This window comes from Arthrobacter sp. TB 23 (assembly GCF_000294595.1).
In the GTDB taxonomy this organism is placed as follows: domain Bacteria; phylum Actinomycetota; class Actinomycetes; order Actinomycetales; family Micrococcaceae; genus Arthrobacter_D.
The window spans coordinates 43,188-100,323 of sequence record NZ_ALPM01000063.1; the positions used below are offsets into that span (position 1 = coordinate 43,188).

Sequence of the window (57,136 nt, forward strand, 5' to 3'; positions counted from 1 at the left end):
GGTCTCGCCTCCCGGCGGACCTACCCGTTGAACTCGAGCTTCAGGCCCACCTACAACATGAGCATCAACCTCGTCGCCCAATTTGGCCAGCACCGATCCCGTGAGATCCTCGAAACCTCGTTCGCCCAGTTCCAGGCGGACCGGTCGGTGGTGGGACTCGCGAAACAGGTGCGGACCCGTGAGGAGTCGCTGCGGGGCTATGAGCAGTCCATGACCTGCCATCTCGGCGACTTCACCGAATACTCGAGGCTTCGCCGTGAAATTTCCGATCTGGAGGATCGGGCAGCGAAAACCAACTCGCGGAGCCTGCGCTCGGCGGCGGCTTCGTCGCTCGAGATGCTGCGACCCGGCGACGTCGTCGACGTGCCGGCAGGACGCAGCCAGGGCTATGCGGTGGTCCTCAGCTCCGACACCTCACGGGAGCCCCGCCCAACGGTCCTCACCGAAGACAAGCAGCTCCGTCGGGTCGGGGTGCAGGACCTCAGCGGGCCCCTTGAGGTTCTCTCCCACATCAGGATCCCCAAAAACTTCAACGCCCGCAGCCCCAAAGACCGCCGGGACCTGAGTTCGTCGCTCCGGAACGCACTCCATGACAAGCGTCCACCCCGCCGCGGTCCCGGCCAGGACGGTTTCCTCTCCGCTGCCACCGAGCGCCAGGAGGCCGCCATCGCAGAGCTGCGACGCAAGCTGCGGTCCCACCCCTGCCACGGGTGCAGCGACCGGGAGCAGCACGCCCGGTGGGCTGAACGCTGGTGGAAGCTGCGCCGCGAGACCGACCGGCTGGCCGGTCAGATCAGGGGCCGCACCAACACGATCGCAAAAACCTTCGACCGGGTGTCGGACGTCCTCCTGCACTACGGGTACCTGCAGGACACCCCGTCCGGGACCACCATCACCGCTGCCGGCCGTAAGCTGCGCCGGGTCTACGGGGAGAAGGACCTGCTGATCGCGCTCTCCCTCGAGCATGGCGCCTTCAAAGGACTCGACGCCGCCGAGACCGCCGCTTTGGCCTCGGTGCTGGTGTACCAGGCCAAACGGGAAGAACGCGGCCTGCGCCCGAAAATGCCCGGCGTCGCACTCGACCCGTCGATCGACGTCGTCGTCCGCCAGTGGTCAGCCCTGACCGATCTGGAGGAGCAGTTCAAGCTTCCGGTCACCGGTGAACCCGAGCTGGGTCTCGTCTGGCCCATGCATAAGTGGGCCAGGGGCAAGGCCCTGCAGGCTGCGCTGAGCGGAACCGAACTGGCGGCCGGCGACTTCGTGAGATGGACCAAACAGGTGGTGGACCTGTTGGATCAGCTCGCCAAAATTGATGATCTGCCTCCCGGCCAACGCCGTCTGTTTATCGACGCGATTGGCCTGATCCGTCGCGGTGTGGTGGCCTACTCGGCCATCAGCGACTAACCACTTATGCCCACCATCTGTCTGGAGCACGAATGACCCCGACCCGCCCAATTCTGTACCGTAACGGCTCCGTGTATAGCGCCGCAGACCCGTTCGCCACCGCGATGCTGGTCGACGGCGACACGGTCGCCTGGATCGGCTCCGAGCATGCGGCCGAATCGCTGGCCGATGCCACCATGACCGTCGTTGACCTGGCCGGCGCCCTCATCACCCCGGGCTTCGTGGACTCCCACGTCCACACCACAGAGACCGGTCTGGCCCTGGAATCCATCGACCTTTCCTCCTGTACCGGCATCACTGACCTGCTGGACCGGGTCGCAGCGGCGGCGCGCACCGGCGTCAGCACCGTGTTGGGGCACGGCTGGGATGAGTCGCGGTGGCCGGAGCGCATGGTCCCCACCGCCGGGCAACTGGACGCAGCCGGCGGAGGTAAGCACGTCTATCTGGCCCGCGCCGATGTTCATTCGGCGGTGGTTTCCGGGTCCCTCGCAGCTGCGCTGGACCTGGCGAACCTCGACGGCTGGGACAACGGCTTCGTGGTGCGCGACGCCCACGTCACGGCGCGGCTGGCCTCGCGGGATCTGGCCGACGGCGAACGCTCCGGCTACCAGAGCGCTGCGCTCCGGCGGGCCGCGGCCAACGGAATCGTGGCGGTCGCAGAGATGGGCGCGCCCCATATCTCACCGGTGGCCGACCTCCAGGCATTGCTCCGGATCGGCCAGGACCCCCTGGGGGAGCAGCTCCCGGAGATCCTGCCGTACTGGGGACAGCCTGTTACGTCGGTCACCGAGCTTCAGGAGGTGCTGGACCTGTTCGGTGGCAGCCTGGCCGGCATCGGCGGAGACCTCAACGTGGACGGTTCCCTTGGGTCCCGGACCGCGGCGCTCCGGGAACCCTATGCCGATGACGTCCATCGGGGTTCGGTTTTCCTCCAGGCCGACACCGTCGCAGCGCATCTGGGTGCCGCCACCAGCATAGGAATGCAGGCAGGGTTCCATGTCATTGGGGACGCCGGCCTGGACGTGGTCCTGCAGGGTCTCGCCCTGGCAGCCGATGCCCACGGTATCGAGGCGGTCCGGCGGGCTCGCCACCGCCTGGAACACGTCGAACTCGCCGACGCTGAGGCTATCGCCCGACTGGTGCATTTTGGGGTCACCGTCAGTGCCCAGCCGGCCTTCGATGCGCGTTGGGGTGCTGCTGGCGGGTTGTACAGCCAGCGCCTCGGAACCCCGCGGATGACCGGGATGAACCCGTTCGCGAGCTTCCTGGCGGCAGGGGTCCCGCTGTGCTTCGGTTCCGACAGCCCCGTGACATCCCTCAACCCGTGGGCCACCCTCCGGGCGAGTGTGATGCACAACAACCCCGCGCAACGGATCTCCGCTCGCGCAGCCTTTATCGCCCACACCCGGGCCGGTTGGCGGGCCGTAGGCACGGGAAACCCGTTGTTGGGCCAGCTTGTCCCTGGTGCTCCGGCGTCGTACGCCGTGTGGGAGGTGGAGGAGCTGATGGTGCAGACGGCTGACAGCAGGGTGCAATCGTGGAGCACCGACCCCAGGGCGGGGACACCGCTCCTTCCTGCCCTCGATACCGGCGCGGACCCGGTGTGTCTTGAGACGGTCCATCGGGGCCGACAGTTGTTCCAGGCCCCAGGTTTCAACGAAATTTCATCGCCCCTACGGTCCGTGTCCTGACCTGCACAAACAAGTGTTTACGCAGGTCAGGGGGCTGTTGACACTCGCTCCACAGCACGTAAGCTGTGGAGTCAACGGGTCAGGAACTCAGAGAAGATTCACTGACCCGACCGAGCCGATTCAACGCAGGTCCTAGGCAGCCACCGTTTTTCAGTGGGCCTCGCCGCGCGTCACGGCATCGGTACCCCGGAACGGGTAGGTTCGCGCGTCAGTAGAAAACAGCTGTGATTCTTGGATCCGTGCTGGCCCGAAGGCGCGCGGATCTACCCGACCCTCCACGGCATCCCGATTCGATCGGCCTGGTGGCTCTTTTTCTGTCCCACGCGGGCATCCAATATACTGGGCGTTTGGTTCCGGGCCCCGGGATCCGTGCGCCACGGCGTATCAGCTACGTGATCGAAGGTTGCCTGAGTGCGAGTCGTCACCATCATTCCCACCTACAACGAGATCGAGTCGCTTCCCCTGACAGTCGAACGACTGCGCCGGGCCGTACCTCACTCCGACGTCCTGGTGGTGGACGACAACAGCCCCGATGGTACCGGCGGGCTCGCCGACACCCTGGCAGGTGCCGACCCGCAGATCCATGTCCTGCACCGCACGGGTAAGGCGGGTCTGGGAGCCGCGTACATCGCGGGATTCACCTGGGCGCTGGACGCTGGCTACGACGTACTGGTCGAGATGGATGCTGACGGCTCTCACCGGCCCGAGCAGCTACAGTCCCTGCTCGACAAGGTGGCTGACGCCGACCTCGTCATTGGGTCGCGGTGGGTCCCCGGCGGCAGCGTGGTGAACTGGCCGCGACGCAGGAAATTGCTCTCCCGGGCCGGCAGCACCTACTCCAGGCTGATGCTGGGCATCGATGTCCGGGATATCACCGCAGGCTACCGTGCGTTCCGCCGGGAAACCCTCGAAAAGGTTGATCTGACAACCGTTGACTCGGTGGGGTACGGATTCCAGGTGGACATGACCTTCCGGGTGGCGACGCTGGGCCTGAAGATTGTTGAGGTGCCGATCACTTTCGTGGAACGGGAGTTCGGGGCATCGAAGATGAGTGGCGGAATTGTCCTCGAGGCCATTGCCAACGTCACCCGGTGGGGACTCGCCGCACGGTGGCGGGCACTGACCTCGCGCGACAAGAAGTAGCTTCCACAACCCGCCAGGACAGAAACGCCCCGCAGTGTCAGGGTTGCCGGTTCCTTCCGGCAATTCTTGCTGTCGGGGCCGCTTCTGGGGCTGGCGGGCACGAAAAAGCCGGGCTGACCCTGAGGGTCAACCCGGCTTTTCCAACTTCCTGTACTGCTAGGCGGACTGGCGCTCTCCGCGGCGTTCCCGCAGGATGGTCAACCGATCCTGGAGGATCTGCTCCAGCTCGTCCATGCTGCGACGCTCCAGCAGCATGTCCCAGTGAGTACGTACTGGCTTGTCACCTGAGGTGTCGGGGCGTTCCCCGTCCACCAGCAACGCTTCCTTACCGGTTTTGGAAACCCAGACCGGTGGGACGTCAGCTTCCGCTGCAAAAGTGACGAACACCCGCTCGCCGTCTCCGCAACGGTATTCAACCCGCTGCCGTGGAGCTGGCTCAACACCGGATTCAGTCTCCATGCTTTGCGCTCCGAGGCGCATACCGCGCAAGCTACGATCGCTCATGTAATCTCCTACTCAACAATTTGGCATCCGTAACGGCGGATGATGGTGCGGTAGTGGCTACCGCAACCTGCCACTTACATAACGCTGTGGACGTGACGTCTGTTCCCGATCTGACCAGCGAAAGTACGGCAAACACCCAATTATACGCTGGGGCAGGGCACAAAAAGAAACCGAACAGCCGACGCGAGCCAGCCGTCCGGTTTCTACGGTGTCAGGCGCTGTGGGTACGGGACGGGCTATCGCCGTCGGGCGCATCAGCGGTAGCGTTGCCCAGGACGTTACCGATACCCTTGAGCGCTTCACCCACCTCACTGGGAATAATCCACAGCTTGTTGGACGATCCTTCGGCGAGCTTGGGAAGGGTCTGCAGGTATTGATAGGCGAGGAGCTTCTGGGTCGGGTTGCCCTTGTGGATGGCATCGAACACCTTCTGAATGGCCTGCGACTCGCCGTCGGCGCGGAGAATGGCCGCCTTGGCGTCACCTTCCGCGGCGAGGATGGCGGCCTGTCGCTGGCCCTCGGCTGTGAGGATCTGCGACTGCTTGGTTCCCTCGGCAGTCAAAATGGCTGCGCGGCGGTCCCGCTCGGCTCGCATCTGCTTCTCCATCGAGTCCTGGATGGACAGGGGAGGGTCGATAGCCTTCAGTTCCACCCGGGATACCCGGATGCCCCAGCGACCGGTGGCCTCATCAAGCACTCCGCGCAGTTGGCCGTTGATCTGGTCGCGGGAGGTCAGGGCCTCCTCAAGGTTCAGACCACCAACCACGTTGCGCAGGGTGGTGGTGGTGAGCTGTTCCACGGCCTGGATGTAATTGGCGATCTCATAGGTAGCCGCCCGAGGATCAGTGACCTGGAAGTAGACCACCGTGTCGATCGAAACCACCAGGTTGTCTTCGGTGATGACGGGCTGGGGAGGGAATGACACCACCTGTTCGCGCAAGTCCAGCAGGGGCAGCAGCCGGTCCACGAAAGGGATCAGGATGGTCAACCCGGGTTGGAGGGTTCGCTGGTATTTTCCGAGCCGTTCCACCACACCGGCGCGAGCCTGCGGGACAATTCGCACCGACTTCACCAGCACGACCAGAACGAAAATGATCAGGGCAATCAGGACGACTGTCAGTCCGATTGCCCCTGCGTCGGTAGGCATATGTTCCCCTTTTGGTAGGTTGGCGCGATCGTTGGGTAAGTCTGGGCAACCGCGGTTGGGCGGCCCATCTGGGCAACCGCGTCTAGACAGCCCCGGAATCGGCGGCTTGCGGGCGGGCGGGGGCACTGATCAGCGCAGTGGCACCGTCGATTCGGGTGACGGCGACACGTTCGCCGGCGGGAATCAGCGACCCGTCGAGGGTGCGGGCCGACCAGGTGTCACCGCCGATCTTCACGGTGCCGGATTCGCCGGTCACGATGTCGAGGGTGAGAGCCGACTCCCCGATGAGTCGGTCCACGTTGCTGAGCTGTTCGGGGGAGCCCCGCTTGAGGTGTTTCAGCGCCACCGGGCGGACCACCAGCACCATCAGGAGCGACACCACGCTGAAGATGATGACCTGCAGGAAGAACGCCGCACCGAGGAAGGTGCTGATCATGGCTGCGAGGGCACCCATCGCCATCATGACGAAAAACAGGTCAAGAGTCAGGGTTTCCACTGCGGCAAGACCAAGGAAGAGAACCAGCCACAGGATCCAGCCGTTCTCCAAAAGCCACTCAAACATGTCTTCCCCTCTGGCTAAGGCGCCGTGAGCGCATACTGCGTTCTTCAATCATGCCAAAGCGGGGTGCGGAAACCTAGGGGTCGAGGCCTCACCGGACCGGTTGTTATCGATCCGCAAGCCTCAGCGGTCCTGGTGCCGCCGGAAAACCTGGACGGTGAACCGGGCACTGGCTGGAGTCCGTTCGGGGAGCACCGCCAAATCCGCCCACAGGTCTTCTGGGACCAGATGGTGGCCAGCCGGGCCCATCAGCGCGACATTGTAGATATCGGTGTGGGACAGCTGCAGGGAGAGCTCAACGGTTGCCGAATCGGCCTCGTCGAACAGTCCGGTCAGGCTGGTTGCCACCGCCGTGGCCTTATCCGGGCGCACCTCAAGCAAACCGGCGTCGTCGGCGATTTCGGCAAGGTGCCCCGGCAGGGGGGTGACAACGACCAGCACACCGCCGTGATTCAGCACGCGATGGAACTCTTCGGGGTTGCGGGGCGCAAAAACGTTGAGGATGATGTCGACCCCTGAATCCCGCACCGGCAACTGCCGCCACACATCCCAGACCACGCACACACCGTCCCGCAGGATTCCGGCTGCCCGGCGCAGGGCGAACTTCGAAATATCGAGGGCCAGCACCGCGGCCCCGGGATGTCGGCGCTCCAGTTCGGCCAGGTAGTATCCGGTACCGGCGCCGGCGTCGAGGATTACCCTGGGCTCGGCGACGTGCCGTTGCGCCAGGTCGGCCAGAACCGCCTGGAGTGGGGCGTAGTGGCCTGCGCCGAGAAAGTCGGTGCGTGCCTGCACCATCACTGCGGTGTCCGACTGGAATTCGGTGCCCCTGCCAGTGAGCAGGTTGAAGTAGCCCTGCTTTGCCGCATCGAACCGGTGACCCGCCCCGCACACCAGCGCGCCCGCACCGTCCAGGAGTCCCAGCGGCGCTGCGCACACGGGGCAGCACAACAGGTTCTCCGGAAGGTGGGGCATAGATTCATCCTAGGGCCGGAATTGGGAACACCCAGCGACTGATCTAGTCTCGGACTTGTGAAACCACATGAGCTGAATCACCTCCAGTCCGTAAGTTCACCGTCGATCTCACCTGATGCGCAGCGTTGTGTTGTGTCGGTGACCCGACCCGATTTCGATGCCGACAGTTATGTTGGGCAGCTGTGGGACATTGCGGTTCCCGGGGGCGCCGCGCGACGGTTGACCCGCGGTTTCCGCGACACCGCACCCCAGTATTCGCCGGACGGCGCCGCCATCGCCTTCCTCAGGGCAGAGCCCGGCGGCAAGCCTCAGCTGATGATCGTTGACAGCCGCGGCGGCGAACCCCAGCGCCTGACGGACCAGAAAATGGGGGTTGGCTCGTTCAGCTTCTCGCCCGATTCGTCGAAGCTCACCTTCACCTCCCGCGTTCCGGAGCACGGCCGCTACGGGACCGTCGACGGCGTCGGCCCCGGGCTGGAGGATCCCCGCCTGATCAGCACGTTCAAGTACCGGATGAACGGGCTGGGCTATTCGCTGGACAAACGGACCCAGATTTTTGTTCTCGACGTACCGAGCCTCGACGCCGAACCTTTCGTGGAACCGGTCGGCAGGGCAAAGGAAGCTGCGGTGGACCCGGCTGGCAGCGAAAAGCCGGCAGCCAAGGAGAAGGCACCCGGCAAAGGGCTTCCGGAGGCCGTGCAGCTGACCACGGCAGACGCGGATCACAACGAGCCTGTTTTCACCCGCGACGGGCGCCGCATCCTCTTCACCGCGGCGCTGCATTCCGACGCCGACACCACCCTGTACACCGATGTCCATTCGATGGCGGTGGATGGGTCCGACGTCGTGCAACTCACCAACCGCGGCTCTGGTACCCGGCTGGGCTGCAGCCGGCCGGTCGAAAGCCTCGATGGACACTGGCTGTTCTTCCTGGGCAGCGACCTTTCCGAGGACGGGCTGGACTTCCTGGCCCGGAACACCGCGCTCTACGTTGCTCCAGCCGCTGCACCCGGCGAAGCTCGGGCCATCACCGATGCCGAGACCGTGGACCTGGGCGAGGTGGGGGACATCGTGCCGCGCGGCGCCGATTCGGTGCTCGTCTTTAACCGGACCCGGGGCCGCGGCACCCTCCTCGAAGCCTCCGCCGACGGGACCGTCAGCACCCTGCTCGACGGCGAACTCATCGTGACAGGTGCAGCGGCGAAGGGCGACCTGGTGGTTGCCGCCTATACCGATCCCACCACGATGGGGGATCTGGCAGTAGTGTCCGGGGGCTCCCTCAAACCGCTCACAGACCTCTCCAACGACCTCCGGATGCAGACCGCAGTGGTGGCACCCAAAGAAGAAACCTTCACGGCCAGCGACGGGCACAGCGTGCATGGCTGGGTGCTGGAACCCGAGGGCGAGGGGCCCCACCCGGTCCTGCTCAACATTCACGGCGGCCCGTTCGCCCAATATGGCTGGGGATACTTCGACGAGGCGCAGGTCTATGTCAACGCCGGGTACGCCGTCGTCATGTGCAACCCGCGGGGAGCGGCCGGGTACGGGCAGGAGCACGGCCGCGTGATCAAGGGAGCGATGGGTACCGTTGACCTCCTCGATGTCCTGGGCTTCCTGGACGGCGCACTGGAGAAATACCCGTCGTTTGATCGGGACCGGCTGGGCGTCATGGGCGGGTCCTACGGCGGCTACCTGACCGCGTGGACCATCTCCCAGGACCATCGGTTCACGGCGGCAGTGGTCGAACGCGGCTACCTGGATCCGCCGTCGTTCGTCGGTTCATCGGACATTGGCTGGTTCTTCTCCGATGCCTACACCGGCAACGATCCTGATCAGGTGAGGGCACAGAATCCGTTTGCACACGTCGACAAGGTGCAGACCCCCACCTTCGTGGTCCACTCCGAGGAGGATCTGCGCTGCCCACTGGAGCAGGCTCAACGCTATTACACGGCGTTGAAGCTGCGCGGAGTGCCAACAGAGCTTCTGGTGTTCCCGGGCGAGACCCACGAATTGTCCCGCGCCGGATCACCGTGGCACCGTCGGCAGCGGTTTGAGCACCTTCTCAACTGGTGGGCCAGATACCTGCCGACGGCGAAGAACCAGCAGCCGTAAGCGGCTAGCCCACAGCGGCTGGCTTACAGCGGCTGGCGGCAGCGCAGCATGGCGGGGGAGCAGGATCTCAAAGCAGGCACCCCAGCCCGGTCGTGAGACCACCGTTGCGCTGCCGCCCGTGCATAACCGGTTGCCACCGTGCCGTCACCTGGAGCAGAATCAGACGATATCGAACGTACTGTTGGATGCTGGTGCGCACGAGGCTAGCGACGCCGTTGGGAGCCGCTGCGGCGACCCCGGCAGTAGGAGAGACGATGAGCACGTCGACGACGACGACCGACCCACACGAATTACCCTCGCACACCGCCGACCAACACGATCTGATCCGGGTTCAGGGTGCCCGTGAGAACAATCTCAAAGACCTCTCAGTCGACATTCCGAAGCGCCGCCTGACGGTTTTTACTGGCGTGTCCGGATCGGGCAAGAGTTCCCTGGTGTTCGCGACCATCGCTGCCGAGTCGCAGCGGATGATCAATGAAACCTACAGCGCATTTGTCCAGGGATTCATGCCCAGCCTGGCGCGCCCCGACGTCGACCGTCTGGAAGGCCTGACGACGGCGATCATCGTCGACCAGGAGCGGATGGGCGCCAATCCACGCTCGACGGTTGGCACCGCCACCGACGCCAACGCGATGCTTCGGATCCTCTTCAGCCGGCTTGGCTCACCGTATGTGGGACCGCCGACGGCGTTTTCCTTCAACGTGCCCACCCGTAAGGCCAGCGGAGTGATGAGTACCGACAAGGGCGGCCGGGTGGAGAAAAGCGTGGTCAGGGATGCCGTCTATCTGGGTGGCATGTGTGCACGCTGCGAGGGCATGGGATCGGTCTCCGATTTCGACCTGACGGCGCTCTTCGACGAGACCAAGTCGCTGGGGGAGGGAGCACTCACCATTCCCGGGTACAGCATGGACGGCTGGTACGGCCGGATCTTCAGCGGTGCAGGGTTCGACATCGACAAACCGCTGGCCAGCTTCACCAAGAAGGAACTCGACGACCTCCTGTACAAGGAGCCGACCAAGGTGAAGGTCGAGGGCATCAACCTCACCTTCGAGGGAGTCATCCCGAAGATCCAGAAGTCGATGCTGTCCAAGGACGTTGAGGCGATGCAACCTCATATCCGGGCGTTCGTGGAGCGGGCCATCACCTTCCAGCCGTGCCCCGAATGCCAAGGCACCCGGCTCAGTCCTGAAGCCAGGTCATCGACGATTCAGGGCAAGAACATCGCCGATCTGTGCATCATGCAGATCGATGAGCTGGCGGCCTGGGTGCGTGCGTTGCAGGAACCGTCCGTGACGCCCCTGTTGAAGGGCTTGCAACACCTGCTGGATTCTTTCGCGGAGATCGGGCTGGGATATCTATCGCTTGACCGGCCGGCCGGCACCCTGTCCGGGGGAGAGGCTCAGCGGACCAAGATGATCCGGCACCTCGGTTCCTCGCTGACCGATATCACCTACGTTTTTGATGAGCCGACCATCGGCCTGCACCCGCACGACATTCAGCGGATGAACGGGCTGCTGGTCCAGTTGCGTGACAAGGGGAATACGGTGCTGGTGGTGGAGCACAAACCCGAGACCATAGCCATCGCTGATCACGTGATCGATCTGGGTCCTGGCGCTGGCACCCAGGGCGGCAGCGTCTGCTTCGAGGGCAGCGTCGATGGCCTGCGTACCAGTGACACCATCACCGGTCGACACCTCGACGACCGGGCAGCTGTCAAGGCAACGGTGCGTCAGCCCTCGGGCAGCCTGGAGGTGCGCGGCGCCGCAACCCACAACCTTCAGAACGTGGACGTTGACGTGCCGCTGGGTGTGCTCTGCGTAGTCACGGGGGTGGCTGGTTCAGGTAAGAGTTCGCTCATCCACGGGTCGGTCGCCGGACGCGAGGGTGTGGTGGTGATCGACCAGGGCGCCATCAAGGGGTCGCGCCGCAGCAATCCCGCCACCTACACGGGACTCCTCGAGCCGATCCGAAAGGCTTTCGCCAAAGCGAACGGCGTCAAACCGGCCCTGTTCAGTTCCAACTCCGAGGGTGCCTGCCCCACCTGCAACGGTGCTGGCATTATCTTCACTGAACTCGGGGTCATGGCCACTGTCGAGTCCACCTGCGAGGACTGCGAGGGGAGGAGATTCCAGGCGTCGGTCCTTGAGTACACCCTGGGGGGACGCAACATCGCCGAGGTACTTGCCATGTCGATGACCGAGGCTGAAACCTTCTTCGGTGCGGGCGACGCCCGCACCCCGGCCGCCCACAGAATCCTCGACCGCCTGGTGGATGTGGGGCTCGGTTATCTGACCCTCGGCCAGCCGCTCACCACCCTCTCGGGCGGTGAGCGGCAACGCGTCAAGCTGGCGACGCAGATGGCCGAAAAAGGCGACGTGTATGTGCTTGATGAGCCGACCACCGGCCTGCACCTGGCCGACGTGCAGAACCTGCTCGGGCTCCTCGACCGGCTCGTCGATTCCGGCAAATCGGTCCTGGTGATAGAACACCACCAGGCGGTGATGGCGCACGCCGACTGGCTGATCGACCTTGGGCCCGGCGCGGGTAACGACGGCGGCCGGGTGGTCTTCGAGGGAACCCCAGCCGAGCTCGTCGCTGGCAAAACGACGCTGACCGGCGAGCACCTGGCGGCCTACGTGGGCGGCTGACCGCGCCTAACCCGCCGGCTGGAGCGTAGTGCGCCCAGCGTATGCTCCCCGGTGGCCAGCCGCCCGATGCCGGTCCGGGAGGCGCGCTCCTTCGCCGAAGAACTTTTCCCGGAGGGTCCCGGACCGGTAATCGGACTGGGCCAGGCCCCGCTTTCGCAGTTCGGGCAGGACCCCCTCAATGAAGTCCTGATAGGAGCCGGGAATGGTCTGGTTGATGATGTTGATCCCGTCGATTCCCGCGTCCTGCCAGAATTCGAGCTGGTCGACGATTTGTTCAGGGGTACCAGCAATCTGCTGGTTGTACGCCCGGTAGCGCGCAACATCGGCGATCGTCGGATTCCCGCCAGGGACTGAGGCGAACAGGGCCTCAAGTACGCCGCGGGCGCCGTCGGTACGTACCTCGCCCAGAGTGGTGTCGAGGGGGAGCCCGCCGAGGTCAACCCCGATACCGCCGCCGATGTGCGCCACGATCGTATCCAGGTCCAGGTAGTCGTCGAGCTCAGCCCGCTTTCGCGACACCTCGGCTTCGGTGGATCCGACCACAAAGGAGAGCCCGGCAAAGAATTTGATGTCCTCGTCGCGGCGACCCAGTTCGCGGGCAAGGGCGCGGACCGATGCTGTCGTCTTCCGGGCGTAGTCCACATTGGGTGCGAAGAGGAAGGCTGCTTCAGCGTTGGCAGCGGCAAAGTGCTGCCCCCGTCCTGAGGAGCCGGCCTGGAACAGTAGGGGAGTGCGCTGCGGTGACGGAGCCACCAGGTGGGGGCCCTCCACCGAATAGCGGGCCCCGTGGTGATTGATCTTATGGACCTTCGACGGGTCGGCATGGCGGCCCGTCCGCTTGTCCTGGACGAGGGCGCCGTCGTCCCAGGAGCCCTCCCAGAGCTTGTAGCAGACCTCCAGGTACTCGTCGGCCCAGTCGTAGCGGCTGTCGTGTTCGACGAGCCCGTTGTGGCCGAAGTTCTTGAACGAATTTTCAAGCACGCTGGTGACAATGTTCCAGGCGACCCGCCCCTCGCTGAGATGGTCGAGGGTGGACAGTTGGCGGGCAAACTGGAATGGATGAGACTGAACGACGGAGCTGGTCAGGGCCAAACCGAGATGTTCGGTTGTTGCCGCCAGCGCCGATTGCAGGACCAGCGGGTCGTTGGCGGGAACCTGGAGCCCGCGCTCGATGTGGGACGTCCAGCCGCCCCCATGGTTGCCGTACAGCCCGACGACGTCGGCAAGGAAGAGCGCATCGAATTTCGCTTCCTCCAGCGTTCGCGCCAGGTCTGTCCACAGCCGCAGGTCATTGAATCGGTGTTGTTGGGCTTCGGGGTGGCGCCACTGCCCGCCGAGGATGTGGCTTGTGGTGTTCATCGCGAATGCGCTGAGGAGAAGACGTGGGCGTTCAGTGAAGACTGACATCAGGGGGTACCTCCGGTGGTGGATGAGGGGCGAGCGGTGGCGTCGCCGATGCTGTTCAGGCCAGTGGGGGTGGTGCTGTTGATCAGATAGTCGCCGACTGAGCGCGCTTTGAATAGCGCCGGGTTGTGGGTGGCCACCGTCCTCGCGTTGCGCCAGTGGCGGTCCAGTGCCTTGTCCTTGCCGACTGCCGACGCCCCGGCGACGTCGAATAATTCGCTGGTTGCCGCCAGCACCAACGGGGGAACCGAGACGTGAGCCTGGTCGACAGCCAGTTCGGCGCGGAGGAACGCTGCCTCGGGGGATAGTGCCAATGCCGGGTCGACGGCGGCGTCAAGGTCCCGGGCCGCCGCCGTCACGACGGCTTCGGCGGTGTACACCTTCGATGCCAGGACACCGACATGTTCCTGGATCTGGGGATCATCGCGGAACAGGCCGCCCGATCCCGTGTTGAAAGTCCGGATCCGGGCTTGAACGAGGTTCACCGCGTCGCGGCGGGCAGCGCGGCCGATCCCGGCCAGCACCGCAAGGAGGAAGAGTTGAAAAAACGCTGGTTCGAGCGTACTTGTCACCTTCCGCTGCAGGATGTCCCCGGACTCGACCGGCACCCGGTCAAAGCGCGCGGTGCCGGTCCCCGTCAACGGCTGACCAAAACCATCCCAGTCGTCCACGATCGTCACCCGCGGGTCGTCCGCCCTCACCAGCGCGTATTGTCTCCCTTCGAGCCCCTCAGTGCTCGCCATGACCACCACCCAGTCGGCGAAAATACTGCCGGTGGTGTAGAACTTTTCACCGGTGAGGAACCATTGCCCCTCCTCCTGGTGGAGCCTGGTCCGGGTTGTGCCGAGGGCGTTACCCGAGCGTTCAGTGGCAGCGTTGCCGAAGATTTGGCCAGCAGCGATACGGGGGAACCAACGGTCCTGAAACTCTGCGGACTGCAGCGCGGCCGTTTCGACAAACGAAAAATGGGAGCGCAACAGGTGGGAGACATTCGAGTCCGCCTCTGCCAGTTCAGTGACGAGCCGGAAGAGGTGTTCATGGCTCACCGGATTGCCGCCGAACCGGGCGGGCACCCGAAGGGTGGTGAATCCTGCGTCCCTGAGCCACCCCACCTGGGCGAAGGGCAGGGTCCGGTCCGCTTCACGGGCGAGGGCGCCGTCGGCGATGCGCTGGAACACGGGCCGGAAACGCGCGGCGAGTTCCTCGTATCTGGCCTCTCCGGTGGCCGTACTGTGCTGTGGTGCGTACGGCTGCGGTACGTCCGGCTGGGGTCCGCTGTGCTGGGCGCTGGTGGTGGTGGTCATGGAGTTGTCCTTACGTGGTTGCGAGGGCGGCAATGCCGCTGCGAGTGGAGGCGTGGGCGCGAAGCCGGTGGCCCGGGTTGGAGTTGAGCAGCAGTTGGGTGTAATCACTGGTGGGATTGCCGAAGACCTCATTAGTTGGGCCCGTTTCGACGAGTTTCCCCCGGTGCATGACGCCAACGGCCGACGAGATTCGTTCAACCACGTGAAGGTCATGGGAAATGAAGAGGTAAGTCAGTCCGAGTTCTTGTTGCAGGTCTGCCAGTAGGTCGAGGATCTGGGCCTGTGTCAGGACGTCGAGGGCTGACAGTGCCTCATCCAGCACCAAGGTGTGCGCCCCGAGCGCGAGCGCACGCGCAATTGCGACGCGCTGGCGCTGACCACCGGAGAGTTCAAGCGGACGTTTGCCCGCGAGGCTCGACGGGATATTCACCTGGTCCAGGAGTTCGGCCACTCGTTTGGCACGGGTTGTCCTGGAGCCGATCCGGTAGTTCCGGAGGGGCTCGCCGATGATGTCGCGGATAGGTAAGCGAGGATCGAGCGCGGAATCGGGGTTCTGATAAACCAGTTGCAGGTGTTTCCACAATTCTCTCTTCTGCTGTCGGGAAGCGGAGGTGACGTCCTGTCCGTGGATGAGGATCTGTCCGGCCCCTGGATCGAGCAGCCGGAGAATCATGCGGGCAGTGGTCGATTTTCCGGATCCCGATTCTCCCACCAGGGCGAAGGTGGTGCCCTGGGCAACGCTGAAGGACACGCCGTCGACGGCCCGGTGCTGCTCGCCCGCCCTGTCAAAGTCCCGGATCAGGCCTCTTACTTCGATGGCCGCCGTTGCACCGGGCGCTGTGGTGGAGATGGCTCTGGCCACCGCAGGGCTGAGGTGGGGAGCGGCCTCCTCCAGCAGCCGGACCGTGTACTCGTTCGCCGGCGCCGCAAGAATGTCAGCCACCAGCCGGTCCTCGAGGATGCGGCCTTGCCGCATCACGACAATCCGCACGGCGTGGTCGGTGGCTACCGCCAGGTCGTGGGTCACAAAAATGACTGCCGTGCCAAATTCGGTAGCCAGACGCTCAAAAACCTCGAGAATCTTCGCCTGGACGGTCACGTCAAGAGCCGATGTCGGTTCGTCAGCAATGAGCAGCTCCGGCCGGAGGCTGAAGGCAATCGCGATGAGAACACGCTGTTTCAGGCCCCCTGATAACTGGTGCGGGTACTGTTTCAGCCGTTCCTCAGGCCGGTCAATCCCCACCAGATCGAGTAACCGGATGACCTCAGACCGGATCGACTCACGGGATTGCCGGGGACCGCCGGAGTGCAGCCGGAAGACCTCGGACAGCTGGGAACCGATCGTTTTGACGGGATCGAGCGAGGCTCCGGGGTCCTGCGGTACCAGTGAGATCCGTACCCCCCGAATTTTTTCCAGGTCCCTCTCTCGTGCGTCAGTGAGTGCGAGGTCTCCCAGGGAAATGGACCCCGCGGTCCGCTGCGCAGCTGCCGGGAGTAATCCGATGATCGATTTGGCCAGGGTGGATTTGCCCGAGCCTGATTCACCGACCAGTGCCACAATCTCACCGCGGCGGATGGTGAGGTCCACGCCGTCGACGGCGGTCTTCGCCTCAGTTCCGCGACCATATTCGATCCGCAGTCCCTGGATGGTCAGCAGTGATTCGTCGGTCCAGCGAGGAGTTTGTGCCATTTTTACGGCGGGGTTGGGGCTGGGTCGTGCGTGGGTAACGTCCACTGGATGCTCCTGACTAGATTCGGAAGGTTTTGAGTAGCTGTCGGCCCAGGGTCGCCAGTAAAAGGACCGTCAGGACAATGACGAGGCCAGGCAGCGTGGTCAACCACCAGGCGGTCCCGAGATATTGCCGTCCTTCGGCGATCAGTAGGCCCCATTCCGGGGTGGGTGGTGGGGCGCCAAAGCCGAGGAAGCCTAACCCGGAGATGGCGAGGATCGCCGCACCCAGGTCAACCGCCAGCAACGCGAGGACGGGTCCGCTGGCATTCGGCAGGAGGTGGCGGGTAATGACTGACCAAAAGGTTCCACCGTTGAGGAATGAAGCCTCGATGAAGTCAAGATTGCGCACCCTCAACACCTCTGATCGGACCACTCGGGCGAAGGAGGCGACCGAGGCGATGCCGATGCCGACGCCCAGCGAAATTGGCCCGGGGGAGAAGGCGGTGACTATGACGAGCGAGATGAGAAAGCCGGGCACGGCCAGCAGCACGTCCACCAGCCGCATCGCTGTGGTGTCGGCGGCCCGTCCCGCGGTTGCGGCAATGATCCCGACGAGCGTGCCCACCACCAGACCGATGAGGACCGCGAGCCCGGCGGTGAGGAGGGTCTGACGCGTACCGAACACCACCCGGGTGAAGACGTCCCGGCCGAGATGATCGGTGCCGAAAATGTGGTCAGCGTCGGGTGCACGAAAGTTGTCGCCCGGCACCCCGTCGAGTGGGGAGAACGAGGTGAACAGGTCGGGAGCGAGCGCCCAGGCGGCGACGACGGTCAGGGGCGCCGCCGTCAACCAGAGGGACGGGCTACGAAGCGGTCCGCGCCGTCGTCGGGCTGACGGCACAGGAGCGGTCTCGGGCACCGCCGCCCCGAGGCCGGGATCGCCGTTCCTGCCTGGGCCTGGATCTGCAGTCAGTACTGGAGGGGGGAGATTATTGGTGGTTGGCACAGGGAAACCTTTATCGAAGGGAGGTCATCAAGCAGCAAGGGCCCGGGGGGCGCCATCTCGACTGCTGGTGAGGATGCGGGGATCAAGGAGCGGATACAGGAGGTCAACTGCCAGGTTGACCACCACAAAGATCGAAGCCGTCAGGAGCACCAGTCCCTGCACCAACGGCACATCCTGGGTGGTGACTGCCGTCAGGACCACTGACCCGAGACCCGAGCGGGCGAAGACGGTTTCAGTGATCACCGACCCGGCGAAAAGCGTTCCAACCGTGATGCCCATGATTGTCAGGGCGGGACCCGCAGCGTTCTTCAGCGCGTGGCGGAAGAAGATCCAGGACCGTGAGGCACCCTTCGCCCGGAGCACATCTATGAAGGGCTGGTCATAGACGTGGTTGATGCTCTTGAGCAGCACCTGGGCCAGGGGAGCGGACACGACAGTGGCCAGTACCAGTACCGGGACGGCGAGGGACAGAAAGGAACCATCGGGGAACAACGACATGACTCCCCAGCGGATGGAGAGCAGATCGAGCAGCACAAGACCGAGCCAGAATGCTGGAATGGCCGCGAACAGGGGAGGCACGTTCACTAAAACCCGACGGATCACCGTCGAACGGGTGAGTGTCGCGGCGCCGACAAGGGAAACGGCGATGAGTACCGCAGTGATGAAGGCGGCGCCGGCCAGGGCGACGGTCGACCCGGCGACCCCACTGATCCGGTCCCACACTGACTGTCCGGAAGCCAGCGAGTACCCGAAATCACCGGAGAAGAGCCCCACCAGCTGGTTCAGGTATTGCGTCAGCAATGGCTGGTCATAGCCGTACTGACTCTTCATGGCGTCGATCGCTGATTGATCGACCGCTGAGTCGGCGGTCAGGAAAATTGTTACCGGATCGCTGGGCAGAAGCTGTACGGCGAGAAAAACCGCAGTGTAGGCGAGCCACACCACCAACAGGGCCTGACCTATCCGTTGCAAGAGATAGCGGATCATGAACGCTACCCGCCGGTTTTCCAGGCACCCTGGAATACCGGGGCGGTGCCGGACGTGAATTCAATCTGGGTCCCGCTGTGGGCACCGTAAACCTGGACCTCGTCCCAGAGCACCAGGGAGTAGGCCTTATCCACCACCAACGCATACTGTTCGTCGGCCAGCAGCTCATCGCGCTCTTCGAGTGAGGTTGCCGCACGCTCGGCCGCGAAGATAGCGTTGAGGTCTTCGTCGCTGGTGTGCGTCATGGTGTTGTTTTCCGGCTCGAAGATCGGGCCGAGACCGCCGTAGATGAACTGTCGGGTGCCGAAAAACTCCACCGCTGGGTCAGGCATTGCTGAGGCGAGAAAGGTGTTGTCGCCGGCGCGGTTGTTGAGCTTGACACCAATCTCACGCCACTGCTGTTCAATCAGCTCGAAGGCCGGTTTGATGACAACCGAATTGTTGGAACTAGTGACGGTCACCTCGAGTGCTATTCCGTCTTTGGCCCGGATGCCGTCGGCCCCGACTTTCCAGCCCGCCTCGTCGAGCAGCTGCCGTGCTTCCTCGGGCTGGTATTCGAGTTCTTCGGACAGGTCGGTGAAGCCGGGTGCCCGGTGGTTCAGGACCGAGGCAGCCAGTTCGTAGCTGTCGGACAGGACGGTGTCCTTGAGACTTTGCCGGTCAATACCAATCTGCAGGGCCCGGCGGACGTTCTCGTCGGCCAGCTTCCCGCTGCCGACCCGGACCGCGGCCATGTTCACTGTCAGGTCCACGCCCTTCGCCGGGAGAACCTGATTACCGGTCGCAGCAAGGGTTTCCTCATCCACCGGCTGGAGGCCCCTCACCAGGTCGACCTGCCCCGACTGGACCGCCCCAGCACGATGGGCGACCTCCGGCAGGTATTTGACGACGACCTTGTCGAGGTACGCGTCACCCTGGTTGTCAGCGGTTTCCGGCGCCCAGGCGTAGTCCGGGCGCTTGGCCAGTACTACTTCCTCATCAGGCTTCTCGGACTCGAAGGTGAAGGGTCCGGACCCGGATATCTGGGAGATGGCTGATTGCCCTGCCGCATCCAGCTCAAGTGTTGCGGGGGACACCAACCCGGCGGTGACCGAGGTGGTGGCCCGCAGGAAGTTCGCGTTGGGGGAGGACAGCGTCACCAGCACCTGATCAGCACCGATCACCTCGGCCGACTCGTACCCGGCGAAGTCCACGTTCGGTTGAATCTGGGCCGCCTCAATCCCAAAGCCCTGGGCGTCGAGGTTCAGTTTGACTGCCTCGGCGTCTACCGGGGTGCCATCACTGAACGTCACATCGGGTCGAATGGTGAAGGTGAACTCGGTTGCGTCTGCGTTGGCGGAGAACTCGGAGGCTATCCAGGGGACAATCTCACCCTGGTCGGCGTCGAAATACGTCAGGCGGTCCAGGACGCTGTTGAGGACATTGGACTTTTCATAGAACCTCGCGGACTGGGTCTGCCAGTTATTGATGGGGGTCACCTCGGCATATACCAGGGTGCCGCCCTCGACCGGCTGTCCACTGGCCACATTTTCACCCGGAGCGGTAGTGGCGGTCGAACCGCAGGCGGTGAGCGCCACTGCCGTAAGGCCGATGAGCGCCGCTACCCGCAGGGACCGCCGGCGTGGACCGGGGTTGGGCGGTAGGACGTTGTGGTGTGAGACGGTGCGGGAAATCATGTCGATCCTCTCAGTCGTGATCGAGGTGCCCTACCCACGCACGCTGAAGCATCTGACCGCCAGGAATGGGGTCGACACCAACGGGGGATAAAACTTTCTCCATCGGTCCTGGCAGTAGCACCGGCCCCGAGGGGTGGTTGCTGCGGCTTCAACGAGCCAGGTCTCTCAGCCGCTCTGGATGGTTGTTCAGTCCGGGGGAGCGATACCCTGCGGACTACGGCGATCTAATCGCATAATGATGGGGCGATCAAGAAAGTCCTGATCTGTACGACTTCCGACGCAACATTCAGCATTGGCAGGCCGGTGCAGGTGGGTATACATTTCGGTATGAGAGAGATCAGCACGGAGTGGCGGGTGATCGATAACGTTGCGACGGCATGGTTCGACGCGCGTTCGCTGACCGTCGGGGCGGCGCTGGCCGGACGCATCCTGGAGTTGACACCCGGGGTCGGGACCGATCTGCGCAGGACCGGCGTCCGAGTGCGCCTCGACTCGGACCGCCACGCCGAGACAGTATCGGCGGCTGCGCAGGATCTTGGGCTAACGGCGAACCCTGCCGTGCTGCAGCAACTGAGCGTCGTCGTCGAATCCCCGAATCCGTCTGGGGTGAGGGCATTCTGGCAACGCGTGCTCGACTACGCGCCTGCTGACAACGGCGGTCTGGCGGATCCGTTGCGGCGCGACCCCGCGCTACGGATCCGGCAGTCGACCGAGCCGCGGCCGTTGCGAAACCGCATCCATCTGGACGTGGTGCGGCCGCCTGCGGAGGTCGAGCGGGCGGATCTTGGTCCCGCCTCAGGACCGTTCGAAGTCCGTCACACCGACCCCGACGGCAACGAGGTAGACCTGGTGCCTGGCGCGGCGCTCGGCGGGGGAATCGGCACAGCCGACTGGCAGACGGTGTTCAGCGCGATGGCGTGCTACCGCACCACCTCATCGACCCAGCAGCGAGACCTGACCACCGCAGCAGCGGCCCTGGCCGATAACACGGGCTTCCCGCTGCTCATCGATTTACGCCCCGGGCTGGTGATCTTCGACAGCGGCAAGGACCAGTGGGAGGGCGCCGCCGACGGTCTCGACCCCGATTTCGCCCACCTCGCTGGGGGACTGCAGACCGTGGCACGCGAACTCGGAGCCACTGCGGATCACGGGCTGCCACGCTTCCTCCAACTCTTCTTCGACGCCGCCGACGTCGAGGCGGTTCGTGCGTTCTGGGTCGCCGCACTCGGATACACCCGCGACCAGCGGGCCGGGGTCAGCGACATCCAGGATCCGCTGCAGCTGAACCCCGTGTTGGTATTCCAGGAGATCGACGCTTCCGAAACCGATCGCCGTCGCCAGCGCAACCGCCTACACGTCGAGCTTGACGTGCCGCCGGACCTTGCGCAGACGCGCCTCGCCACCAGCGTCGCTGCTGGTGGCAGGCTCCTTGACGAATCCGAGGATCACTGGCTGGTCGCCGACCCAGAAGGCAACGAGTTGGTGATCGTCAGTAGTTCATAATCTTCCGTCAGGTTGGCGGTAAAGGGAGTTCCCGGATCCGCTGCTGAACTCTTCACACAAACGCCGATAATCTACATTATGTCAACTAACGGATAGCTGGTGGTCAGAAACACGAGTCTTTCGTCATGGTCATTTTGATTCGCGCGTCAGAGACGTTGGTGTCCGGCCACTGCTCAGAGCGCACCTCAATTCCCGATGCAGTTCCCTGGCGGACACCTGCGGCGATTGATACTGCGGTCACCACATTAACCTGCTCCCCTGGGCCGATGACGTAGCCCTCAGCCGGTTCGGCCCGGTCCAGTATGGCTTGAACCTCAGGGTCCTTTGTTAGCGTCGAGCTCACGCCGAGGGTAGTGCCTGGGCCTGACTGCATCGGAATAATGTAGGCGTCCTCCACCACCATGTCCTGAGCATCCAGCAGCTTCACTTCCGTGACGGTGACCGGCTGATCTCCGTTGTTGGTGATTATCTCACCGACGAGGGTTTTCCCCTCGCTTGGCGGCACATCCACGAAGCACATTTCGTCGGTGCCCCCATCAGTGAGGACGCTGGAATATCCCGGGCTGACGGAGCAGCCCGCCCCTGCCATCAGGAGGGCAAGTGCGAGCAGGGTGGTCGCGCTGTTTCGCTTCGCATGCATTCTGTCCTCGGTTCAGCGATTCTTGCGGGGCTTCAGCAATTCCACCGACCCTGCTGGAATAATCTCAATCTCGGCCCCAAGCCCGGACGCGCCGCACTCGAAGCTAAACACTCCGAAGTCGCTTATGCAAGAGGTAGATCGACTCCGCCACGTGATCCCCAATGGCGAGCAACCCGGGCGGACCTGTGACCCCGGCGCCGTCGTAGCTCGACAGATAGGAGCCGGCCTTAGCCGATCGTTGTGCTCGTCCCGTCGGTGCTATCCAGGACATAGACCACCTCGGCGGCGTCCGGCCACCCTTCAAGGAGGCCTTCGACATGATCGCCGCCTTCCTGGTTCGTTACCTCTGCTGTGATGTGGTCAATCATGCCGTCGAGGACTTGTACGAGCACCTGATGTGATGCGCCGTCCGGCCCAATGAAGCGGGCCCGCACCGGATATACCTGGTTGTGTGGCACAGCGCGGGGCAACCCTTCCGGGACCTTGAAGTATGCGGTGCCTGTGAACTCGTCGTCCCAGTAGACCTCCTCGGCGGCATCCAGCTGGGCGCGGAGTTCCTGAGCCCCTCTTTCCTCGCTGGCGCTGAGGATGCCCCTCACCAGTTTTCGAACTTTGCTGTCCAGCGGCCGTACCTGTTCGGACTGATCCTCGAGCATGGCCAGGAACTCCCCCCTTCTGGCTGCAGCACGATCACCAACGAATCCGGCGGCGATGAACGCTGCCGTACCGGCGGCAATCCATCGTCGCGGGTGCTGGATCCCGACCTGGCGCAGCTTGTTCTCCAGTCGCAAATCGATAGCCTCAGTGGTGTCAGCGAAACGAAGCGTGGCAGCTCCTGTAACGACCCCGGCCAGAGCCCTGAGCGGTAGCCGCTTGCCGCCGATCGTAACGCCAACGTAGAGCCCCGACACTACGGCCGAGACCACCCGCATGACGCGGCGCTGCTGTCCGTCCAGCCTGGAAGGATCGACGAGCGTGACGGCGCCCATGACGGCGGTTGACGCGACACCGAAAGCTGGTGACGCCGGATCGACGAGTGAATAGCGTTTCTCATTGGTCATGGGTGGTCCTCTCGAGGCGGGTTCTTCACTGGGATCGAACAAACCCCACGTCCCCTACCGCTAGCCTGCTGCGATGGCACGAGCCGTATGAAACGATCTCTACATGTGGTTTGAATCGTGGGATCAGATTATCCGAGTACTCATCATTGGATCGGTATCATATGCCGCGCTGGTGGTGCTCCTGCGGGCGTCGGGCAAACGTACCCTTAGCCAGCTCAATGCTTTTGACTTCATCGTCACCGTTGCCCTGGGATCTACACTTGCCACCATCCTGCTCAGTGCTGAGGTCTCCTTCGCCCAGGGACTGACTGCACTGGTGCTACTGGCGTCGCTTCAGTTGGTGGTCGCCGCTATGTCGGCACGTTGGCCCCGAATACGTTCGTTGGTCACGGCCAAGCCGGTTGCCCTGGTCCTTGGAGGGCAACTGCAGGCTGACGAACTGCGCAGAAACCGTCTGACGGAATCCGAGGTACGTCAGGCAATTCGCACCGCTGGCTCAGGAGACCTATCTGACATTGCGGCTGTGATACTCGAAACCAACGGCACCCTCAGTGTCATTCCTACGGACAAAATCGGTAGCGGATCCGCGCTCGACGAAGTCACCAATTGGCCAGGTGCCGGTACGCCATGACCAGCCCCCATGACGGAGTAGGCTCCGACTCACCGCTTGGGGTACGCCTGCGATCGGCCGAAGAACTGGCGCGGCGGCTCGACAAACCGATGGGCATCCTGGGCATCATTTTCCTGTTCATAGTGCTCGGACAGGTGCTGGCTGAGGATCCGACGCTTGTCCTGGTGTTCAGTATTGTCGGCTGGCTGTTCTGGGTAATTTTCGTGGGTGAGTTTCTGTTGCGAGCCTACATCGCCAGTTTCAGTGCCGCGTTCTGGCGGAAGAACTGGTGGCAGGTAGTTTTCCTGCTTGTCCCGTTCCTCAGATTTTTTAGGGCGCTGCAGGCGTTCAGGATGTTGCGGGCGGCTCGCTTCGCGCGGTTCGGCGGAATCCTCTCTGCCAGCGTGCGAGGCTCCAGATCCGCTGGCAGACTGCTTTCCGGCAGGATCGGCTGGCTTGCGGCAGTGACAGCGGTAGTGATTCTTGCCGCTAGCCAATTGCTCTATGCCACCGGGTCCCACGAGTCCTACACCGACGCCTTGTTCGAAGCCTCGATGGCAACAATTACCGGTACCGGGATCACTCCGACAGACCATTTCGCCCGCGCACTCCAGGTGCTGCTGGCCATCTACTCTGTGGCGGTTTTCGCGACCCTCGCCGGTTCCCTCGGAGCGTTTTTCCTCAGGGACCAATCTCCCACGGTGGAGTCCGGACAGCCGGCCGACGGCGCTCCCCCGCTTTCGGAAGATAGTGCCCAGAAAAGTGGCTCATCCCCGGCTAAGTGGTTGCGCGACCGCTAGTGTACTGGTGCACCACTCTTGTGTGGCCCAGGGGGTCCAGGGGCCACTTGTGACCGTCACCCAGCACGCGCCCGGACTGCCCACGCCGTCGCGTCGATCATAAACGGCGGTGCGGGAAGCAGTTCGGCGCAGGCCTTCCGGAGATACTCCCGACCCGTGGGGTCCAGCCCGTTCATATAATCACCGGCCGGCCCGACGCCGAGAGTGAAGGGCTCCCACCAGCCGGCGAATGAGTCGAACTCCACCCGCACGCTGAGACTCCCCTGCTCAATCTCGTTCAAACCCGCGGCCTCGAACAATTCGGCCAGGTGCCCCTCAGCGGTCCCCGCACGCCTAGCCTCTGATGCCGTGGGTCCGCCGACCTCCTCGACGGCCCGCCAGAAGGTGGCCAGCGGTCCGCGGCCGCCAGCGTTATCCCAGACACACGCTGCCACTACCCCACCGTTGCGCGTCACCCGGCCCATTTCCCGCAGGCCCGCCACCGGATCGCTCATGAAGTGAACCACCAGCTGCGCCAACGCGATATCGAACACGCTGTCAGGAAAAGGCAGCTCCTCGGCTGTGCCGGGACGGATGTCGACTCCGGGGAGCCGGGTCCGCGCCGCAGCAACGAACGGCTCTGACGGGTCGACCGCCGCAACCAGGCCAGCGCCCACCCTAGATACCAGCCGGGCCGTCAGAGCTCCGGGGCCGCACCCCACGTCGAGGCACCGGAAACCAGCTCCGACGTCAACCAGCCGGACAAACTCTGCAGCCAGAGGCACTGAGTACTGGCCCATGAGCCGGTCATAGGCGTCAGCTGCTACGGTGAAACTCACCCTCCCAACCTACTCCGACGGCCGTTACGCCGGTAGGGGCGAAGCGGCTCCGGTTCCGGGCGTCAATGGTTGCCGGGAACCCCCACCGGGCGTAAGGTCCCGTCATGGACATCATTCTGGTTCCCGGTTTTTGGCTTGACGCGTCGTCATGGGATGACGTGACTCCCCCGCTCACGGCTGCTGGACACCACGTCCATCCGCTCACCCTTCCCGGCCTGGAAGCCAAGGATGCGCCCCGGGCCGGCATCGGCCTCCGCCAGCACATCGACGCCGTCGTGGCCGCTATCGATGCAGTGGACCGGCCTGTGGTGCTGGTCGGACATTCGGCGGGCGGTGCCATCATCTACGGCGCTATCGACCAGCGGCCCAACCATGTGCTCCGCGGGATCTATGTGGATAGCGGACCGCTCGGCGAGGGCGGCGTGATCAACGACCAGCTGCCAGCGGACGGCAATGAAATCCCGCTCCCGGCCTGGGATGTCTTCGACGCTGAGGACCTCGTTGACCTCGACGACGACGTCCGGCAGGCGTTCATCCGCCGAGCTATCCCGCAGCCCCTGGGGGTGGCCACCGACCAGCAGCGGCTGGTCGACGAAGGCCGCTTCAGGGTGCCGGCGACGGTTATCTGCTGCGAGTTCACCTCTGAACAACTTCAGCACTGGATGGATGCGGGCGATCCGAACGTTTCCGAACTGACCCATATCCACAATGTCGAGTATGTCGATCTGCCCACCGGTCACTGGCCCCAGTTCACCCGGCCGGCGGATCTCAGTGCGGCGATCCTCGCCGCCGTCGACCGCTAGGCTATCGCCGACCGCCACCTCAGGCCAGAAAAGTAGTGGCCCTGCAGGTAAGCGGTAGCGCAACCACTCATCTGCAGGGCCCCCACTTTTCTGCGCAACTGGGTTCCGCGCAACTGGGTGCTGCGCAACACCGGTGCAGGGAGAGTCCCAGAGCGCTAGGAGCCGTTGATATTGACCAGCCAGGCGACCCCATACTGGTCTTTGCACATGCCGAAACTGTCTCCCCACGGTGCTCGCTCCATCGGGACAGTCACCGTGCCGCTGCCTGATAGTTTGTCCCAGTAGCCGCGGAGCTCCTCCTCGTCCTCGCCGCTCAGCGACACCGAGAAAGTGTCCCCTTCCGTGTACTCCATGCCGGTCGGGATGTCGGCGCCCATCAGCATCAGCCCACCTTCAGTTTCGAGCTGCCCATGCATGATCTTTTCCGCATCGGCCGGGTCCTGGGCCGCCTGGAACTCATCAAAAGTGCTCATGGTCAGCTCGCCAGCGAAGACCGACTGGTAGAAGGTCATGGCCTCCCGGGCGTTGCCTTTGAAATTGAGGTACGGATTGAGTCGGGTAGCCATGGTGATCTCCTTCGATTCTGACGGAAGCTAGCAGGTGCAGGCCCGGGGCCTGAGCGGCGCTCCTACCAACCCGGTTGGAGTCAGCCGGTGGCGGCAAACCGTTTGGCAGACCGTGCCTTGTGTTTCTCGGCTTCAACCTCTCGGTCCTTGGGCGGCGCGGTGGTGACGAGGTCCGCGAGCAGATGCGCTGTCACATGGGCTATGCGTTCGACGGCGGCGTCAAACGCCTCCTGATTTGCCTTCGACGGTCTGGTGGAACCGCTGACTTTGCGGACGAACTGCAGGGCCGCCGCGTGAATCTCGTCGTCGGTGGCTGACGGTTCAAAATTGGACAGAGTTCGAATATTTCTGCACATATTCCATAGCGTAGGCCTAGTTCACCCCGGGGGGAATAGCCTCCTCAGTTCCCGATTGCGCCCTCACCATGCCTAGAGTTGAAGCACTCCCCAGCGAAGGATCACGATGCATTTCGAACGACACGGCAGCGGTACTCCCCTCCTCCTGGTGCACGGCCTGGGCTCAAGCCTTCGCACCTGGGACCCGATCATGCCGGCGCTGACCGCCGGGCGGGAAGTGACCGCCGTGGACCTGCCGGGGTTCGGCGACACGCCGCCGCTCATCGGGCCGGTGACGATCGGCACGCTGACGGATACCGTCGAACGTTTCATCGAAAGCGAGGGCCTACAGGACACAGCTCTGGTGGGCAGTTCGATGGGTGCCCGAATTGTCCTTGAGCTGGCACGGCGCGGTCATCCGGGCAGCACTGTTTCACTTGACCCCGGAGGGTTCTGGACCGACCGTCAACGGCTGATCTTCGGTACCAGCATCACCGCCTCGGTCGCCCTGGTACGCGCAATCCAGCCCGCGCTCCCCTTCCTGACCGGCACAGCCATTGGTCGCAGCGCGCTGCTGGCGCAGTTCTCGGCTAAACCCTGGCAGCTCGATCCTGGTCTGGTCCTCACCGAGCTGCAGGGTTTCGCGTCCTCGCCAGGACTGGACGAGGCCCGCCGGTCCCTGATCGAAGGGCCCACCCAGCAGGGCGTCCCCGCCGGATCCCTCTCCGGCAACGTGGTGATTGGGTGGGGGCGACGCGACCGGGTGACCTTCCCCAGCCAGGCGGCCACCGCCCAGCAGCGCTTCCCTGATGCGACTTTGCACTGGTTCGAGGAAAGCGGACACTTCCCACACTGGGATCAGCCCGCGGAGACAGCCCGGCTGATTCTCGACAGCACCTCGTGAACGTGCCGCGCCTCAGCAAAAACGCCCCCGCCGAAGGGCGGACCCGACCCACCGGCCGAGCCGTAGCGGGCTGGCTTGCTGCGGACCTGGTGCTGATCACTGGATTCGCAGCGACCGGGCGGTCCACCCATGAGTCGGGACTGGCGATCCTCGGCGTCCTGGGCACTGCCGCACCCTTCCTCACCGCCTGTCTCCTCACCTGGGGCGCGTCCAGGGCGTGGCGGTCGCCGTCGGCGCTGTGGCCGACGGGGATGCTGATCTGGCTGGGTACCGCCGTCGGCGGATTGGGGATTCGAGCCTTACTTGGTGGCGGCATGGCGATCAGCTTCCAGCTGGTCGCCGTCCTGGTGCTCGGTGCGGTGCTGCTCCTCCCCCGCGCTATCGCTGCCATGGTCCTGCGGTGGCGGAGCACTTCACGATAAGTTAGCCGAAGAGTTTGTTCCCCAGCCAGTCCCCCACCATTGCCTAGGAGACCCCCAATGATCACCGCATTTGTTTTGATCCAAACTGATGCCTCCCGGATTCCGGAGTGCGCGCAGGAAATTTCCGAAATCGAAGGCATCAGCGAGGTCTATTCGGTGACCGGCGAATGGGACCTCATTGCCATTGCCCGGGTCAGCCGCCATGAGGACCTCGCGGACGTCATCGCCGACCGACTGTCCAAGATTGAGGGCGTGGAGTCGACCACCACCCAGATCGCGTTCCGCTCCTACTCGAAGCACGATCTGGACACCGCCTTCTCGTTGGGCTTCGAAGGCTAGGATGCGCGTTGAGATTGCGGTTCAGGACACTGCCGGGGCGGCGATCGCGTACGACGCCGGTGCGGTGCGGTCCGAACTCTGCGTTGCCCTGCCGCTGGGCGGTCTGACGCCCTCGGTCGGTCTGATTCGGCAGATCAGAACAACAGTCCCCGGGCTGCCGCTGCACGTGCTGATCCGTCCGCGTCCAGGGGGTTTTGTCTACTCTCCCGCGGAACTGGAGCTGATGGCCGGCGACATCTCAGCTGCCGCGGACGAGGGCGCGGCTGGCATCGTGGTGGGGGTCCTGACGGGCTCCGGCGGGGTGGATGCTGGTGCCGTCAGAGCCTTGCGGCAGGCCGCCCCAGGGCTTGAATACACCTTCCACCGCGCGATCGACCATACTCCTTCGCCGCTTGCCGCCCTCGACGCGATCGCTGCTGCCGGTTTCACGCGGGTCCTGACCTCCGGTGGGGCTCCGACCGCGGGGCAGGGCATCGCAGCCCTGCAATCGATGGCGGCCGCTGGCAGCGGCCTAACCATCCTGGCCGGGGGCGGGGTGACCATCGGCGACCTGCCGGCGCTCGCCGCGGCAGGGATTTCCGAAGTCCACCTGTCGGCCAAGTCGGTTCACCGCCCCAGCGGCTCCGGCGTGCCACTCGGCGCGTCAGACACGGAAGGCGCCAGCTATCAGGTCACCGACCCGGTGCTGGTCGCCGCAGTCATAGATCAGGCCACCCGGCTGGGCTAGGCCACACCACCGGTTACCCGCACCCACTTCTCGAGCGAACCCTGCGCTGCCCCCGAGTCAATCGAATGCTCCGCACGCAGCATTGCCGCATTGATCCGGTCGATCAGCGGCGTGCCGTGAGCCACGTCGAACGCCACCAGGCCTGCGGCAGCATTGAGCACGACGGCGTCCCGGACCGGCCCCCGCTCCCCCGCCAACAATGCCCGCACCACACGCGCGTTGCTGGCACCGTCGGCCCCCCGGAGGGCCTCCACCGGCGACACCGGCAACCCGAAGTCGGCCGGGTGGACCTGCTGCTCCGTCACCGTCCCGCCGCGGACCTCCCAGATGGTCGAGGAGCCACTGGTCGTCAGCTTGTCCCGACCGTCGCTGCCCCGGAACACCAGGGCCCGGATCCCCCGCGCCGCCAATACTCCCGCCATCAGCGGCGCCATCCGCTCGCTGGCGCATCCCATGGCTTGAGCATCGACCCCAGCCGGGTTGCTCAGCGGCCCAAGAAAGTTGAAGGTCGTGGGGACACCCAGTTCACGCCGCGGGACTGCGACGTGGCGCATTGACGGATGGAACACCTGGGCGAAGCAAAAGGTGATTCCCGCCTCCTCGGCCGAACGGGCGACGTCGTCAATCGAGAGATCCAGCCGGACACCCAGCGCCTCGATCACGTCTGCCGCGCCGGCCGACGACGAAGCACTGCGGTTTCCGTGCTTCACCACTTTCGCCCCGGCGCCCACGGCCACCAGCGACGACATGGTCGAGATGTTGAGCGTGTTGAGCCCATCCCCGCCGGTGCCCACAATGTCCAGGGTGGGCCCTGGCACGTCGATGCGGTGGGCCCGAGCCAGCATTGCCTCGACCAGCCCGACCAGTTCACCGACCGTCTCCCCCTTGCTTCTCAAACCGACGAGGAATCCCGCGATCTGGGCATGGGAAGCGTCGCCCTCCATGATCTGGTCCATCGCCCAGCGGGTCTGATCGGAGGTGAGATCGTCCCCCCGGATCAGCGCGGAGATGAGTACGGGCCAGGTCGGGGATCCGCCGTCGGGGCTTGAAATCGTCGTCACACCTCAAGGTTATCTACGAATTGTAGAAAGTCATCTGTTCACTACTTCCGCGCCGTTACTGGGATGCCGAGTCCTTCGCGGTGCCGGGGACGCGCCGGGGCATCCCCAGCATTGGTGAACTGGCCCTTTTTAGAGACATAATGGCTCTGTGACATCTGCGACTCAAGCCCCCAGCACCACGGCGCATCCAACGCTGAACCGCCCCAACATGGTCTCCGTAGGAACCGTCGTTTGGTTGTCCAGCGAATTGATGTTTTTTGCCGGACTATTCGCCATGTACTTCACCCTGCGTTCCACCTCGAGTGAGATGTGGGCAATGGAGACTGAAAAGCTGAACGTACCGTTCGCCTTGATTAACACGATCATTCTCGTGTTGAGCTCGGTGACCTGCCAGTTCGGTGTATTCGCAGCCGAGCGGTTGCAAGCACGCCGCACCGGCAGCGTCTTCTCCCCCCTCAAGTGGGGAATGATCGAATGGTTCCTCCTGACCTTCCTCATGGGTTCCATCTTCGTTGCGGTTCAGGGCTACGAATACGCGGTATTGGTTTCGGAAGGCGTCTCCCTTTCATCCAACGCCTACGGCTCGTCGTTCTACCTGACCACCGGGTTCCACGGTCTCCACGTGCTGGGCGGGCTGATCGCCTTCCTCTTCATCATCGGCCGCGGATTCGCCGCGAAACGGTTCGGTCATTTTGAGGCCACCTCAGCAATTGTTGTGTCGTACTACTGGCACTTTGTTGATGTTGTCTGGATTGCGCTGTTCATCATCATCTATTTCCTGAAGTAACCCTTAGTTGAACACTCTTCTACTAGGTGTAGAATTCCATCAAGTGGAACCGGCAGTGATTGCACGACAGAAGGCAGGAACCAGCAAGTGAAGGCACTTTCGCAAAGGCGACGTCATCCCCTGGCAGCGGTAGCTTTGTTGCTCATCGGATTACTCTTCACGGGCGGCGTCTATGCCCTGGCGAGCAGCACCAATGACGCCCAGGCCCAGTCCTTCTCGGCCGACGAGGTCGACGAGGGCGAGAAGCTCTTCATCGCCAACTGCGCCACCTGCCACGGCATGGGCGCAGTCGGATCCGATAACGGCCCGTCATTGGTTGGCGTCGGTGCCGCATCGGTGGACTTCCAGGTGGGCACCGGGCGCATGCCGATGCAGATGCAGGGACCCCAGGCGCAGGTCAAGCCACCACAGTTCGACGACGAGCAGACCATGCAGATGGCCGCTTATGTCGCCTCCCTGGGTGCCGGACCAGCCATTCCGAGCGAGGACATGCTCGACACGTCCGACGCCGACCCAGCAAACGGTGGAGTTGTCTTCCGCGTCAACTGCGCAATGTGCCACAACGCGGCAGCTGCCGGCGGCGCGCTGACCCGCGGCAAGTACGCTCCAGCACTGTCCGGCTCGACGGCGAAGCACACCTACGAGGCAATGGTTACCGGCCCGCAGAACATGCCAGTGTTCAGCGACGCGAACATCACCCCCGAGGACAAGCGCGACGTTATCGCGTTCCTTGAGACCATCGACGAGCAGGGCTCCCCTGGTGGAGCCGACCTCGGTTCGCTGGGTCCAGTCTCTGAAGGTCTGTTCATCTGGGTCGCAGGGCTAGGCGTCATTATCGCGTTCACTGTCTGGCTGACGGCCCGGTCGTCCTAAACCACATGACGCTCCATCAGCTGCCTCAGGGCTGCACCACCACACTTAACAACAGACCACAAGCGAAGTTTTATCAGAAGGATGCGAGGGATCATGGCCGATCATAGTCACGGCAGTCCAGAGAGTACTGGCGTCGTTGCTAGGCCCGGTCAGGGCGATGTGCAGAAGTTCCAGAACCCTGGCTTGCCTCCACACCGTCCCCGCCTGGCTGACCGGGATCCGCGTGCGGAGAAGCGCGCGGAGCGACAGGTAGCGATTCTGTTCCTGGTGTCGATTATTGGCACCATCCTGTTTTTCGTTGGGTACTTCCTCATCCCCCTGGACGAGACCATCGAGACGCTCCGCCTGCAGAACCTGACGCTCGGCCTCGGCACGGCGTTCGCGATGCTCGGCATCGGCGTGGGAATTGTTCACTGGGCCAAGACACTCATGCCTGACCACGAAGTATCCGAGGACCGGCACGAGATCCGCACCGAAGCCGACCGCGCCGATGCGGAAAAGATCATCAACGACATCGTTGAGGAAACCGGCATCAAGCGTCGGCCGCTTATCCGCAACACCCTCCTTGGTGCGATGCTTCTGGCACCGCTCCCGGCCGTCTTCATCTTCCGCGATCTGGGCCCCTTGCCCGGCAACGTGCTGCGGCAGACCTATTGGGAGTCGGGAACCCGGCTTGCGCGGGACCCGAGCGGCACCCCGATCAGGGCTTCAGACGTCACCATCGGTTCGGCTTTCCACGTCATCCCTGAAGGGCTCTCGGATTCTGAGCACTATCTGGAGGAGAAGGCCAAAGCGGTTGTCCTGCTGATGCGCCTGAACCCCGAGTCGCTGAATCCCTCCCCTGGCCGTGAGGACTGGGGCTATGAAGGCATTGTTGCCTACTCCAAGATTTGCACGCACGTGGGTTGCCCTGTTGCTCTGTACGAACAGCAGACCCATCACCTGCTTTGCCCGTGCCACCAGTCGACGTTCGACCTCACGCAGGAATGCAAGGTCATCTTCGGACCGGCGACACGACCGCTACCGCAGCTGCCCATCGCCGTTGATGACGAGGGCTACCTCATCGCCACGAGCGATTTTCAAGAGCCAGTAGGACCAAGTTTCTGGGAGCGTGGCTGACATGAGCAGCACGACATCACAAAGTACCTACCAACCCAAGACGAGCGTTGGCAAGATCACCAACTACGTTGACTCACGAGTCGGCGGATCCGGGATGGTCAAGGAGTTCGGGCGGAAGATATTCCCCGATCACTGGACTTTCATGTTCGGTGAGGTGGCGCTGTACTCCTTCGTGATCCTGCTCCTGTCAGGAACCTTCCTGACCTTCTTCTTCGATCCCTCGATGGCAGAAACCCACTATGACGGTAGCTATGTGCCGTTGCGCGGGGTCGAAATGTCCGAGGCATACGCCACGGCGTTGAACATCTCCTTCGATGTCCGCGGCGGGCTGTTCATGCGGCAGGTCCACCACTGGTCTGCGTTGCTCTTCGTCGCAGCAGTCTCCGTGCACATGCTCCGCGTCTTCTTCACCGGTGCGTTCCGGCGTCCCCGTGAACTGAACTGGGTTGTCGGTTGCGTTCTGTTGATCCTGGCCATGGCTGCCGGCTTCACCGGTTACTCACTCCCCGATGACCTGCTGTCCGGTAACGGCCTGCGCATCATCGACGGCGTCATCAAGGCCGTCCCGGTAGTTGGCACGTACATCAGCTTCTTCCTCTTCGGCGGCGAATTCCCCGGCACAGTGGTTATTCCACGGCTTTACGTGCTACATATCCTGCTGATCCCCGCGATCATCCTGCTGATGATCGTCATCCACCTCTTCATGGTGGTGACCCACAAGCACACCCAGTTCCCCGGCCCAGGCCGGACGAACGACAACGTGGTCGGCTTCCCCGTCGGCCCGGTCTACGCAGCGAAAGCCGGTGGATTCTTCTTCATCGTGTTTGGCATCGTCGCAGCGATCTCGGCGGCGTTCACGATCAACCCGATCTGGAACTACGGCCCGTACGATCCCTCCCCCGTGTCGGCTGGCACCCAGCCCGACTGGTACATCGGTTGGGTGGACGGTGCGTTGCGCCTCATGCCGGGGTGGCTCGGTGGGCTGCCGCTGGAGTGGAACATCCCGATGCCATGGGGCGTGAACACCCTGTCGCTGAACGTGTTGCTTCCCGCCCTCGTTCCTGCCGGAATCGTGTTCGGCCTGATGTTCGCCTGGCCGTGGATTGAGTCCTGGTTGACCAAGGACAAGCGGGAACACCACCTGCTCGACCGTCCGCGCAACGCACCGTTCCGCACCGCGGTTGGCGTGTCCGGCGTAGTGTTCTACTGCGTCATGTGGGCAGCGGCCAGCTCGGACCTCATTGCCACCCACTTCTTCGTATCCCTGAACGATGTGACCTACTGGCTGCGGGTGCTGTTCTTCGTGGGCCCGATCATCGGCTTCATGGTGGCACAGCGTATTGCTCTGGCTCTCCAGCGCAAGGATCGCGAGATCGCCCTGCACGGTCGGGAAACCGGCCGGATTGTGCGGCTCCCGCACGGCGAGTTCATCGAGGTCCACGAACCACTCGACGAATACAAGCGCTACAACCTGGTCAACTACGAGTCTGCAGGAGTGTTGCCGGCCGAGGCGGATGTCAACGGACACGTCACCCGGACCGAGAAGGCCCGCGGCTGGCTGTCACGCTTCTTCTTCGAAGACAGGGTGGCACCGGTAACGCCTGCGGAGTTGGCGGCAGCGCATTCTCACGCACACCACGACGAGATCGCCGAGCAGCACGACAAAGCGGCAATCTCCAAGTAGCACGACACGATAAAGAACCCGGTCCAGCGCATAGCTGGATCAGGTTCTTTCGTTGGCGCATATCCGGCTATGCGGGACAGCTCCGGCCCGTAGGGCAAGGATTGCCCTACGGGAACCGGCGGATCTGACTCCGGGGGCAGTTCCTGCAGGGTTTGGCCCTACTGGCCTGAAGCGCTAGCTAGGGACTGTTCAACCGCTTCGCCGTATAAGCGCGCGGGGACCGTACGCCGGGGCGCTGGAGTGGCACCCAGAGCTTGTACCGGTCCGCCCGGTAATAGGACACCGAGTAGTCGATCATCGACCTGGCCACGTAGGCGTGCCGCTGGATTTTCAGGAGGGGCGCCCCCAAATCCACGTTCAGCAGCCTGGCGATCGAAGCAGAGGCCGCGGTCGCCTCGATGGTGTCCTCGCCCCATTCCATCAGCAGGCCGAACCGTTCGCTCAAAACGTTGTACAGCGACGTCGGCGCCGGCTCGTCAAGAATCCCCGGCACCCGGTGGGCCGGGATGAAGTTCTCGTCGACGCTCATCGGCTCTCCATCCGCGAGCAGTTGGCGTCTGAACCGGACCACCGGCTGGCCTTGCTCGAGTTGCAGCTCGCGGGCAATCAGCGGGGTTGCCCCGATCTGTTCGAAGCTCAGTACCCGCGCGTCGGGAACCATACCCCGCCGGTGCATCTCCTCGCTGTAGGAGGTGAGCTTCATTTGCAGGTCCAGCTTGGTATGTGCGACGAATGTCCCCAGTCCCACGATGCGCTCCAGCACCTCCTCGGCGACCAGGGCATCGATCGCGTGCCGGACGGTCATGCGTGCCACCCCGAAGTGTCTGGTCAACTCTCGTTCAGAGGGAATGGCGGTACCAGGCTCGGCGTGGTCAATGATCAGCTGGCGGAGGATCTCGCGGAGCTGCACGTGTTTCGGCGCCGTGGACTCAGGATTCAGCCCTCCCTCAAGGGAGAGCAATAGGGTACTCGACAACGGGAAAGCCTTTCAGGAGCCTTGGAAGAACGCGGCTGCTTTCAGTCTAAAGGGCTCCCCATGATCGTTGATTTACCCGCGAAATCGAGGGTATCGTTGAGTATCGCTATATATCGTTAGATGATTCAAGGGAGAGCGCAATGCGGAATTCATACCCAGCAGGCGGGTTCAGCGGAAACAACATTGACGGCATGTGGCAGGCGGTCGAAGAGCTGCGATCACGGTTCGATAAGCGCACCGGAACCCGGGCGGGACGGGGCGAGGTACGGTCGGCGATCCTTGCCCTGCTCGCGGAAAGGCCCATGCACGGCTACCAGATCATCCACGAAATCGAGGAGCGGAGTGGCGGCAGCTGGAAGCCTAGTGCCGGTTCGGTCTATCCGACCCTGCAGCTACTGTCCGATGAGGGGTTTATCAGTGCCGAGGAATCCAACGGTCGGAAAATCTATTCGCTGACCGAAGCGGGTCGGGAAGAAGTTGCCGGTGCGGGCGGAGCAGCGCCCTGGGCTATGGGCCACGAGGCTGGCACCGGGTTCGGCGCGCTGCCGAAGGCCGGAGTTGAACTTGCCCAGGCCGCGGCCCAGGTGGGGCGTACCGGAACACCTGAACAGGTCCAGGAAGCCGTCAAGGTGCTCAATGAAGCCCGACGCCGGCTCTACTCGATCCTTGCCCAGGACTGACGGGCGTGGCATCGGGTCGCCGGGAGCGGACAGAGAAGCTACCCGGCGTCGGGGCGACCCGTGCCCGTTACCGCCGCATCATACGCTTCGCCGCGTGGCACCTGGCGGTCACCTGGTGGTTTGAACTGTTCCTGCCGCGCATCGGCCTCGGCAAAGTGGCGGAGCGCACCCGGACGAAAAGGATGCTGCGCTTTGCCCAGCGCTTCCGTGTCCTGGCGGTGGACCTGGGGGGCCTGATGATCAAGGTCGGGCAGTTCCTCTCATCGAGACTTGACGTGCTGCCGCCGGAGATCACTGCGGAGTTGGAAGGGTTGCAGGACGAAGTCCCGCCAGTCCCCTTCAGAGCGATCCGCGTTCTGGCCGAGTCCGAGCTGGGCGCTCCCCTGGAGCAGGTGTTCGCGTCAGTCGAGGAAGCTCCCATTGCTGCCGCGTCCTTCGGCCAGGCACACCGGGCCCAGCTCCGGTCCCCTGATTCGGCGGACACCGGACTCTCCAGTGTGGTCCTGAAAGTCCAGCGGCCGGGCATCGACGCGATTATCGACATTGATCTGGCTGCTCTCCGTAAAGTGGGCGGCTGGCTCAGCCGTATTCGTCTGGTTTCCAGTCGGGCGGACGTTCCGGCACTGGTGGAGGAGTTCGCCCAGATCAGTCTGTTGGAGATCGATTACCAGCACGAGGCTGCGAACCTTGAGCGGTTTGGTGCCGACTTCGCCGAGGACGACAGGGTGACCGTCCCGGCGGTCGTGTGGGAGCGCAGTACGCGCCGTGTGCTGACTCTCGAAGATGTCACCGCGATCAAGGTCACCGACACGGCAGCCCTGGTGGCAGCGGGCATCGACCCCGCCAGGGTCGCTCCGGTGTTCGCCTCGGTCATGTTCGACCAGATGTTCACCAACGGCTACTTCCATGCGGATCCGCACCCGGGCAACATTTTCGTGACCCCGACCAGGCGCCCTTCAGCAGACGACCAATGGACCCTGACCTTCATCGACTTCGGGATGATGGGCGAGGTTCCGCTCAGCACCCGCAACGGACTTCGAAAACTCCTGATAGCTGCCGCCTCCCGCGACGGCAAGGGACTGGTGGCAGCCATCAGCGACGTTGGTGTGCTGGTGCCCTCGGCCGACACCACCGAGCTGGAACGGGCGATGACTCATCTCTTCTCCCGATTCGGCGGTCTGGGTTTCGCTGAACTTCGTGAGGTTGACCCGCGGGAGTTCCTCGATTTTGCTGTCGAGTTCGGCGACCTGGTTCGTTCCCTGCCGTTTCAGCTCCCCGAAAACTTCCTGCTGATTATCCGGGCGATGTCCCTGACCTCAGGAGTGGCCAGCTCACTGGATGCCCGGTTCAACCTGTGGGATTCGGTGGAACCGTATGCCGCGCAATTGCTCCGCGACGAGCGTGGCAACCTGGTGCAGGATGTGGCTCAGCAAGCGATTGACGCCGCCGGGGTGGCCCTGCGGCTGCCACGGCGTCTGGATAGCCTGGTCACCCGCATCGAGGATGGGGCGATAGCCGTTGCCACGCCACGCCTGGAGCGGCGGGTGGCCCAGCTCGACCGGTCGTTCAAACGGACCGCTTCGGCCCTGGTGTTCGGTGCGCTGCTGATCGCCGGTGCTCTGGTCCGGCCTGATGATCTGGTGCTGGGGAGCGTGCTGATGGTCTCGTCAGCGGTCCCCCTGGTCCATGGGCTGTGGGCGGGCCGCAGCGGATTGTAGGCGCGGAGGACAGCTGTTAACGAACGAGAGGCCCCCACCGTTGTGAACGGTGGGGGCCTCTCGTGTGGTCAGCGCAGACCTGGTTAGTGTGCGTGATCTCCGCGGCTGTACTCGAAGACCCAGCCAACAAGTGCTATCACTACCATGCCAAGGCTGATGTAGAGGATCCAAAAGCCGGCTGCCAGACCCAGGAAACCAGTCGCGGCGGACAGACCGAGCGCCAGGGGCCACCAGCTCCAGGGACTGAAGTGACCCTGTTCGCCGGAGCCCTCGTGGATCTCGGCGTCGAGCCTGTCCTCGGGCCGCATTCCAACCCGGCGGCCGGTGAAGCCCAGGTAGAACCCGATCATTCCTGCCAGACCACCAACGAGCAGAATGCCCAGGAAGCCCACGTATTCATCCCAGCCGGTGAGGTATCCGTAGACAACCCCAACGATGAGGAAGAAGGGCAAACCCCAAAAGAAGAGTCCGGTTTCAACCTTCATGGTTTAGGCGTCCTTCCGGTCGGCTGCGCCAAGAGCCTGGCCGACAGCCGAGCTAGGCGTGTGCTGCTGTTGCAGCTCAGGGTGGTGGAGGTCCAGGGCTGGTCGCTCTGAACGGATCCGGGGCAACGAGGTGAAGTTGTGGCGTGGTGGTGGGCACGAGGTAGCCCACTCGAGTGACGCACCAAAGCCCCACGGGTCATCGACCTCTACCTTCTTGCCGCTGCGCCAGGTGATGTACACATTCCAGAAGAACGGAATCAGTGAAGCACCAAGAACGAAGGACGCGATGGTGGAGAACTGGTTCATCGCAGTGAACCCGTCCTCAGGCAGGTAATCGGCGTACCGGCGAGGCATCCCGATGACGCCAAGCCAGTGCTGGATCAGGAAGGTGCCGTGGAAGCCGAGGAACAGCATCCAGAAGTGGATTTTCCCGAGCCGTTCGTTGAGCATCTTGCCGGTGAATTTTGGCCACCAGAAGTAGAAGCCGGCGAACATTGCGAACACCACGGTTCCGAAGACCACGTAGTGGAAGTGAGCCACCACGAAGTAGGTGTCAGAGACATGGAAGTCGAGCGGGGGTGAGGCGAGGATGATGCCCGTAAGTCCACCGAAGAGGAAGGTCACCAGGAAGCCGAGGCTCCACAGCATGGGCGTCTCGAAGGTGATCGAACCCCGCCACATGGTGCCGATCCAGTTGAAGAACTTCACGCCTGTCGGCACCGCGATCAGCATCGTCATGAAGGCGAAGAACGGCAGCAGGACCGCTCCGGTGACGTACATGTGGTGTGCCCAGACGGTCACTGACAAGGCAGCGATTGCGATGGTGGCGTAAACCAGGCCCTTGTAGCCGAAGATCGGTTTGCGACTGAAGACCGGGAAGATCTCGGAAACGATGCCGAAGAACGGCAGCGCGATGATGTACACCTCGGGGTGACCGAAGAACCAGAACAGGTGCTGCCAGAGGATCGCTCCCCCGTTGTCCGGATCGAAGATGTGGGCACCAAATCGTCTGTCGGCTCCCAGGGCGAAGAGTGCGGCAGCCAGTGGTGGGAAAGCCATCAGCACGAGGATCGCGGTGACCAGCGTGTTCCAGGTGAAGATAGGCATCCGCCACATGGTCATGCCGGGGGCCCGCATGCAGATGATCGTGGTGATGAAGTTGACCGCGCCGAGGATGGTGCCGAACCCGGACAGGGCCAGACCAAAGACCCAGAGGTCACCACCGAGCCCCGGAGAGAACGTGGTGTTCGACAATGGGGCGTAGGCGAACCAGCCAAACGATGCGGCACCCTGTGGGGTGATGAAACCGGAGACGGCGATAGTGCTGCCGAACAGGAAGAACCAGAATGCCAGGGCGTTCAGGCGGGGGAACGCCACATCGGGCGCACCGATCTGGAGCGGCATGATGACGTTGGCGAACCCGGCGAACAGCGGGGTGGCGAACATCAGCAGCATGACGGTGCCGTGCATGGTGAAGAGCTGGTTGTACTGCTCCTTGGTCTGCAGGATCTGCATACCGGGTTCAAACAGTTCGGCGCGGATGACCAGCGCCATCACTCCTGCGAAGCAGAAGAAGATGAAGGAGGCGATCAGGTACATGTACCCGATGGTCTTGTGGTCGGTGGAAGTAATCCAACTGACTACCACGCGTCCCTTGGACCTCGGTACTACCCGCGGCGCTACCAGGGTGCCGGTATCTTCAGCCGTGTATTCGTAGGTGGACATCAGCCGTTACTCCCTGCTGTTTCGGATTCAGTGTCCGGGTAGGAATTGCGATCGTATTCTTCCCCGAGCTGGCCGTCTTCAAGGGTGGCCATGTGCGCGTCGAACTCTTGCTGCGAAACAACCGCAACGTTGAAGAGCATCTCCGAGTGGTACTCACCGCACAGTTCGGCACACTTGCCGTCGAAGGTGCCTTCCCTGGTCGGGGTCAGGGTGATGTAGTTGGTGCGACCAGGAATCATGTCGCGCTTCTGCAGGAACGCCGGCACCCAGAAGGAGTGGATGACGTCGCGGGCGTTGAGCTGTAGCTCGACCGTCTGGTTGACCGGCAGGTACAGGGTCGGGAGGGTTTCGGGGATCCCTTCCTCGCCGGTGAGGTTCGCCTGGACGCCGCTGAAGTACTTGTCCTCATTGACGTAGTTGAAGTCCCAGGACCACTGCTTGCCGCGGACGTCGACGATTACATCAGGGTTGTCGACGCGGGCGTCGATCGCCTGCTGGTCGCGGTCAGTGAAGTAGAAGAACACCAGGACCATGAACAGGGGAATGGTCAAGTAGAACACTTCGAGTGGAAGGTTGTAGCTGACCTGGCGTGGGAATCCGGTCTCATTCCGGCGCCGGCGATAAGCAACGATGCACCAGATGATGAGGCCCCAGGTGATGATGCCGACTATCAGTGCGGCAATCCAGGAATTCACCCACAGATCGATGATTCGGCCGGTGTGGTTGGTGTTGTCGCGCTCGGCGGGCAACCAACCCCTTTGGACTTCAGCTGAACAGCCCGACAGAAACAACGCGCCAATCAGCATAATGCTGGAGATCTTGACGACCCTTGCGCGCCGGGTGCCGGTTCGGTGCTGCGAACTCACAGACGGCCCTTCCTTTTCTTACGTGTCTGCCACCCGTGGCGGCGTTACCCCGTGTGCGCAAAAAGCACACATTTAGTTTTACTACTTACTGTAGAGCTTACCTGTTACCGCCGCCATTGGATGACACAAAGACGGCCTGCCGTGGAACTTTTGGCAGGTCATCTGTGCGTTTGTTTGGGCAGCTGACACGTGCTAGTGGAATGAATCGCCGCACGCGCAGGAACCGCCAGCGTTGGGGTTGTCGATGGTGAAGCCCTGCTTGGAAATGGTGTCTTCGAAATCGATGGAGGCGCCTGCAAGATAGGGAACGCTCATCTTGTCGACGATGACCTCGACGCCGTCGAAGTCCCTGACGGCGTCGCCGTCGAGGGTTCGTTCGTCGAAGTACAGCTGGTAGATCAAACCGGAGCAGCCGCCGGGCTGCACGGCGACGCGCAGGCGCAGGTCGGTGCGGCCCTCCTGTTCGAGGAGGCTGCGTACCTTGTCGGCAGCTACCTCAGATAGCGCCACCTCGTGTGCGGCCAACGCGGCCTCGGTGGTCTCTGTGGTGGTTTCGCTGGTGGAAGTACTCATTACTGGTTTCTCCTCGCTGTGGACACGTGTCGCGGTTTTGCGTCCTACCCAATGGTACGTCGGCAGTCCCGTTCGGGACCAACCCCCGGCTTTTCACAACCCGTCGGTATTGATCCGGGACAGCATGAGGGCCTCGGCCAGGACTGCCTTCTGGAATTCGGCAAGGTGCAGCGATTCGTTGGCACTGTGTGCCCTGGAGTCCGGATCTTCCACCCCAGTGATCAGAATCTGCGCGGAGGGGTAGACCTCGGTGAGATCGGCGATGAACGGGATCGACCCGCCCATACCGGCTTCAACCGCCGGGACCCCCCACGATTCTTCGAGCGCCCAGAGTGCGGTCTTTGCTGCCGGTGCGGTGGTGTCGGCAGCGAAGGCGTTGCCGGTCTCCCCCGCGGTGAACGTGACCCTCGCGCCAAAGGGGGCGTTGCGTTCCACATGGTCCCTCACCGCCGCCATGGCCGACGCCGGGTCCTGGCCGGGGGCGAGTCGCAGGCTGAACTTGGCTCGGGCCCGGGGAAGCAGGGTGTTGGACGAGAGCGCAACCGTTGGTGCGTCGATCCCGATGATGGAGAGTGCGGGTTTGGTCCAGAGCCGCGAAGCGATCGATCCGGTGCCGGCGAGACGAACGCCGTCGAGCACTGACGCATCGGCCCGGTAATCGGCCTCGGGGTAGTCGACCGTCGCGTCGTCACCGCCGGCCAGACCGGCGATCGCGACGTCGCCGGCGTCGTCATGGAAGGTAGCGATCAGACGGGACAGCAGGGTCGGCGCGTCGAGCACCGGTCCACCGAACATTCCCGAATGAACGGCATGTTCCAGGACCTGCACCTCGACGGTCCCATCGACGAGGCCACGCAGGCTCGTGGTCAGCGCCGGAACCCCGACCTTCCAGTTGCTGGAATCTGCCACCACTATGACGTCTGCCTGCAGCAGTTCCCGGTGGGTTTCGAGGAAGGTCCTGAAGGTCGGCGAGCCGGCCTCTTCCTCACCCTCGATGAACAAGGTGACGCCGACGCCGAAGTCCTCCCCCAGCACCTGGTCGAGTGCACGCAGTGCACCCAGGTGCGCCATGATGCCCGCCTTGTCATCGGCGGCTCCCCTGCCGTAGAGCCGGCCGTCGCGTTCGACGGCGGTAAACGGTTCACTGTCCCACAGCTCCGGATCGCCGGGAGGCTGGACGTCGTGGTGGGCATAGAGCAGCACGGTCGGTTTGCCTGGGGCGGCGGGGCGACGCGCCACGACAGCCGGGCCGCCCGGCACCCCGTCAGTGCTGACCCGCAGCACCTGGACGTCGCTGATGCCTGCGGCGCCGATGAGCTCGGCGACGGCGGCGGCGCTGCGATCCAGTTGCGCCGGGTCGAAGGCTTCCCAGGCGATTCCCGGAATGCCCACCAGGCCGACGAGCTGACTGACCGTCTGGTCGAACCCGGCGGCTACTGCCGCCCGGAGTTCCTGTACTGAATAGTCGGTGCTGGACGAAGGCTGTTCGGGAGTCATGCTGTCGACCTTACACAGTGACCGGGACCACGGGTCCGATCAGGCCGGGTATCCTTGGAGGGTGCTTGGACGAAAAAAAGAGGCCCCTGAGGCCCCAGTAGACCAGTTACCCGCAGAGCGCCCAGTAGGCAAGGGAGCGCCGACGCCACGCCGTAGCTCGCAGGAGGCTGCGCGGAAACGGCCGTTGGTGCCTGACGACCGGAAGGCAGCCAGGGCCGCAAGCCGTGATGCGCAGCGGGCAGAGCGGCTCAAAACGCGCCAGGCCCTCGATACCGGCGATGAACGGTACCTACCGTTGCGCGACAAGGGCCCAGCCCGTCGTTACATCAGGGATTTCGTCGATGCCCGCTGGAACCTCGGAGAATTCCTGATGGTTGCCGCCCTGGTGTTTGTGCTCCTGAGCTTTGTGCAGAACCTCCAGGTACAGGCGATCGTGTTGAACGCCTTCTGGATCCTTATCCTCGCCGTCGTGCTGGACTGTTTCCTGTTGCGGCGTTCACTCAAGTCGAAGCTGACCGCCAAGTTCGGCGAGCCTGCCCGCGGTGACCTCTGGTACGGAGTCACCCGTGGGCTGCAGCTCCGCCGGCTGCGGCTGCCCAAGCCGCTGGTGAAGCGCGGCCAGTACCCCGCCTGACTATCTCTAGAAAAATAACCCCGGGGCGCCCAACGGCCCGGGGTTATTTTTTTCGGGGTTATTTTTGCGGGCTCACTGTCTTGGGGTCACTGGTTCGGGGTCACTGCCGTGCCGCGAGCAGGGCTTCCAGGCGCCGGTTGATGTGCCGGGCCCAGAATGGTCCTTCGTAGAGGAACGCGGTGTAGCCCTGCACCAGGGTGGCGCCGGCATCGAGGCGTTCGAGGACGTCCTCCGCTGACTCGACCCCGCCCACCGACACGATCGCCAGGTTCTCACCGGCGGCGGCGCGGAGACGGCGAAGCACCTCGAGCGAACGCTGCTTCAGCGGCGCCCCGCTGAGGCCGCCGACTCCACACTTCATGACGGTCGCGTTGTCGGTCACCAGCCCCGACCGTGTGATGGTGGTGTTCGTCGCGATCACGCCGTCCAGTCCAAGGTCGACGGCCAGGGCCGCGACGTCGTCGATGTCCTGGTCCTCAAGATCGGGCGCAATCTTGACCAGGAGGGGAACCGGCCGCCCGGCGGCCTCATCGGCCGCTGCCCTGACGGCAGTGAGCAGGGGTCGCAGCGATTCGACGTTCTGCAGGAGGCGCAGGCCGGGCGTATTTGGTGAGCTGACGTTGACCACCAGATAGTCGGCGGCGGGCGCCAGCTCGCGGGTACTGACCAGGTAGTCCTCGACGGCGTCGCGGAGATTGACCGACTTCGTCTTCCCGATGTTGACCCCGATCATCGGCCGGTTGGCGACGTACCGCCGTTCGAGTTTGGTGCGTGCCGCCCTCAGCCGCGGGGCAACGGCCGCGGCGCCGTCGTTGTTGAAGCCCATCCGGTTGATCACTGCCCGGTCGGCGACCAGTCTGAACAGCCGCGGGGTCGGGTTGCCCGGTTGCGCCTGCCCGGTGATGGTGCCCACCTCGATGTGCCCGAATCCCAGGCTGGTGAGTGGGGTGATGCCGTGCCCTTCCTTGTCGAATCCGGCGGCCAGACCGAACGGGGAAGGGAAGGTGAGCCCGAAGGCTGAGGTCTGCAGGCCCGGGTGCGGTTTGGTCAGGTGCCGCAGTACCAGGCCGGCCGGCGTACGCTCGGCCACGCGAATCAGCCGGAAACCAATGCGATGGGCCTTTTCGGCGTCCATGCGGGCAAAGACCAGTTGAAAAAGGGCAGGGTAGATTCGCATGATCTAAAACTCCCACGCTGGGGCGGTCAACAACAACTTGCGTTGCATGCACCGACCAGCGAATCTGCTGGACCCGTGGTGAGACGGGCTACAGTTTTCGAATGGGGCTGACATGGAGACCGGATTATCTGGGCGACGGATTCACCGCCGCCGACCTCAAATTGGCTGCTGATGATGAGGGGCCCTGCGTCGCAACACTGGTGACCTACACGCCGCCAGTCACCGCTGAAACTCCCCCGACGCCGGAGACCTCCCCCGGCCTGCAGCACCTGGCCAACTGGTGGTCCCGCTTGACGGCTCGGCTGGCCCCCGTCCCGGAGGCCCCGAGCGTCGCCCCTCCCCCAGTCAGCGCCGTCCTGTACATCCACGGTTGGAGCGACTACTTCCTGCACCGTGGCCTGGCTGCCTTTTGTGCCGACCGCGGCGTTGAGTTCTATGCGCTGGATCTGAAAAAGTACGGGCGTAGTCTCCGTGACGGGCAAACCCCCGGCTATGTGGCGAACCTCGACGAGTATGACGAGGATATTGACGCTGCGCTGCAGGCGATTGAATCCCGGGTCAGGGCGCGCCACGGCGTGGGAACCGACGTGTTGATTCACCTGATGGCCCACTCGACGGGCGGGCTGATCGCTTCCCTGTGGGCCCACCGCAACCCTGGCAGGATCGAGAGCCTGATCCTGAACAGCCCCTGGCTCGATGTGCAGAGCAACCCGATCCTGCGTGGCGCAACCCAGGGCCTGCTGGACCCCATCATCCGGTTCAAGCCGAAAGCGAAGCTGATCTTGCCGGAGTTTGGCTTCTATTGGCGCAGCATCAGCAACGCCGCCGACGGCGAGTGGGAAATCCACCCACAGTGGCGACCCGAGTTCGGCTTCCCGATCCGGGCCGGCTGGGTTGCAGCAGTGTTGGCGGGCCACGCACAGGTGCGGAGGGGCCTGGCCATCGACGTGCCCGTCCTGGTTCTGGCCTCGGCCCGCTCGTCGGTCAGCCCGGTCTGGAATGACTCAATGCTGACCTCGGATAGCGTGCTCGATGTCACCCTGATGACCCAACGGGCGCTCCAGCTCGGCCCCACCGTCACCGTCTGCCGGTTTGAGGGCGCCCTGCACGATGTCCTGCTGTCCCGGGAACCTGTCCGCCGCGAGGTCTACCGATCCCTGGATCGGTGGCTGCGCTGCCAGCAGCAGGCGGGCTGAACCTCTGGCCACTAAGGGGACGCTACCGGGTCGGCCGCGGCGACACTATTTGGTCGCTGGCGACGACTGATCCACGGCGCCCCCGAACCGTCGGTCCCGGCCCGCGTATTCGCCGATGGCTCGCCACAAAACCCGACGGTCGACGTCGGGCCACAGCACGTCCATGAACACCATCTCTGCGTAGGCGGACTGCCACAGCATGAAATTGGAGAACCGTTGCTCCCCGGACGTCCTCAGGAACAAATCCACGTCCGGGAGGTCGGGTTCATCAAGGTACTTTTGGATGGTTTTCTCGGACACGGCCGACGCACGCAGCCTACCGGCCTCCACTTGCTCGGCGATCGCTTTGGCGGCGTCGGCGATTTCGGCGCGGCCACCATAGTTGACGCACATTGTCAGGGTGCAGGTAGTGTTCCCCAGGGTCTGCTGTTCGGCTACTTCGAGTTCCTTGACCACCGACTGCCACAACCGTGGCCGCCTGCCCGACCAGCGAATCCGCACCCCCCACGCGTCGAGTTGATCACGTTGCCGGCGCAGCACATCCCGGCTGAACCCCATCAGGAAACGCACTTCCTCGGGCGACCGTTTCCAGTTCTCGGTGGAGAAGGCGTACACGGACACGTGCTTCACCCCAATCTCGATGGCGCCGGCCATCACATCGAGCAGCGCAGCCTCACCCGCCCGGTGCCCCTCTGTCCGGGGCAACCCGCGCTGGTTGGCCCATCGGCCGTTCCCGTCCATCACAATCGCCACGTGCTTTGGCACGAACTGCGCCGGGATAGCCGGTGCCACCTCGCCCGATGGATGGGGCCATGGCCGGACGGGGCGGGTACCTGGTCGGTCCTGGTTCACTGACGCTCCACTAGTTTGAGAGATTTGACGACGCGTTCGAGGTGCCACTGTAGATAGCTTGCCACCAATCCCGCCGCCTCCCTGCGGGATTGCGGACTGGAGGCATCCGCTGTTCCCCAGTTTCCGGACAGGAGGGCGGCGAGCAGTTCCATGGACTCCGGCGCTGGCGATGCCGCACCGGGTGGCCGGCAGTCGGGGCAGACCCCGCCACCGAGCGGTGCCGAGAACGCGGTATGAGGGCCGGGCGTGCCGCAACGGGCGCAGTCGGTGAAGCTCGGCGCCCACCCCGCGGTGGCAAGTGCCCGCAACAGGTAGGAGTCGAGGATCAGCTCCGGCGCGTGCAGTCCCCTGCTCAGGGCGGACAGGGCCCCCACGATCAGGTTGTACTGCGCACCGGAGGACTCGCCGTCGGCGTCGGTCAGCCGCTCGGCGGTCTCAGCGATCGCCGCAGCGGCGGTGTACCGTCCGTAGTCGGCCGCGATCCCGTGCCCGTAGGCTCCCTTGGTCTGCGCCTGCGTGACGACGTCGAGGTTGCGGCCAGCCACCAGCTGCAGATCGACCGTCATATAGGGTTCCAGCCGGGACCCGAACTTGCTGCTGGTCCGTCGCACGCCTTTGGCTACCGCCCGGACCTGCCCATGGTCGCGGGTCAGGAAGACAATAATCCGGTCGGCTTCGCCCAGCTTGTAGGTGCGCAGCACCACGCCTTCGGCGCGGTAGGTGCGGGAGGCGAAGGACGAAGACACAGACCTATTTTCGCACCCCTTGGGCCGCACGTGTGCATCCGTCGGCGGTGAGCCCCACCCGATGGATGCACACGCGGCGCCACGTGGCTGCTGCAGCTAGCTGGGCTGCTGCTGGTCGCGGATCGCCCGGTTTACGGCAGAAATGACCGCCTTCAGTGCGGCCATGGTGGTGTTGGCATCGATGCCGATACCCCACAGCACGCGTTCCCCGATGGTGCACTCGACATAGGCTGCGGCGCGGGCGTTGCCGCCAGCGGACAGTGCGTGCTCGGTGTAATCGAGCACGCGCACATCCACCCCGTCTTCGCCGAGAATGGCGAGCAGCGCAGCGATCGGGCCGTTCGCCTGGGAGGAGCGTCGCTGCTGGACGCCGTTCACGAGCAGGGAGGCGGTCAGTTTGAAGGAGTCGTCCTCAGCAGTCGCGGTGTTGACGCTGGTGAGTGCGTAGTGGCCCCAGGTGCCCGCTCCTGCGGCGCGACTCGGCAGGTACTCGTCCTGGAACACCTTCCAGAGTTCGGCTCCGCTGATTTCCCCACCGACGGTATCCGTGCGGCGCTGGATGACCCCCGAGAACTCGATCTGCGCGCGGCGGGGCAAATCGAGGCTGTGCTCGTTTTTCAGCAGGTACGCCACGCCACCCTTGCCGGACTGCGAGTTCACCCGGATCACTGCCTCATAGCTGCGCCCGATGTCCTTCGGATCGATGGGCAGGTAGGGGACCGCCCAGGGGATGTCCTGGACTGTTGTTCCAGCCTCGGCGGCGTCGCTCTCCATTCGCTCGAAGCCCTTCTTGATCGCATCCTGGTGTGAGCCGGAGAAGGCTGTGAACACCAGGTCGCCGCCATAGGGTGAGCGTTCGGGGACGGGGAGCTGGTTGCAGTATTCCGCGGTCCGCCTGATGTGATCGATGTCGGAGAAGTCGATCATCGGGTCGATGCCCTGCCCGTAAAGGTTCATGCCGAGGGTGACCAGGTCTACGTTTCCGGTGCGTTCACCATTGCCGAACAGGCATCCCTCGATCCGATCAGCCCCCGCCAGGTAGCCGAGCTCCGCCGCTGCTACCCCGGTGCCACGATCGTTGTGGGGGTGGAGCGACAGGATGATGTTTTCACGGTTGTCCAGGTTCCGGCACATCCACTCGATGGAGTCAGCGTAGACGTTGGGGGTGGCCATTTCGACGGTTGCCGGGAGGTTCAGAATCATCTGGCGGTCGGAACTCGCCTCAAGCACAGCCGCGACCTCGTTGCTGATTCGTGCGGCGAATTCCAGTTCGGTGCCGGTGAAGGACTCGGGAGAGTACTCGTAGGTGACCTCGGTGTTCCGCAGGGTCTCCTCGAACTTCTTACACAGCCGCGCCCCGGTCAGTGCGATGTCGATGATGCCGTCCATGTCCTGGTTGAACACCACCCGGCGCTGCAGCACCGACGTCGAGTTGTAGAGGTGGACGATGGCCCGGTCTGCGCCCTCGATCGACTGGTAGGTGCGCTCGATCAGGTGTTCCCTGGCCTGGGTGAGGACCTGGATGGTGACGTCGTCGGGAATCCGGTCCGTCTCGATCAGCTGGCGGACGAAATCGAAATCGGTCTGTGATGCCGACGGGAATCCGACCTCGATTTCCTTGTAACCCATCTGAACGAGCAGGTCGAACATCTTGTGCTTGCGTTCGGGGCTCATCGGGTCGATGAGGGCCTGGTTGCCGTCCCTCAGGTCAACGGCGCACCAGCGTGGTGCCTGGGTGATGACCTTGTCGGGCCAGGTGCGATCGGGCAGCTGAACCGAGATCTGATCCTGGAAGGGCGTGTATTTATGGAACGGCATTCCGGAGGATTTTTGTGCGTTGCGCATGGGGTGTGGCCTGTTCTGTGGAGGTTCGCGGGGCAGACTCTTCAGCAGTCCATGTGTCGGGACTAAAACCAGATATCTGGGCTGGGGCCGGGCATTACAGACTCCGCAGCGGGGAATCGGCCTTGACCGTGTCGTGTTGACTACCTGGTCGTGATGGCCCCGCCGCGGCAGCTAAGAAGGAGCAGTTCTGCGCGCACAAGCCAACCCTAGCACGGAGCATAGGATGGGCTTCGGACTGATTCGACTCACACCAGTTAGGAAAACCCATGGCATTGGCAGGGACCACAGAGGCGGCAACAGACACCGACGCGAGGGTGCAGGACGACCTGTTCCGGCACGTCAACGGGACCTGGCTGAACTTCACGGAGATTCCTTCGGACCGGCCCCTCGAAGGAGCATTCACCCAGCTGCGGGATGCCGCTGAACTGGCCGTGCGGCAGATCATCGAGGATGCCGCGGCCACAGCTGATCCGGCCGGCGACAACTTCAGGATCAAGGCTCTCTACAGTTCATTCATGGCTGAGGAGCGGATCGAGCAGCTGGGTGTCGCACCGGTGCTTCCGCTCCTCGATCGGATCAACGCCGTAGCGTCGACCGCGGAACTGGTCGCTTTGGACGGTGAGCTCACGCGGTCCGGAATTGCCGGCCTTGCGCTGCCCTATGTCAGTAACGACGCCGGGAACCCCGAGCGCTACCTGCTGCACCTGCACCAGTCCGGCCTCGGAATGCCCGACGAATCGTATTATCGGGAAGAAAAATTCAGTCAGACCCGCGTCGAGTACCTGACCCTGCTCGTCGCCCTGCTCACTGCGGCGGGTGACCCCGAGGCTCAGACTCGCGCGGAGGCAGTCGTCGAACTGGAGACCCGGCTCGCGTCCTCCCACATGGATGCCGTNNNNCCCGCCGCGATCCGCAGGCCACCTACAACCTGCTGACCGGCAACGCACTGGCCGAGCTCGCCCCCTTCAGCAGCTCCTGGCTGGAGCAGCTCACCCGGGGGCGTGAGGGAACCGACGAAGTGGTCATCAATCAGCCGGACTATCTGGCAGCTGTGGACCAGCTGCTGGCGGCCGAGGATCTGAGTGTCTGGAAGAGCTGGCTGACCACTCGGGTGCTGCTGCACGCGGCAGGCTATCTCAGCAGTTCCTTTGTGGACCCGGCTTTCGCCTTCTACGGCACCCACCTCAGTGGCACACCCGAGATCAAGGACCGCTGGAAGCGTGGGGTGGCGCTGGTTGAGGGTGCTGTCGGCGAAGCTGTGGGGCGGGAGTACGTCGCGAGGCATTTCCCACCCACCCACAAGGCCATCATGCTCGACCTGGTCGAAAACCTTCTCGCCGCGTACCGGGTAAGCATTACCTCGCTCGACTGGATGACCGACGAGACGAAGACCCGTGCCCTCGCCAAACTGGACCGGTTCCACACCAAGATCGGTTTCCCGGACCAATGGATCGACTATTCGTCACTGGAGATTGTCGACGGCGACACCTACGGCAACGTTCGCCGCTCCACCGCATTCGAACTGGACCGCCAACTCTCCCGACTGGGTGGTCCGATCGACCGGGGTAACTGGCTGATGACCCCGCAGACCGTGAACGCCTACTACATGCCGACGATGAACGAGATTGTGTTCCCGGCTGCGATCCTGCAGCCACCGTTCTTCGACGTCGACGCCGACCCGGCAGTGAACTACGGGGCAATCGGGGCGGTGATCGGTCACGAGATCGGTCACGGCTTCGACGATAAGGGCTCCCAGTACGACGGCAGCGGGCGCCTCGAAAACTGGTGGAGCGACCAGGACCGTGCTGCCTTCGACTCGCTCACCCAGCGGTTGGTGGACCAGTATAATGCGCTCTGCCCTGCTGAGGCGCCAGGAAGCTCAGTCAACGGCAGCCTCACGCTGGGCGAGAACATCGGGGATCTGGGCGGTCTGTCGATCGGCTACCGCGCCTATCTGCTGAGCCTGGACGGCGCCGAGCCGCCAATCGTGGCTGGGCTGACCGGGGCCCAGCGCTTCTTCTTCTCCTGGGCCAGCTGCTGGCGGCAGAAGATCCGCGCCGAGGAAGCGCTCCGCCGCCTGACCATTGACCCCCACTCCCCCAATGAGTTCCGCTGCAACCAGGTGGTGCGGAACCTTGACCAGTTCCATGACGCCTTCTCGGTCACGGACACCGATGACCTGTGGTTGGACCCGGCTGAGCGGGTCCGGATCTGGTAGCCGCTTTCGGCTGCTCTAGGACTGGCAGGTCACCTGATCGGCGGTCTGGCCCGTCAGGGTTGGCGGGNGTCGGTGTCGACGGTCGAGCCGGCGGTGAAATCGGTGCCAACGCTCAACGCCAGACCCACGGTGGCCGGGCTGGACAGGACCTGCACCTCAGCGAGTCCGAACAGTTCGGCCACAGCCGCGCCGATTGCCTCATAACCCGATCCGACGAAGAGCTGGGTTGCCGGAGTTGCCACGTCCTCGGTGACAACTGCCTGGGTGTAGCCCTCCTCCACGAGAAGGTCCTGGATCTCCTCACCCCGATCGGTCTTTCCCGAGGAGTCGATGATGGTGAACGGAACGGCTGCCGGATCGAAGTCGAGGACCGGCTCGTCGGTCGGCTCGGCGTCGGGCGAGGCGGAAGCATCGGTGGTTCCCGACGGGTCTGACTCCGACGGCTCCGGCTCGGGTTCACCGACGATGCTGCGATCGGCGACCAGCGCCTCGAACAGTTCCTCGGCCGGTTCCGCATCGGGGATCAGCCGGTTCAGGTCAGGCTCGTAGGGCAGCACGGGCATTGTGACGAAGGCTACCTTGGCAAGGTCGACGTCCTTGAGCCGGTCGGCCAACCGCAGCAGATCGGGAATCTGGCTCAGGCCGTCGTCGACCGTCAGGTTCTTGGTGATGGTCTCGGCGATCGCGTACATCCGGGGCAGGTTGGTGAGGGTGCCCTCGTCCTGGATTTTGCGCGCCATCGACGCCATAAACGACTGTTGTGCGCGGATCCTGCCTTCATCCCCACCGTCGCCAAAAGCATGCCGGGTTCGCAGGAAAGCCAGGGCCTGTTCGCCCTCCACCTCGGAGGTGCCGGCGGGAAGGCTCAGCCCGGAGTAGGTATCCTCAACCGCGTTGTTGACACAGACCTCGACCCCACCCAGAGTCGACGAGAGTTCCTTCACCGCGTTGAAATCCGCCATCATAAAGTGGTCGATTTTCAGCCCGGTGAGCTCGTTGATTGCGGCCACCGTGCACCCCGGCCCGCCGTTGCCGAGCGCGCCATTGAGCATCGCGAGGTCCTGCGAGGGGGTCATTGTCCCGGTCTCCGGGTCCAGGCAGGCGGGCAGCGGGACAAGCAGGTCGCGGGGGAAACTGACCATTGTGACATTCTCGCGGTCGGCCGAGAGGTGCATCAGCATCATCACGTCGGAGTTGCCGGTTTCGGTGGTGAATTCGGCTCCGCCGTAGGCAGCGTTTTCGGCGCCCTCACGGGTGTCGGTTCCGAGAATGAGAATCTGGACCGGGTCCCGGTCAAGATTGGCCTTGTCGGTCTCGTTCTGGTCCGTCGAGAGGTTCAGCGGCTGGGTTGCCACATTGCCCTGCAGCCGGAGAAGCTGCACTGAAGCGAACCCGACTCCAGCGACGAGGACGGTTGCCAGGGCGATAGCGATAATCTTCAGGACCCGCGGTGGTGCCTGGTGGCCCAGGTGGCGTCCCACGGGGGCTCCCGCCGAATCCTCAGCGTTCTGGCCAGCATCGGCGCGTCGACGACTCATGCGTTGCAGCCCTTTCGAAGAATTCGGTCGATAGTTGCTGGCGTGCGTGCCAGCTGAGCAAACAGCTCCCAGCCACTAAAAACAACGTGTGTTGCAGCCGGGTAGTGCCCGGTCAGAAGCCCAGGCGCACCAGCTGCTTGGGATCGCGCTGCCAATCCTTGGCAATTTTGACGTGCAAGTCAAGGTAGATCCGGGTGCCCAGCAAAGCTTCGATGCTCTGGCGCGCGTTGGTGCCAACCTCGCGGAGACGCGCGCCGCCCTTCCCGATGATGATCGCCTTCTGGGAGGAACGTTCGACGAACAGGTTCACCCTGACGTCGAGGAGCTGATTGTCGGCGCTGCGACCCTCCCGCGGAACGATTTCGTCCACCACCACGGCGAGCGAATGCGGCATTTCGTCGCGGACACCCTCCAGGGCGGCCTCTCGCACCAGTTCAGCAACCATCACAGCTTCCGGCTCGTCGGTGAGCGCGCCGTCAGGGTACAGAGCTGGTGATTCCGGCATATGCGAAACGAAAACGTCGCCGACCGTTTCGACCTGGAACCCGTCTGCAGCGGACACGGGAACGACATCGGCCCAGCCTTGTTCCCCCAATACTTCCTCGCCGAGGGCGACGACGGCCATCAGCTGGCGGGTCAAGGCCGCCCGGTCCACCAGGTCGGTTTTGGTGACGACGGCGATCAGTGGTTTCCGCTGCAACCGGGAGAGCTGCGAGGTGATGAACTTGTCACCAGGGCCGATTGGCTCGTTGGCCGGGATGCAAAACCCGATGGCATCCACTTCGGCCAGGGTGTCCGCGACGAGGTCGTTCAACCGCTGGCCCAGCAGGGTGCGGGGACGGTGCAGGCCTGGCGTGTCGACGAGGATCAGCTGGGAGTTCTCGCGGTGCACGATTCCCCTGATGGTGTGACGGGTGGTCTGGGGTTTGGACGAGGTGATTGCCACCTTCTGTCCCACCAGCGCGTTCGTCAACGTCGATTTGCCTGCGTTGGGCCGGCCGACCAGGGAAACAAACCCGGCCCGGTGCTTCTGTTCGCTCATGATATTCCGCCGTGTCCTTGAAGTTGTGCGGGATTCCGGTCCCGGCCGTCGTCGTCGAATGCTGGTTCCCGTTTCCACACAATAAGGTGCGAGACCCGGTTGCGGCGCCCCTCGACACGTTCGGCGCGGAGGCCGATACTGCCGACAGTTACCTCGCTGCCCACGATCGGGACCCGGCCCAGTGTCTTGGCGAGCAGTCCACCAACGGTGTCCACCTCGTCGTCTTCCAGATCCACGTTGAAGACTTCGCCCAGGTCATCAATTCCCATCCGTGAGCTGATCCGGTATTCGCCGTTGCCCAGTTGTTCAAGTTCCGGCACCTCCGAGTCATACTCATCGACAATCTCCCCAACGATCTCCTCAATGAGGTCCTCAAGCGTGACCAGCCCTGCCGTTCCACCGTACTCGTCGATGACGATGGCGACGTGGGTCGATTCCCGCTGCAACTCCTGCAGGAAATCGCTGACCGGCTTGGACTCGGGGACGTAGCGCACTCCCCGGCAGATACCGTCGACCAGGTCCTCGTCGCGACCGCCGGGCCCATGCAGTTGGGCCACGACATCCTTGAGGTAGAGGATCCCGATGATGTCGTCAGCACTGTCGCCAATCACCGGGATCCGCGAATAGCCGGAGCGGAGGAAAAGGGACATCGCCTGTTTCAGGGTGGACCCGGTTTCGATGGGAACCATGTCGGTGCGGGGCACCATCACTGCCCGCACCTTGGTGTCACCCAGTTCGAAGACTGAGTGAATCAGTTCCGCTTCGCTGTCCTCGATCATTTCGGCGTCGTTGGCACGGGAGAGCAGTTCGCGGAATTCCTCTTCAGTGAAGAAGGCCGCCTCGGCCCGGGCCGCACCCGGGGTAATGGCACTTCCGAGCGCAACCAGCCACCGCGGGATCGGTCCGAGGATCCCGCACAGGAATCTCACCAGACCCGCGGTCGCTGGAACCACTTTGCTCGCGTGGGTCCGGCCGAGCTGGCGCGGTGAAACGCCAACGAGCACGAATCCGACGGCGGCCATGGTGGCGGTGGCGAGCAGACCGGCAATCCAGACGTTGTTGAGCAGGTCGTGGAAGAGGATTGCGACCGCCACAGCGGCTGCCATCTCGAACCACACCCGCCAGAACCTGAGGGCATGCATGTGGGCGATCGGTGAGGCGAGGATACGCTGCAGCGACCGGCCAGATTTGCCGGCCAGAAGTTCTTCGCCTTCCTGGCGGGGCAGGTAACTGAAGGCGGCCTCGGCTGCGGTTACCAACGCTGCGACCAGAACAAACCCCAAGGCCATGAAGGCCAGCAGCCAAATGATCAACTGATTGTCTCCTCGGGCGCTTTTCCACCCAGATAATCGGCCAGCAGACGGCGTTGCAGACCGAACATTTCAGCCTCGTCCTCGGGTTCGGCGTGGTCGTATCCGAGGAGGTGCAACAGTCCGTGGGTGGTCAGCAGCAGCAGCTCTTCCTGGGTTGAGTGCCCTGCCTTCTCGGCCTGGGTCTGCGCCACCTCGGGGCAGAGGACAACATCACCGAGCACTCCCGCTGGTGTGAGCCGCCCCGCCGTGCCTGGTCGTAGCTCGTCCATGGGGAAGGACAGGACGTCGGTGGGACCCGGTTCGTCCATCCATTCGATATGCAGTTTCTCCATTGCGGTGGTGTCGACCAGGATGATCGAGAGCTCAGCTTCCGGGTGCACGAAGAGACTGTCGAGCAGGAACCGGCCCAGGCGGATCAGGTTTTCCTCGTCCGCCGCTATCCCCGACTCGTTGTTGACCTCGATGCTCATGGTTTGCCTCCAGCCGGTTTGGCCCCGGCATGACCGCGCGGGCCACGGTGATCCCGGGCAGCTGAGGCCCGCTGGTTCTCGTCCCAGACGCTGTAGGCCGTGACGATGTCGCCCACCAGCCGGTGCCTGACGACGTCGGAGGCGTCGAGGGTGCGGAAGCTGACGTCCTGCACACCCTGAAGTATTTCACTGACCACCCGTAGCCCTGAGTTGGTCCCGCCGGGCAGGTCCACCTGGGTGACGTCGCCGGTGACCACCATCTTCGAACCGAACCCCAGGCGGGTGAGGAACATCTTCATCT

50 protein-coding genes, 3 pseudogenes and 1 riboswitch (2 of these 54 only partly in view) are annotated in these 57,136 nt (G+C 63.7%); of the genes and pseudogenes, 22 read left to right on the plus strand and 31 right to left on the minus strand.

Annotated features, from left to right (window positions below; translation table 11 throughout):
- The 3 genes and pseudogenes from B384_RS18370 to B384_RS0108665 all read left to right on the plus strand — a co-directional run.
- Positions 1-1,404 (plus strand): annotated as a pseudogene (locus B384_RS18370) (DEAD/DEAH box helicase); it begins 1,423 nt to the left of the window's first position.
- A gap of 32 nt (positions 1,405-1,436) precedes the next feature.
- Positions 1,437-3,095 (plus strand): amidohydrolase, encoded by a 1,659-nt coding sequence (locus tag B384_RS18375; RefSeq protein ID WP_019482720.1) that lies wholly within the window; start codon positions 1,437-1,439, stop codon positions 3,093-3,095.
- Between the two features lie 411 nt (positions 3,096-3,506).
- Positions 3,507-4,238: a polyprenol monophosphomannose synthase gene (locus B384_RS0108665; protein WP_019482721.1), complete on the plus strand. Its 732-nt coding sequence runs from the start codon at positions 3,507-3,509 to the stop codon at positions 4,236-4,238.
- A 156-nt stretch (positions 4,239-4,394) separates the two neighbouring features.
- Here the strand turns inward: B384_RS0108665 and B384_RS0108670 are convergent, their stop codons facing one another.
- The 4 genes from B384_RS0108670 to B384_RS0108685 all read right to left on the minus strand — a co-directional run bounded on the left by B384_RS0108670 (position 4,395) and on the right by B384_RS0108685 (position 7,423).
- Positions 4,395-4,742, minus strand: a complete 348-nt coding sequence (locus B384_RS0108670; RefSeq protein WP_024477045.1) for an RNA polymerase-binding protein RbpA — start codon at positions 4,740-4,742, stop codon at positions 4,395-4,397.
- Between the two features lie 211 nt (positions 4,743-4,953).
- Positions 4,954-5,889 carry an SPFH domain-containing protein gene (locus tag B384_RS0108675; RefSeq protein WP_019482723.1) on the minus strand — a complete coding sequence of 312 codons (936 nt, stop codon included), beginning with the start codon at positions 5,887-5,889 and terminating at the stop codon, positions 4,954-4,956.
- A gap of 82 nt (positions 5,890-5,971) precedes the next feature.
- Positions 5,972-6,451 carry an NfeD family protein gene (locus tag B384_RS0108680; protein WP_019482724.1) on the minus strand — a complete coding sequence of 160 codons (480 nt, stop codon included), beginning with the start codon at positions 6,449-6,451 and terminating at the stop codon, positions 5,972-5,974.
- 120 nt (positions 6,452-6,571) lie between these two features.
- Positions 6,572-7,423, minus strand: a complete 852-nt coding sequence (locus B384_RS0108685; RefSeq protein ID WP_019482725.1) for a putative RNA methyltransferase — start codon at positions 7,421-7,423, stop codon at positions 6,572-6,574.
- Positions 7,424-7,555: 132 nt separating this feature from the next.
- On the opposite strand from B384_RS0108685, the gene B384_RS0108690 reads away from it, so the two are divergent.
- Positions 7,556-9,535 (plus strand): prolyl oligopeptidase family serine peptidase, encoded by a 1,980-nt coding sequence (locus tag B384_RS0108690; protein WP_019482726.1) that lies wholly within the window; start codon positions 7,556-7,558, stop codon positions 9,533-9,535.
- Between the two features lie 254 nt (positions 9,536-9,789).
- Positions 9,790-12,183 carry an ATP-binding cassette domain-containing protein gene (locus B384_RS0108695; RefSeq protein ID WP_019482727.1) on the plus strand — a complete coding sequence of 798 codons (2,394 nt, stop codon included), beginning with the start codon at positions 9,790-9,792 and terminating at the stop codon, positions 12,181-12,183.
- A gap of 6 nt (positions 12,184-12,189) precedes the next feature.
- On the opposite strand, the gene B384_RS0108700 is transcribed toward B384_RS0108695, so the two are convergent.
- The 6 genes from B384_RS0108700 to B384_RS0108725 form a co-directional block, all read right to left on the minus strand.
- Positions 12,190-13,590 carry an NtaA/DmoA family FMN-dependent monooxygenase gene (locus tag B384_RS0108700; protein WP_019482728.1) on the minus strand — a complete coding sequence of 467 codons (1,401 nt, stop codon included), beginning with the start codon at positions 13,588-13,590 and terminating at the stop codon, positions 12,190-12,192.
- Entirely contained in the window at positions 13,590-14,891 is a 1,302-nt protein-coding gene (locus tag B384_RS0108705) for an acyl-CoA dehydrogenase family protein (protein WP_019482729.1), read from the minus strand. The genes B384_RS0108700 and B384_RS0108705 overlap by 1 nt, the downstream gene beginning before the upstream one ends.
- 10 nt (positions 14,892-14,901) lie before the next feature.
- The gene (locus B384_RS0108710) at positions 14,902-16,581 is read right to left on the minus strand and encodes a dipeptide ABC transporter ATP-binding protein (protein WP_035766819.1); all 1,680 of its coding nucleotides are present in this window, start codon (positions 16,579-16,581) and stop codon (positions 14,902-14,904) included.
- Between the two features lie 58 nt (positions 16,582-16,639).
- On the minus strand, positions 16,640-17,413 hold the full coding sequence (locus tag B384_RS0108715) for an ABC transporter permease subunit (protein ID WP_019482731.1): 774 nt from the start codon (positions 17,411-17,413) through the stop codon (positions 16,640-16,642).
- Between the two features lie 183 nt (positions 17,414-17,596).
- A complete protein-coding gene (locus B384_RS0108720) occupies positions 17,597-18,556 on the minus strand; it encodes an ABC transporter permease (protein WP_019482732.1) in 960 nt (319 codons plus the stop codon).
- Positions 18,557-18,561: 5 nt separating this feature from the next.
- Entirely contained in the window at positions 18,562-20,232 is a 1,671-nt protein-coding gene (locus tag B384_RS0108725; protein ID WP_019482733.1) for an ABC transporter substrate-binding protein, read from the minus strand.
- A gap of 96 nt (positions 20,233-20,328) precedes the next feature.
- Positions 20,329-20,417: riboswitch (SAM riboswitch) on the minus strand.
- A gap of 142 nt (positions 20,418-20,559) precedes the next feature.
- On the opposite strand from B384_RS0108725, the gene B384_RS0108735 reads away from it, so the two are divergent.
- On the plus strand, positions 20,560-21,735 hold the full coding sequence (locus tag B384_RS0108735) for a VOC family protein (protein WP_026041069.1): 1,176 nt from the start codon (positions 20,560-20,562) through the stop codon (positions 21,733-21,735).
- 103 nt (positions 21,736-21,838) lie between these two features.
- Here B384_RS0108735 and B384_RS0108740 read toward each other — a convergent pair whose 3' ends face one another.
- A complete protein-coding gene (locus tag B384_RS0108740) occupies positions 21,839-22,375 on the minus strand; it encodes a hypothetical protein (RefSeq protein ID WP_019482736.1) in 537 nt (178 codons plus the stop codon).
- Between the two features lie 227 nt (positions 22,376-22,602).
- Positions 22,603-23,436: a hypothetical protein gene (locus tag B384_RS0108745; RefSeq protein ID WP_019482737.1), complete on the minus strand. Its 834-nt coding sequence runs from the start codon at positions 23,434-23,436 to the stop codon at positions 22,603-22,605.
- A gap of 103 nt (positions 23,437-23,539) precedes the next feature.
- Between B384_RS0108745 and B384_RS0108750 the strand changes: the two genes are divergently transcribed.
- Together B384_RS0108750 and B384_RS18380 are read left to right on the plus strand one after the other, a co-directional pair.
- Positions 23,540-24,067, plus strand: a complete 528-nt coding sequence (locus B384_RS0108750) for a DUF421 domain-containing protein (protein WP_019482738.1) — start codon at positions 23,540-23,542, stop codon at positions 24,065-24,067.
- Complete coding sequence (locus tag B384_RS18380; protein WP_019482739.1) at positions 24,064-24,846, plus strand: hypothetical protein; 783 nt, start codon at positions 24,064-24,066, stop codon at positions 24,844-24,846. Before B384_RS0108750 ends, B384_RS18380 begins: the two co-directional genes overlap by 4 nt.
- A 56-nt stretch (positions 24,847-24,902) precedes the next feature.
- Here the strand turns inward: B384_RS18380 and B384_RS0108760 are convergent, their stop codons facing one another.
- Positions 24,903-25,664: a class I SAM-dependent methyltransferase gene (locus B384_RS0108760; RefSeq protein WP_019482740.1), complete on the minus strand. Its 762-nt coding sequence runs from the start codon at positions 25,662-25,664 to the stop codon at positions 24,903-24,905.
- A gap of 104 nt (positions 25,665-25,768) precedes the next feature.
- Here B384_RS0108760 and B384_RS0108765 point away from each other — a divergent pair, with 104 nt between their 5' ends.
- Positions 25,769-26,467, plus strand: coding sequence for an alpha/beta fold hydrolase (locus B384_RS0108765; RefSeq protein ID WP_019482741.1), 699 nt, complete (start codon positions 25,769-25,771; stop codon positions 26,465-26,467).
- A gap of 155 nt (positions 26,468-26,622) precedes the next feature.
- On the opposite strand, the gene B384_RS0108770 is transcribed toward B384_RS0108765, so the two are convergent.
- A complete protein-coding gene (locus B384_RS0108770; protein WP_019482742.1) occupies positions 26,623-27,033 on the minus strand; it encodes a VOC family protein in 411 nt (136 codons plus the stop codon).
- An 80-nt stretch (positions 27,034-27,113) separates the two neighbouring features.
- A complete protein-coding gene (locus B384_RS0108775; protein ID WP_019482743.1) occupies positions 27,114-27,389 on the minus strand; it encodes a DUF2277 domain-containing protein in 276 nt (91 codons plus the stop codon).
- Between the two features lie 106 nt (positions 27,390-27,495).
- On the opposite strand from B384_RS0108775, the gene B384_RS0108780 reads away from it, so the two are divergent.
- Genes B384_RS0108780 through B384_RS0108795 form a run of 4 tightly spaced genes read left to right on the plus strand, consistent with a single transcriptional unit; the run spans position 27,496 to position 29,760 of the window.
- Positions 27,496-28,272, plus strand: a complete 777-nt coding sequence (locus tag B384_RS0108780; protein ID WP_019482744.1) for an alpha/beta fold hydrolase — start codon at positions 27,496-27,498, stop codon at positions 28,270-28,272.
- Entirely contained in the window at positions 28,269-28,694 is a 426-nt protein-coding gene (locus B384_RS18385) for a DUF3054 domain-containing protein (protein WP_019482745.1), read from the plus strand. The genes B384_RS0108780 and B384_RS18385 overlap by 4 nt, the downstream gene beginning before the upstream one ends.
- A gap of 57 nt (positions 28,695-28,751) precedes the next feature.
- Complete coding sequence (locus tag B384_RS0108790) at positions 28,752-29,033, plus strand: Lrp/AsnC family transcriptional regulator (protein WP_019482746.1); 282 nt, start codon at positions 28,752-28,754, stop codon at positions 29,031-29,033.
- 1 nt (position 29,034) lies between these two features.
- Positions 29,035-29,760 carry a copper homeostasis protein CutC gene (locus tag B384_RS0108795; RefSeq protein ID WP_019482747.1) on the plus strand — a complete coding sequence of 242 codons (726 nt, stop codon included), beginning with the start codon at positions 29,035-29,037 and terminating at the stop codon, positions 29,758-29,760.
- Here B384_RS0108795 and trpD read toward each other — a convergent pair.
- Complete coding sequence (trpD, locus tag B384_RS0108800; protein ID WP_019482748.1) at positions 29,757-30,821, minus strand: anthranilate phosphoribosyltransferase; 1,065 nt, start codon at positions 30,819-30,821, stop codon at positions 29,757-29,759. The two genes, B384_RS0108795 and trpD, sit on opposite strands and share 4 nt — an antisense overlap.
- A gap of 148 nt (positions 30,822-30,969) precedes the next feature.
- On the opposite strand from trpD, the gene ctaE reads away from it, so the two are divergent.
- The 4 genes from ctaE to qcrB all read left to right on the plus strand — a co-directional run bounded on the left by ctaE (position 30,970) and on the right by qcrB (position 35,284).
- Entirely contained in the window at positions 30,970-31,608 is a 639-nt protein-coding gene (ctaE, locus tag B384_RS0108805) for an aa3-type cytochrome oxidase subunit III (RefSeq protein ID WP_024476554.1), read from the plus strand.
- A gap of 87 nt (positions 31,609-31,695) precedes the next feature.
- Entirely contained in the window at positions 31,696-32,481 is a 786-nt protein-coding gene (gene qcrC / locus B384_RS0108810) for a cytochrome bc1 complex diheme cytochrome c subunit (protein WP_024476553.1), read from the plus strand.
- A 93-nt stretch (positions 32,482-32,574) separates the two neighbouring features.
- Entirely contained in the window at positions 32,575-33,600 is a 1,026-nt protein-coding gene (gene qcrA, locus B384_RS0108815) for a cytochrome bc1 complex Rieske iron-sulfur subunit (protein ID WP_026041071.1), read from the plus strand.
- A gap of 1 nt (position 33,601) precedes the next feature.
- A complete protein-coding gene (gene qcrB, locus B384_RS0108820) occupies positions 33,602-35,284 on the plus strand; it encodes a cytochrome bc1 complex cytochrome b subunit (protein WP_026041072.1) in 1,683 nt (560 codons plus the stop codon).
- A gap of 178 nt (positions 35,285-35,462) precedes the next feature.
- Here qcrB and B384_RS0108825 read toward each other — a convergent pair whose 3' ends face one another.
- Complete coding sequence (locus B384_RS0108825; protein WP_035747752.1) at positions 35,463-36,245, minus strand: GntR family transcriptional regulator; 783 nt, start codon at positions 36,243-36,245, stop codon at positions 35,463-35,465.
- Between the two features lie 155 nt (positions 36,246-36,400).
- On the opposite strand from B384_RS0108825, the gene B384_RS0108830 reads away from it, so the two are divergent.
- On the plus strand, positions 36,401-36,940 hold the full coding sequence (locus tag B384_RS0108830) for a PadR family transcriptional regulator (protein ID WP_019482754.1): 540 nt from the start codon (positions 36,401-36,403) through the stop codon (positions 36,938-36,940).
- A gap of 5 nt (positions 36,941-36,945) precedes the next feature.
- On the plus strand, positions 36,946-38,658 hold the full coding sequence (locus B384_RS0108835; protein WP_019482755.1) for an ABC1 kinase family protein: 1,713 nt from the start codon (positions 36,946-36,948) through the stop codon (positions 38,656-38,658).
- An 83-nt stretch (positions 38,659-38,741) separates the two neighbouring features.
- On the opposite strand, the gene B384_RS0108840 is transcribed toward B384_RS0108835, so the two are convergent.
- The 5 genes from B384_RS0108840 to B384_RS0108860 all read right to left on the minus strand — a co-directional run bounded on the left by B384_RS0108840 (position 38,742) and on the right by B384_RS0108860 (position 43,804).
- Positions 38,742-39,143 carry a cytochrome c oxidase subunit 4 gene (locus B384_RS0108840; RefSeq protein ID WP_019482756.1) on the minus strand — a complete coding sequence of 134 codons (402 nt, stop codon included), beginning with the start codon at positions 39,141-39,143 and terminating at the stop codon, positions 38,742-38,744.
- Positions 39,144-39,146: 3 nt separating this feature from the next.
- Positions 39,147-40,868 (minus strand): aa3-type cytochrome oxidase subunit I, encoded by a 1,722-nt coding sequence (gene ctaD, locus B384_RS0108845; protein WP_019482757.1) that lies wholly within the window; start codon positions 40,866-40,868, stop codon positions 39,147-39,149.
- Positions 40,868-41,734 carry an aa3-type cytochrome oxidase subunit II gene (ctaC, locus tag B384_RS0108850; protein ID WP_019482758.1) on the minus strand — a complete coding sequence of 289 codons (867 nt, stop codon included), beginning with the start codon at positions 41,732-41,734 and terminating at the stop codon, positions 40,868-40,870. The genes ctaD and ctaC overlap by 1 nt, the downstream gene beginning before the upstream one ends.
- 192 nt (positions 41,735-41,926) lie before the next feature.
- Positions 41,927-42,307: a HesB/IscA family protein gene (locus B384_RS0108855; protein ID WP_019482759.1), complete on the minus strand. Its 381-nt coding sequence runs from the start codon at positions 42,305-42,307 to the stop codon at positions 41,927-41,929.
- 93 nt (positions 42,308-42,400) lie between these two features.
- Complete coding sequence (locus B384_RS0108860; RefSeq protein ID WP_019482760.1) at positions 42,401-43,804, minus strand: dipeptidase; 1,404 nt, start codon at positions 43,802-43,804, stop codon at positions 42,401-42,403.
- A gap of 61 nt (positions 43,805-43,865) precedes the next feature.
- Here B384_RS0108860 and B384_RS0108865 point away from each other — a divergent pair, with 61 nt between their 5' ends.
- Entirely contained in the window at positions 43,866-44,438 is a 573-nt protein-coding gene (locus tag B384_RS0108865) for a DUF3043 domain-containing protein (RefSeq protein WP_026041073.1), read from the plus strand.
- 100 nt (positions 44,439-44,538) lie between these two features.
- On the opposite strand, the gene B384_RS0108870 is transcribed toward B384_RS0108865, so the two are convergent.
- Positions 44,539-45,615: a quinone-dependent dihydroorotate dehydrogenase gene (locus tag B384_RS0108870; protein ID WP_019482762.1), complete on the minus strand. Its 1,077-nt coding sequence runs from the start codon at positions 45,613-45,615 to the stop codon at positions 44,539-44,541.
- Positions 45,616-45,716: 101 nt separating this feature from the next.
- On the opposite strand from B384_RS0108870, the gene B384_RS0108875 reads away from it, so the two are divergent.
- Positions 45,717-46,811, plus strand: a complete 1,095-nt coding sequence (locus B384_RS0108875; protein ID WP_019482763.1) for an alpha/beta hydrolase — start codon at positions 45,717-45,719, stop codon at positions 46,809-46,811.
- Between the two features lie 45 nt (positions 46,812-46,856).
- Here the strand turns inward: B384_RS0108875 and B384_RS0108880 are convergent, their stop codons facing one another.
- The 3 genes from B384_RS0108880 to leuA form a co-directional block, all read right to left on the minus strand.
- Positions 46,857-47,663, minus strand: a complete 807-nt coding sequence (locus B384_RS0108880; RefSeq protein WP_019482764.1) for an isoprenyl transferase — start codon at positions 47,661-47,663, stop codon at positions 46,857-46,859.
- Positions 47,660-48,409 (minus strand): DNA repair protein RecO, encoded by a 750-nt coding sequence (recO, locus tag B384_RS0108885; protein ID WP_019482765.1) that lies wholly within the window; start codon positions 48,407-48,409, stop codon positions 47,660-47,662. Before recO ends, B384_RS0108880 begins: the two co-directional genes overlap by 4 nt.
- Positions 48,410-48,505: 96 nt before the next feature.
- A complete protein-coding gene (gene leuA, locus B384_RS0108890) occupies positions 48,506-50,254 on the minus strand; it encodes a 2-isopropylmalate synthase (RefSeq protein WP_019482766.1) in 1,749 nt (582 codons plus the stop codon).
- A 266-nt stretch (positions 50,255-50,520) separates the two neighbouring features.
- On the opposite strand from leuA, the pseudogene B384_RS18390 reads away from it, so the two are divergent.
- Positions 50,521-52,472, plus strand: a pseudogene (locus B384_RS18390) (M13 family metallopeptidase).
- A gap of 53 nt (positions 52,473-52,525) precedes the next feature.
- Here B384_RS18390 and B384_RS18395 read toward each other — a convergent pair.
- The 5 genes and pseudogenes from B384_RS18395 to B384_RS18400 form a co-directional block, all read right to left on the minus strand.
- On the minus strand, positions 52,526-54,010 hold the full coding sequence (locus B384_RS18395; RefSeq protein ID WP_019482767.1) for an LCP family protein: 1,485 nt from the start codon (positions 54,008-54,010) through the stop codon (positions 52,526-52,528).
- 112 nt (positions 54,011-54,122) lie between these two features.
- Positions 54,123-55,052 carry a GTPase Era gene (era, locus tag B384_RS0108905; protein WP_019482768.1) on the minus strand — a complete coding sequence of 310 codons (930 nt, stop codon included), beginning with the start codon at positions 55,050-55,052 and terminating at the stop codon, positions 54,123-54,125.
- Positions 55,049-56,341: a hemolysin family protein gene (locus B384_RS0108910; protein ID WP_083850896.1), complete on the minus strand. Its 1,293-nt coding sequence runs from the start codon at positions 56,339-56,341 to the stop codon at positions 55,049-55,051. The genes era and B384_RS0108910 overlap by 4 nt, the downstream gene beginning before the upstream one ends.
- Before the next feature lie 20 nt (positions 56,342-56,361).
- Entirely contained in the window at positions 56,362-56,835 is a 474-nt protein-coding gene (ybeY, locus tag B384_RS0108915; RefSeq protein ID WP_019482770.1) for an rRNA maturation RNase YbeY, read from the minus strand.
- A pseudogene (locus B384_RS18400) lies at positions 56,832-57,136 on the minus strand (PhoH family protein) (it continues 764 nt past the right edge of the window). Before B384_RS18400 ends, ybeY begins: the two are co-directional and overlap by 4 nt.

Bases quoted from the DNA above. Each gene is read 5' to 3' on its own strand.
- B384_RS18375 (WP_019482720.1), top strand. From the start codon at position 1,437: ATGACCCCGACCCGCCCAATTCTGTACCGTAACGGCTCCGTGTATAGC.
- B384_RS0108670 (WP_024477045.1), bottom strand. From the start codon at position 4,742: ATGAGCGATCGTAGCTTGCGCGGTATGCGCCTCGGAGCGCAAAGCATG.
- B384_RS0108675 (WP_019482723.1), bottom strand. From the start codon at position 5,889: ATGCCTACCGACGCAGGGGCAATCGGACTGACAGTCGTCCTGATTGCC.
- B384_RS0108680 (WP_019482724.1), bottom strand. From the start codon at position 6,451: ATGTTTGAGTGGCTTTTGGAGAACGGCTGGATCCTGTGGCTGGTTCTC.
- B384_RS0108685 (WP_019482725.1), bottom strand. From the start codon at position 7,423: ATGCCCCACCTTCCGGAGAACCTGTTGTGCTGCCCCGTGTGCGCAGCG.
- B384_RS0108695 (WP_019482727.1), top strand. From the start codon at position 9,790: ATGAGCACGTCGACGACGACGACCGACCCACACGAATTACCCTCGCAC.
- B384_RS0108700 (WP_019482728.1), bottom strand. From the start codon at position 13,590: ATGTCAGTCTTCACTGAACGCCCACGTCTTCTCCTCAGCGCATTCGCG.
- B384_RS0108705 (WP_019482729.1), bottom strand. From the start codon at position 14,891: ATGACCACCACCACCAGCGCCCAGCACAGCGGACCCCAGCCGGACGTA.
- B384_RS0108710 (WP_035766819.1), bottom strand. From the start codon at position 16,581: ATGGCACAAACTCCTCGCTGGACCGACGAATCACTGCTGACCATCCAG.
- B384_RS0108720 (WP_019482732.1), bottom strand. From the start codon at position 18,556: ATGATCCGCTATCTCTTGCAACGGATAGGTCAGGCCCTGTTGGTGGTG.
- B384_RS0108725 (WP_019482733.1), bottom strand. From the start codon at position 20,232: ATGATTTCCCGCACCGTCTCACACCACAACGTCCTACCGCCCAACCCC.
- B384_RS0108735 (WP_026041069.1), top strand. From the start codon at position 20,560: ATGAGAGAGATCAGCACGGAGTGGCGGGTGATCGATAACGTTGCGACG.
- B384_RS0108740 (WP_019482736.1), bottom strand. From the start codon at position 22,375: ATGCATGCGAAGCGAAACAGCGCGACCACCCTGCTCGCACTTGCCCTC.
- B384_RS0108745 (WP_019482737.1), bottom strand. From the start codon at position 23,436: ATGACCAATGAGAAACGCTATTCACTCGTCGATCCGGCGTCACCAGCT.
- B384_RS0108750 (WP_019482738.1), top strand. From the start codon at position 23,540: ATGTGGTTTGAATCGTGGGATCAGATTATCCGAGTACTCATCATTGGA.
- B384_RS18380 (WP_019482739.1), top strand. From the start codon at position 24,064: ATGACCAGCCCCCATGACGGAGTAGGCTCCGACTCACCGCTTGGGGTA.
- B384_RS0108765 (WP_019482741.1), top strand. From the start codon at position 25,769: ATGGACATCATTCTGGTTCCCGGTTTTTGGCTTGACGCGTCGTCATGG.
- B384_RS0108770 (WP_019482742.1), bottom strand. From the start codon at position 27,033: ATGGCTACCCGACTCAATCCGTACCTCAATTTCAAAGGCAACGCCCGG.
- B384_RS0108775 (WP_019482743.1), bottom strand. From the start codon at position 27,389: ATGTGCAGAAATATTCGAACTCTGTCCAATTTTGAACCGTCAGCCACC.
- B384_RS0108780 (WP_019482744.1), top strand. From the start codon at position 27,496: ATGCATTTCGAACGACACGGCAGCGGTACTCCCCTCCTCCTGGTGCAC.
- B384_RS0108790 (WP_019482746.1), top strand. From the start codon at position 28,752: ATGATCACCGCATTTGTTTTGATCCAAACTGATGCCTCCCGGATTCCG.
- B384_RS0108795 (WP_019482747.1), top strand. From the start codon at position 29,035: ATGCGCGTTGAGATTGCGGTTCAGGACACTGCCGGGGCGGCGATCGCG.
- qcrA (WP_026041071.1), top strand. From the start codon at position 32,575: ATGGCCGATCATAGTCACGGCAGTCCAGAGAGTACTGGCGTCGTTGCT.
- qcrB (WP_026041072.1), top strand. From the start codon at position 33,602: ATGAGCAGCACGACATCACAAAGTACCTACCAACCCAAGACGAGCGTT.
- B384_RS0108830 (WP_019482754.1), top strand. From the start codon at position 36,401: ATGCGGAATTCATACCCAGCAGGCGGGTTCAGCGGAAACAACATTGAC.
- B384_RS0108840 (WP_019482756.1), bottom strand. From the start codon at position 39,143: ATGAAGGTTGAAACCGGACTCTTCTTTTGGGGTTTGCCCTTCTTCCTC.
- ctaD (WP_019482757.1), bottom strand. From the start codon at position 40,868: ATGTCCACCTACGAATACACGGCTGAAGATACCGGCACCCTGGTAGCG.
- B384_RS0108855 (WP_019482759.1), bottom strand. From the start codon at position 42,307: ATGAGTACTTCCACCAGCGAAACCACCACAGAGACCACCGAGGCCGCG.
- B384_RS0108860 (WP_019482760.1), bottom strand. From the start codon at position 43,804: ATGACTCCCGAACAGCCTTCGTCCAGCACCGACTATTCAGTACAGGAA.
- B384_RS0108870 (WP_019482762.1), bottom strand. From the start codon at position 45,615: ATGCGAATCTACCCTGCCCTTTTTCAACTGGTCTTTGCCCGCATGGAC.
- B384_RS0108875 (WP_019482763.1), top strand. From the start codon at position 45,717: ATGGGGCTGACATGGAGACCGGATTATCTGGGCGACGGATTCACCGCC.
- leuA (WP_019482766.1), bottom strand. From the start codon at position 50,254: ATGCGCAACGCACAAAAATCCTCCGGAATGCCGTTCCATAAATACACG.
- era (WP_019482768.1), bottom strand. From the start codon at position 55,052: ATGAGCGAACAGAAGCACCGGGCCGGGTTTGTTTCCCTGGTCGGCCGG.
- B384_RS0108910 (WP_083850896.1), bottom strand. From the start codon at position 56,341: ATGGCCTTGGGGTTTGTTCTGGTCGCAGCGTTGGTAACCGCAGCCGAG.
- ybeY (WP_019482770.1), bottom strand. From the start codon at position 56,835: ATGAGCATCGAGGTCAACAACGAGTCGGGGATAGCGGCGGACGAGGAA.